General features: G+C 42.0%; 52 protein-coding genes, 1 tRNA gene, 1 other RNA gene and 1 pseudogene (2 of these 55 running past the window's edge). 49 read left to right on the top strand and 6 right to left on the bottom strand.

Annotated elements, in window-relative coordinates:
• The 24 genes and pseudogenes from glgB to HMPREF9421_RS08510 all read left to right on the top strand — a co-directional run.
• Positions 1-1718 carry the 3' portion of a 1,4-alpha-glucan branching protein GlgB gene (gene glgB, locus HMPREF9421_RS08630; RefSeq protein ID WP_006596634.1) on the top strand. 184 nt of this gene lie to the left of the window's left edge, so only the last 1718 of its 1902 coding nucleotides appear in the window; its start codon lies off the left edge, out of view; the stop codon is at positions 1716-1718.
• 117 nt (positions 1719-1835) lie between these two features.
• Positions 1836-2978 (top strand): glucose-1-phosphate adenylyltransferase, encoded by a 1143-nt coding sequence (locus tag HMPREF9421_RS08625; protein WP_006596633.1) that lies wholly within the window; start codon positions 1836-1838, stop codon positions 2976-2978.
• Complete coding sequence (gene glgD / locus HMPREF9421_RS08620; protein WP_006596632.1) at positions 2968-4104, top strand: glucose-1-phosphate adenylyltransferase subunit GlgD; 1137 nt, start codon at positions 2968-2970, stop codon at positions 4102-4104. Before HMPREF9421_RS08625 ends, glgD begins: the two co-directional genes overlap by 11 nt.
• Positions 4104-5531 (top strand): glycogen synthase GlgA, encoded by a 1428-nt coding sequence (gene glgA, locus HMPREF9421_RS08615; RefSeq protein ID WP_006596631.1) that lies wholly within the window; start codon positions 4104-4106, stop codon positions 5529-5531. Before glgD ends, glgA begins: the two co-directional genes overlap by 1 nt.
• A 297-nt stretch (positions 5532-5828) precedes the next feature.
• Positions 5829-11605: pseudogene (locus HMPREF9421_RS08605) on the top strand (ZmpA/ZmpB/ZmpC family metallo-endopeptidase).
• Positions 11606-11877: 272 nt separating this feature from the next.
• Positions 11878-12078, top strand: a complete 201-nt coding sequence (locus HMPREF9421_RS08600) for a F0F1 ATP synthase subunit C (RefSeq protein WP_006596628.1) — start codon at positions 11878-11880, stop codon at positions 12076-12078.
• 32 nt (positions 12079-12110) lie between these two features.
• Positions 12111-12827: a F0F1 ATP synthase subunit A gene (gene atpB / locus HMPREF9421_RS08595; RefSeq protein WP_006596627.1), complete on the top strand. Its 717-nt coding sequence runs from the start codon at positions 12111-12113 to the stop codon at positions 12825-12827.
• A gap of 15 nt (positions 12828-12842) precedes the next feature.
• Positions 12843-13337, top strand: coding sequence for a F0F1 ATP synthase subunit B (gene atpF / locus HMPREF9421_RS08590; protein ID WP_006596626.1), 495 nt, complete (start codon positions 12843-12845; stop codon positions 13335-13337).
• Positions 13337-13873 (top strand): F0F1 ATP synthase subunit delta, encoded by a 537-nt coding sequence (locus tag HMPREF9421_RS08585; protein ID WP_006596625.1) that lies wholly within the window; start codon positions 13337-13339, stop codon positions 13871-13873. The genes atpF and HMPREF9421_RS08585 overlap by 1 nt, the downstream gene beginning before the upstream one ends.
• A 15-nt stretch (positions 13874-13888) precedes the next feature.
• Positions 13889-15394 (top strand): F0F1 ATP synthase subunit alpha, encoded by a 1506-nt coding sequence (gene atpA, locus HMPREF9421_RS08580; protein WP_006596624.1) that lies wholly within the window; start codon positions 13889-13891, stop codon positions 15392-15394.
• A 15-nt stretch (positions 15395-15409) separates the two neighbouring features.
• Entirely contained in the window at positions 15410-16291 is an 882-nt protein-coding gene (locus HMPREF9421_RS08575; RefSeq protein WP_006596623.1) for a F0F1 ATP synthase subunit gamma, read from the top strand.
• 88 nt (positions 16292-16379) lie between these two features.
• Complete coding sequence (atpD, locus tag HMPREF9421_RS08570; protein WP_006596622.1) at positions 16380-17786, top strand: F0F1 ATP synthase subunit beta; 1407 nt, start codon at positions 16380-16382, stop codon at positions 17784-17786.
• Positions 17787-17799: 13 nt separating this feature from the next.
• Positions 17800-18219 carry a F0F1 ATP synthase subunit epsilon gene (locus tag HMPREF9421_RS08565; protein WP_006596621.1) on the top strand — a complete coding sequence of 140 codons (420 nt, stop codon included), beginning with the start codon at positions 17800-17802 and terminating at the stop codon, positions 18217-18219.
• Positions 18220-18459: 240 nt separating this feature from the next.
• Positions 18460-18690 (top strand): DUF1146 family protein, encoded by a 231-nt coding sequence (locus tag HMPREF9421_RS08560; protein WP_040803274.1) that lies wholly within the window; start codon positions 18460-18462, stop codon positions 18688-18690.
• Between the two features lie 66 nt (positions 18691-18756).
• On the top strand, positions 18757-20040 hold the full coding sequence (murA, locus tag HMPREF9421_RS08555; protein WP_006596619.1) for a UDP-N-acetylglucosamine 1-carboxyvinyltransferase: 1284 nt from the start codon (positions 18757-18759) through the stop codon (positions 20038-20040).
• On the top strand, positions 20030-20218 hold the full coding sequence (locus HMPREF9421_RS08550) for a DNA-directed RNA polymerase subunit beta (protein ID WP_006596916.1): 189 nt from the start codon (positions 20030-20032) through the stop codon (positions 20216-20218). The genes murA and HMPREF9421_RS08550 overlap by 11 nt, the downstream gene beginning before the upstream one ends.
• 105 nt (positions 20219-20323) lie before the next feature.
• Positions 20324-21136: a DNA/RNA non-specific endonuclease gene (locus HMPREF9421_RS08545; protein ID WP_174263571.1), complete on the top strand. Its 813-nt coding sequence runs from the start codon at positions 20324-20326 to the stop codon at positions 21134-21136.
• A gap of 166 nt (positions 21137-21302) precedes the next feature.
• Positions 21303-22022 (top strand): matrixin family metalloprotease, encoded by a 720-nt coding sequence (locus HMPREF9421_RS08540; protein WP_006596616.1) that lies wholly within the window; start codon positions 21303-21305, stop codon positions 22020-22022.
• A gap of 2 nt (positions 22023-22024) precedes the next feature.
• Positions 22025-22396: a hypothetical protein gene (locus HMPREF9421_RS08535; RefSeq protein ID WP_040803097.1), complete on the top strand. Its 372-nt coding sequence runs from the start codon at positions 22025-22027 to the stop codon at positions 22394-22396.
• A gap of 82 nt (positions 22397-22478) precedes the next feature.
• Positions 22479-24386, top strand: a complete 1908-nt coding sequence (locus HMPREF9421_RS08530; protein ID WP_006596614.1) for an ABC-F family ATP-binding cassette domain-containing protein — start codon at positions 22479-22481, stop codon at positions 24384-24386.
• A gap of 211 nt (positions 24387-24597) precedes the next feature.
• A complete protein-coding gene (locus HMPREF9421_RS08525; RefSeq protein WP_004219703.1) occupies positions 24598-24951 on the top strand; it encodes a hypothetical protein in 354 nt (117 codons plus the stop codon).
• A gap of 4 nt (positions 24952-24955) precedes the next feature.
• Positions 24956-25828: an XRE/MutR family transcriptional regulator gene (locus HMPREF9421_RS08520; protein ID WP_006596613.1), complete on the top strand. Its 873-nt coding sequence runs from the start codon at positions 24956-24958 to the stop codon at positions 25826-25828.
• Between the two features lie 23 nt (positions 25829-25851).
• Positions 25852-27030, top strand: coding sequence for an MFS transporter (locus tag HMPREF9421_RS08515; protein ID WP_040803093.1), 1179 nt, complete (start codon positions 25852-25854; stop codon positions 27028-27030).
• 108 nt (positions 27031-27138) lie between these two features.
• Positions 27139-28317 (top strand): MFS transporter, encoded by a 1179-nt coding sequence (locus tag HMPREF9421_RS08510; protein ID WP_006596611.1) that lies wholly within the window; start codon positions 27139-27141, stop codon positions 28315-28317.
• Between the two features lie 31 nt (positions 28318-28348).
• On the opposite strand, the gene HMPREF9421_RS08505 is transcribed toward HMPREF9421_RS08510, so the two are convergent.
• The 3 genes from HMPREF9421_RS08505 to murT are packed head-to-tail and all read right to left on the bottom strand — an operon-like array spanning position 28349 to position 30777.
• Positions 28349-28639, bottom strand: coding sequence for a LapA family protein (locus HMPREF9421_RS08505; RefSeq protein ID WP_006596610.1), 291 nt, complete (start codon positions 28637-28639; stop codon positions 28349-28351).
• Positions 28640-28648: 9 nt separating this feature from the next.
• Positions 28649-29437, bottom strand: coding sequence for a lipid II isoglutaminyl synthase subunit GatD (gene gatD / locus HMPREF9421_RS08500; RefSeq protein WP_006596609.1), 789 nt, complete (start codon positions 29435-29437; stop codon positions 28649-28651).
• On the bottom strand, positions 29437-30777 hold the full coding sequence (murT, locus tag HMPREF9421_RS08495; protein ID WP_006596608.1) for a lipid II isoglutaminyl synthase subunit MurT: 1341 nt from the start codon (positions 30775-30777) through the stop codon (positions 29437-29439). The genes gatD and murT overlap by 1 nt, the downstream gene beginning before the upstream one ends.
• 181 nt (positions 30778-30958) lie before the next feature.
• Here murT and cdaA point away from each other — a divergent pair, with 181 nt between their 5' ends.
• The 11 genes from cdaA to whiA all read left to right on the top strand — a co-directional run bounded on the left by cdaA (position 30959) and on the right by whiA (position 40547).
• Positions 30959-31807 carry a diadenylate cyclase CdaA gene (gene cdaA / locus HMPREF9421_RS08490; protein ID WP_006596607.1) on the top strand — a complete coding sequence of 283 codons (849 nt, stop codon included), beginning with the start codon at positions 30959-30961 and terminating at the stop codon, positions 31805-31807.
• Complete coding sequence (locus tag HMPREF9421_RS08485) at positions 31804-32544, top strand: CdaR family protein (RefSeq protein WP_006596606.1); 741 nt, start codon at positions 31804-31806, stop codon at positions 32542-32544. Before cdaA ends, HMPREF9421_RS08485 begins: the two co-directional genes overlap by 4 nt.
• Before the next feature lie 27 nt (positions 32545-32571).
• Positions 32572-33927: a phosphoglucosamine mutase gene (gene glmM, locus HMPREF9421_RS08480; RefSeq protein WP_006596605.1), complete on the top strand. Its 1356-nt coding sequence runs from the start codon at positions 32572-32574 to the stop codon at positions 33925-33927.
• A gap of 42 nt (positions 33928-33969) precedes the next feature.
• Positions 33970-35385, top strand: coding sequence for an Ig-like domain-containing protein (locus HMPREF9421_RS08475; protein WP_006596604.1), 1416 nt, complete (start codon positions 33970-33972; stop codon positions 35383-35385).
• Positions 35386-35578: 193 nt separating this feature from the next.
• Entirely contained in the window at positions 35579-35710 is a 132-nt protein-coding gene (locus HMPREF9421_RS10455) for a DUF4044 domain-containing protein (protein ID WP_006596603.1), read from the top strand.
• Between the two features lie 45 nt (positions 35711-35755).
• Positions 35756-37069, top strand: coding sequence for a GTPase ObgE (obgE, locus tag HMPREF9421_RS08470; RefSeq protein WP_006596602.1), 1314 nt, complete (start codon positions 35756-35758; stop codon positions 37067-37069).
• A 23-nt stretch (positions 37070-37092) separates the two neighbouring features.
• Positions 37093-37254, top strand: a complete 162-nt coding sequence (locus HMPREF9421_RS10845; protein ID WP_006596601.1) for a hypothetical protein — start codon at positions 37093-37095, stop codon at positions 37252-37254.
• 16 nt (positions 37255-37270) lie between these two features.
• Positions 37271-37648 carry a RidA family protein gene (locus HMPREF9421_RS08460; RefSeq protein WP_006596600.1) on the top strand — a complete coding sequence of 126 codons (378 nt, stop codon included), beginning with the start codon at positions 37271-37273 and terminating at the stop codon, positions 37646-37648.
• A 111-nt stretch (positions 37649-37759) separates the two neighbouring features.
• Positions 37760-38656, top strand: coding sequence for an RNase adapter RapZ (gene rapZ, locus HMPREF9421_RS08455; protein ID WP_006596599.1), 897 nt, complete (start codon positions 37760-37762; stop codon positions 38654-38656).
• The gene (locus tag HMPREF9421_RS08450; RefSeq protein ID WP_006596598.1) at positions 38653-39630 is read left to right on the top strand and encodes a YvcK family protein; all 978 of its coding nucleotides are present in this window, start codon (positions 38653-38655) and stop codon (positions 39628-39630) included. The genes rapZ and HMPREF9421_RS08450 overlap by 4 nt, the downstream gene beginning before the upstream one ends.
• Positions 39627-40547: a DNA-binding protein WhiA gene (gene whiA / locus HMPREF9421_RS08445; RefSeq protein WP_006596597.1), complete on the top strand. Its 921-nt coding sequence runs from the start codon at positions 39627-39629 to the stop codon at positions 40545-40547. The genes HMPREF9421_RS08450 and whiA overlap by 4 nt, the downstream gene beginning before the upstream one ends.
• A 187-nt stretch (positions 40548-40734) precedes the next feature.
• On the opposite strand, the gene HMPREF9421_RS08440 is transcribed toward whiA, so the two are convergent.
• Positions 40735-41703 carry an NAD(P)/FAD-dependent oxidoreductase gene (locus tag HMPREF9421_RS08440; RefSeq protein WP_006596596.1) on the bottom strand — a complete coding sequence of 323 codons (969 nt, stop codon included), beginning with the start codon at positions 41701-41703 and terminating at the stop codon, positions 40735-40737.
• 204 nt (positions 41704-41907) lie between these two features.
• On the opposite strand from HMPREF9421_RS08440, the gene gla reads away from it, so the two are divergent.
• The 3 genes from gla to rpsU all read left to right on the top strand — a co-directional run bounded on the left by gla (position 41908) and on the right by rpsU (position 43491).
• Positions 41908-42777: an aquaglyceroporin Gla gene (gla, locus tag HMPREF9421_RS08435; RefSeq protein ID WP_006596595.1), complete on the top strand. Its 870-nt coding sequence runs from the start codon at positions 41908-41910 to the stop codon at positions 42775-42777.
• A 79-nt stretch (positions 42778-42856) separates the two neighbouring features.
• The gene (locus HMPREF9421_RS08430) at positions 42857-43168 is read left to right on the top strand and encodes a hypothetical protein (RefSeq protein ID WP_006596594.1); all 312 of its coding nucleotides are present in this window, start codon (positions 42857-42859) and stop codon (positions 43166-43168) included.
• A gap of 146 nt (positions 43169-43314) precedes the next feature.
• Entirely contained in the window at positions 43315-43491 is a 177-nt protein-coding gene (gene rpsU, locus HMPREF9421_RS08425) for a 30S ribosomal protein S21 (RefSeq protein WP_000048054.1), read from the top strand.
• A 102-nt stretch (positions 43492-43593) separates the two neighbouring features.
• Here the strand turns inward: rpsU and mscL are convergent, their stop codons facing one another.
• Positions 43594-43974, bottom strand: a complete 381-nt coding sequence (mscL, locus tag HMPREF9421_RS08420; protein ID WP_006596593.1) for a large conductance mechanosensitive channel protein MscL — start codon at positions 43972-43974, stop codon at positions 43594-43596.
• Between the two features lie 215 nt (positions 43975-44189).
• Here mscL and dnaG point away from each other — a divergent pair, with 215 nt between their 5' ends.
• From dnaG to lepB, 11 genes are all read left to right on the top strand, one after another.
• Positions 44190-45974, top strand: coding sequence for a DNA primase (gene dnaG / locus HMPREF9421_RS08415; protein WP_006597326.1), 1785 nt, complete (start codon positions 44190-44192; stop codon positions 45972-45974).
• 2 nt (positions 45975-45976) lie between these two features.
• Positions 45977-47089, top strand: coding sequence for an RNA polymerase sigma factor RpoD (gene rpoD / locus HMPREF9421_RS08410; protein ID WP_006596591.1), 1113 nt, complete (start codon positions 45977-45979; stop codon positions 47087-47089).
• A 395-nt stretch (positions 47090-47484) separates the two neighbouring features.
• Positions 47485-47814, top strand: a complete 330-nt coding sequence (locus HMPREF9421_RS08405) for a metal-sulfur cluster assembly factor (RefSeq protein ID WP_006596590.1) — start codon at positions 47485-47487, stop codon at positions 47812-47814.
• Positions 47815-47970: 156 nt separating this feature from the next.
• Positions 47971-48678 carry an ABC transporter ATP-binding protein gene (locus tag HMPREF9421_RS08400; RefSeq protein WP_006596589.1) on the top strand — a complete coding sequence of 236 codons (708 nt, stop codon included), beginning with the start codon at positions 47971-47973 and terminating at the stop codon, positions 48676-48678.
• Between the two features lie 9 nt (positions 48679-48687).
• Positions 48688-49488 (top strand): hypothetical protein, encoded by an 801-nt coding sequence (locus HMPREF9421_RS08395; protein ID WP_006596588.1) that lies wholly within the window; start codon positions 48688-48690, stop codon positions 49486-49488.
• A gap of 77 nt (positions 49489-49565) precedes the next feature.
• Positions 49566-49913, top strand: a transfer-messenger RNA (tmRNA) gene (gene ssrA, locus HMPREF9421_RS10450).
• Positions 49914-50046: 133 nt separating this feature from the next.
• Positions 50047-50134: transfer RNA gene (locus HMPREF9421_RS08390), tRNA-Ser, on the top strand.
• A 127-nt stretch (positions 50135-50261) separates the two neighbouring features.
• Entirely contained in the window at positions 50262-53363 is a 3102-nt protein-coding gene (locus HMPREF9421_RS08385) for a DNA polymerase III subunit alpha (protein WP_006596587.1), read from the top strand.
• An 84-nt stretch (positions 53364-53447) separates the two neighbouring features.
• On the top strand, positions 53448-54461 hold the full coding sequence (pfkA, locus tag HMPREF9421_RS08380) for a 6-phosphofructokinase (protein ID WP_006596586.1): 1014 nt from the start codon (positions 53448-53450) through the stop codon (positions 54459-54461).
• A gap of 60 nt (positions 54462-54521) precedes the next feature.
• A complete protein-coding gene (pyk, locus tag HMPREF9421_RS08375; RefSeq protein ID WP_006596585.1) occupies positions 54522-56027 on the top strand; it encodes a pyruvate kinase in 1506 nt (501 codons plus the stop codon).
• Between the two features lie 151 nt (positions 56028-56178).
• Positions 56179-56736, top strand: coding sequence for a signal peptidase I (lepB, locus tag HMPREF9421_RS08370; protein ID WP_006596584.1), 558 nt, complete (start codon positions 56179-56181; stop codon positions 56734-56736).
• Between the two features lie 90 nt (positions 56737-56826).
• Here lepB and HMPREF9421_RS08365 read toward each other — a convergent pair whose 3' ends face one another.
• Positions 56827-57671, bottom strand: the 3' portion of a protein-coding gene (locus HMPREF9421_RS08365; protein ID WP_006597320.1) for a cation diffusion facilitator family transporter. Its footprint extends 349 nt past the window's final position; 845 of the gene's 1194 nt are visible here — the last part of the coding sequence; its start codon lies beyond the right edge, outside the window — the gene reads right to left on this strand; the stop codon is at positions 56827-56829.

The following is a 57671-nucleotide window of genomic DNA, read 5'->3' as shown; positions in this document are numbered from 1 at the left end:
CTATGGTGCGAAACGAAGCTGGTGTTTGGGAAGTTTTTACAACTGCACCTCAAGTTGGCGATATCTATAAGTTCCATGTTACAAGACAAAATGGCCACCGCTTGATGAAGGTGGATCCTTTAGCAGTCCGCATGGAAAAACGTCCGGGTACTGGAGCAGTCATTACGGAGATTCCTGAGCGGAAATGGAAAGATGGACTCTGGATGGCGAGACGGAGAAAACTTGGCTTTAGATCTCGTCCAGTAAATATTTATGAAGTTCATGCCGGTTCTTGGAAACGAAATGAAGATGGAAGTCCCTATTCATTTGCTCAGTTGAAGGAAGACTTGATTCCTTACTTGGTAAAAATGAACTATACCCATGTGGAGTTCATGCCGGTGATGGCTCACCCGCTTGGGCTTAGTTGGGGCTATCAATTGATGGGTTACTTTGCCTTAGAGCATACCTACGGAACACCGGAAGAGTTTCAAGATTTCGTGGAAGCTTGTCACTTGAATAACATTGGGGTGATTGTGGACTGGGTACCGGGACACTTTACCATCAATGATGATGCCTTGGCTTATTACGATGGAACACCAACCTTTGAATACCAGGATCACCATCGTGCCCACAACTATGGCTGGGGAGCTTTGAACTTCGACCTAGGTAAAAATCAGGTTCAATCCTTCCTCATTTCTAGTGTGAAGTTCTGGATTGAGTTTTATCATTTGGATGGAATTCGGGTCGATGCGGTCAGCAACATGCTTTACTTAGACTATGATAGTGGACCATGGACACCAAATATTGATGGTGGAAATCTCAACTATGAGGGGATCCATTTCCTTAAGCGGATGAATGCTGTGATTAAATCAGAACATCCGGATGTCATCATGGTAGCTGAGGAAAGTTCATCTGGCACCAAAATCACTGGTCCAGAAGAGTATGGTGGTTTAGGATTTGACTACAAGTGGAATATGGGATGGATGAATGATATTCTTCGCTTCTACGAGGAAGATCCTATTTACCGGAAATTTGATTTCAACTTGGTGACCTTTAGTTTTATGTATGCCTTCTCTGAAAACTTCTTGTTACCTTTCTCTCACGATGAAGTGGTCCACGGGAAGAAGAGTCTCATGCATAAGATGTGGGGAGATCGCTACAACCAGTTCGCTGGCTTGCGCAATCTCTTGACCTATCAGATTTGTCATCCAGGTAAGAAATTGCTCTTCATGGGTTCAGAGTTCGGTCAATTCTTAGAATGGAAGTCTGAAGAACAGCTAGAATGGTCTAATCTGGACGATGACATGAATCGCAAGATGCAAGAGTTTACTTCACAGCTCAATCAATTCTACAAAGACAACAAGATGTTGTGGGAAATTGATGATAGCTATGATGGCATTGAGATTATTGATGCAGACAACCGAGATCAAAGTGTCTTGACCTTTACTCGTAAGGATACCAAAGGAAATCATCTGCTTTGTATCTTTAATATGGCACCAGTAGAGCGCAAGGACTTTACGGTCGGCGTCCCTGTTGCTGGGGTCTATGAAGAAATTTGGAATACAGAATTAGAGAAATGGGGAGGTGTCTGGAAAGAGCACAACCAGGAAGTGAAGACTCAAGAGGGATTATGGAAAGATTATCCACAAACCTTGACCTTCACCTTACCAGCTCTTGGAGCTAGTGTATGGAAAGTGAAACGAAAACTTCGTTCCAATGTGTCTAAAACAAAAAAATAGTTGTTGGTGATCTACTGATCGTAGTCTATGATCCCATTCCTAACTCTGTAGAAGAGGCCAAAGTGCCTCTCCTCAGAAGTGGGAAGAAGGTCTCGTCAATCCAAAAAGGAGTAATCAATGAAGAATGAAATGCTAGCTCTGATCCTTGCTGGTGGGCAAGGAACTCGCCTTGGAAAACTCACTCAAAGCATTGCCAAACCTGCAGTGCAATTTGGGGGACGTTATCGTATTATTGACTTTGCCTTATCCAACTGTGCCAACTCAGGTATCCACAATGTTGGCGTGATTACTCAGTATCAACCGCTTGCCTTAAATAATCATATCGGAAATGGTTCAAGTTGGGGTCTTGATGGTATTAATACTGGGGTTTCTATCCTTCAACCTTATTCTGCAAGTGAAGGAAATCGTTGGTTTGAAGGAACAAGTCATGCGATTTTCCAAAATATCGACTACATCGATAGCATCAATCCAGAGTACGTGTTGATCCTTTCTGGAGACCATATCTACAAGATGGACTATGACGAAATGCTTCAGTCTCACAAAGATCACAATGCAAGCCTTACAGTAGCTGTATTGGATGTACCTTTAAAAGAAGCTAGCCGTTTCGGAATCATGAATACGGATGCCAACAATCGAATTGTCGAATTTGAAGAAAAACCTGCAGAGCCAAAATCAACAAAAGCTTCCATGGGTATCTACATTTTTGACTGGTCTCGCCTTCGCAATATGCTAGTAGCTGCAGAGAAGAGTGACATCGATATGTCTGACTTTGGTAAAAACGTTATTCCAACTTACCTTGAATCTGGAGAAAGCGTTTATGCTTATGAATTCAAGGGCTATTGGAAAGACGTGGGGACCATTGAATCTCTCTGGGAAGCGAATATGGAATACATTGATCCAAACAATGCTTTGGATAGCCGTGATCGTCACTGGAAGATCTATTCTCGTAACTTGATTTCACCACCAAACTTCTTTGGCGAACATACCCATATTGAAGATTCCTTGGTGGTGGATGGATGCTTGGTAGACGGAACAGTAAAACATTCTATCTTGTCTACGGAAGCACAAGTTCGTAAAGGTGCAGTCGTTGAAGATTCTGTCATCATGAGTGGTGCCATTATCGGACAAGGTGCCGTGATTAAACGCGCTATAATCGGTGAAGGAGCGGTCGTTTCAGAAGGTGTAGTCATCGATGGAACGGAAGAAGTACAAGTCGTTGGATATAACGAAAAAGTGGGGGTAGCAACAGATGAAGATTGATAAGTATTCAGCCATTTTAGGAAACACAGTAGGCTTCCATGATATGTCATCATTGACAGATCATCGTCCTGTTGCCAGTCTACCATTTGATGGGAAATATCGTTTGATTGACTTCCCACTTTCAAGTTTAGCCAATGCGGGAATCCGTAGTGTATTTGGTATTTTTCAACAAGAAAATATTAGTTCTGTCTTTGACCATATCCGCTCTGGTCGTGAGTGGGGCTTGTCAACTCTTTTGAGCCACTACTATCTCGGTATCTACAACACTCCAGTAGAAAGTTCAAACGTTGGCAAGGAATATTATGAGCAACTATTGACCTATTTGAAACGCTCTGGTTCGAACCAGACAGTCGCTCTTAACTGTGATATCTTAGTAAACATTGATTTGAACCAAGTCTTCCACTTGCACAATACCGCTGACAGACCAATCACAGTGGTGTACAAAAAGATGCATCATCGTGACATCTCTGAAGTAAATGCGGTTTTAGAAATCGATGAGACAGACCATGTACGTGGACAAAAGTTGTTTGATGGAACAGATCCAGATGCTCTCTATAATATGTCAACGGATATCTTTATCGTTGATACACCATGGTTGATTGAAAAATTAGAAGCAGAAATCCATAAAGAACATCCAGAAAAATTGCGTTATATCCTTCGTGATTTAGCAGTAGAACACGGGGCTTTCGCTTTTGAATACACTGGCTATATTGCCAATATTCATTCAGTTGAATCCTATTATCGTGCTAACTTGGATATGTTGGAAACCAATAAATTCATGTCTCTCTTCTCACCAAATCAAAAAGTTTATACCAAGGTGAAAAATGAAGAGCCAACTTACTATGCTCCTGGTTCGCAAATTAAGAATTCGCAATTTGCATCAGGAAGTATTGTCGAAGCTTTGGTGCATGATTCTATCATTTCTCGTCGTGTTCATCTACACCAGGGGGCAGAAATTCGTAGCAGTCTCCTGTTCCCAGGTGTCGTTGTCCATGAGGGAGCAGTCGTTGAGCATGCGATTCTTGACAAGGGCGTCGTAGTTGAAACTGGTGTAACCATTCGTGGAACCAAAGAAGCACCTCTTGTGATTAAAAAAGGTGCTGTGATTACAGAGGATATTGGATAATGAAATTATTGTTTGTTGCCGCTGAAGGAGCTCCTTTTTCAAAAACCGGGGGCTTGGGAGATGTCATTGGAGCACTCCCTAAATCCTTGGCTAAAAAAGGTCATGATGTTCGTGTCGTCCTCCCTTACTACGACATGGTAGAGGCGAAATTTGGCGACCAAGTTGAAGATGTTTTACACTTCGAGACCAGAGTGGGATGGAGAAGTGAATATGTTGGTGTGAAACGCATCTATCGTGATGGTGTCACCTTCTATTTTATTGATAACCAGAAATATTTCTTTAGAGGACATGTCTACGGAGATTTTGATGATGGGGAGCGCTTTGCCTACTTCCAATTGGCAACGCTTGAGATGATGGAACGAGTGGACTTTATTCCTGATATCATCCACGCTCATGACTACCATACTGCTATGATTCCTTTCCTACTAAAAGAGAAATACCGTTGGATTCAAGCTTACAATGGAATCAAATCTGTCTTAACCATCCACAATCTGGAGTTCCAAGGTCAGTTTGACCCAGGAATGTTGTGGGATTTGTTTGGAGTTGGATTTGAGCGCTATGAGGATGGCACTCTTCGGTGGAAAGATTGCTTAAACTGGATGAAGGCAGGGATTCTCTATGCAGATCGTGTAACCACTGTTTCACCAAGTTATAGCTATGAAATCAGGACAGCTGAATATGGTTGTGGCCTTGATCAAATCTTGCGCATGGAATCTGGTAAATTAACAGGGATTGTGAACGGAATCGATACAGACCTCTACAATCCTGAGACAGATCCCCTCTTGACCTATCATTTCAGTAAAGATGATTTATCAGGAAAAGCAGCAAGCAAACGAGCTCTTCAGGAACGTGTTGGACTTCCGGTTCGTGAGGATGTTCCCTTGTTCGGAATCGTTTCACGTTTGACTCGCCAAAAAGGCTTTGATGTGGTGGTTGAAGAATTACACAACCTCCTACAAAAGGATATCCAAATCGTTCTTTTGGGAACGGGAGATCCTGGCTTTGAACATGCCTTTTCTTGGTTTGGTCAAGCTTATCCAGATAAACTCTCTGCCAATATTATGTTCGATGTGCAGTTAGCTCAAGAAATCTACGCTGCTTCGGATGTTTTCTTGATGCCGAGTCGTTTTGAACCATGTGGTCTATCTCAAATGATGGCTATGCGTTATGGAACCTTGCCATTGGTTCATGAGGTAGGGGGACTTCGCGATACTGTTCAAGCCTATAATGTAGTTGACGGAAGTGGTACTGGTTTTAGCTTTAATAACCTTTCTGGTTATTGGCTAAACTGGGCTGTCGATCAAGCTTTGACGGTCTATACTCATGATAAGGATGCTTGGCTTGGTCTCCAAAGAGAAGCCATGAGCCGTGACTTCTCATGGGATACAGCTAGTCAACATTATGCTGATTTGTATCAATCATTATAAGATGAATGAAAAACGCCTAATTTGAACTGTAACCCAAAAGTTAGACAGAAAAATCTAACTTTTTGGGTCGGTACAATTTTAGGCGTTTCTTTGTTTGTGGAAGGAAGAATTTACTACTAAAATACAGGGAACCAAAAAAAGGAAGAAATCTGAGTAAAATATGTTGCTAAAATCACTGAAAAAAGATAAGATAGGTAAAGAATCACAGGAAGCTTGTTTAGAGAAAGTGAGTATCCTCTCCAAAAATAAATGAGGCTTCCTATGATTTACTAATATTACTATGTAGGAAGTTATAGAATGAAACAAACAAGAAAAGCTGTTGAAAAGATTACTAAGTATTCGATTCGAAAATTATCCGTCGGGGTAGGACCGGTTGCTATTGGAGCCTTTTTCTTTGCAACTAGCTTATTAGGAGCACCATCAGTACAAGCAGATCAACTGACACGAGAAGCGACAGTTCATTTAGGATATGTTACGGAAAATGAGTTAACACCCGAAGAGCAAGCCCAGGTGATTCATGCTATTCCTGAAGAGTATCAAAATGAAGATACCTTTTATCTAGTGTATAGGAAGAAAACAGCTAGCCAAAGTATACTGCCACAAACAGGGACGACCGAATTGGCGATTGCGGGGCTTAGTTTAGCGACTGCATCCTTTGCAGTTCTTTTGCTGTCCAAGAAACACCGTAAAAAAGTAATGGGACTTTTATTAATTGGTTCCATGGGGCAAAGTCTGCTCTTGTCTATCGATGCTGCGGCCTTGCAAAATATTGAATTACGAAGCTACAATCAAACTCTTTCAATTGCAAGCAGTAAAGAATTAGCCAACGGTGTTATACCGATTGAAGGTTATGACTATGTCGGTTATCTCCGACATTCAGCTAGACCTAAATTGGATGGGCAAGCGCCTGTCGTGAAAGTTGAAGAAAAGCCGGCAATCTCCGATCTCTATCAACCTACAACGAAAGAGGAGACTCTATCTCAGGTTACACCAAAAGAAGGACCTAGTTTCCCTGTAGTGGAAAAGCCAAAAGTTGAAGTTTCAACAGAAAGTATCCCATTTGAAACTGTAGAACAACCAGATCCTACTTTAGCCAAAGGTCAAACGACGGTTCTAAGAGCTGGGCAAAATGGGGAACAAACTGTTTTAACGGAAGTGAGTACGGTAAATGGTCAGGAAGTTCGCAAAGTACTTGAAAGAACTGTAACAAAAGAAGCAGTTCCACAAATTATTTCTATTGGAACAAAGGAGGAGATTCAACCAAGTCCTCAACCTGCTCCAGTTGTAACTGCTAAAGGAACACAGAAGAAGGCCATGTTGGTGAAGCTCCTGTACAGCCAGAGAACCCAGCTTATACCGGTGTCGTTGAAGCCAAAGGAACGCAAGAAGAAGGCCATGTTGGTGAAGCTCCTGTACAGCCAGAGAACCCCGCCTATACCGGTGTCGTTGAAGCCAAAGGAACGCAGGAAGAAGGCCACGTGGGTGAAGCTCCTGTACAGCCAGAGAATCCAGCTTATCAAATAACGGAAGGAACGGTTACAGAAACAGAAACGGTGGTCCTTCCGTATGAAACCGAATATGTATCAGATGCGAACCGCTACACTGATGAAGAAACAGTGATTCAAAATGGTCAAGCAGGAAGTCAGCTGATTCACCGTGTCTATAAGACTGTCAATGGTCAAAAAGTTGGGGACCCAATCAGCACGAGTACAGAAACTGTTAAGGCTCCAGTAAACGAAAAAATTAGTCGTGGTACAAAGGCTATTGAAGGTCAAGTTGAAGAAGTTTCATTTGAAGAAATTCCTTTCGAGACAAGAACTGAAGTAGACAGCACTCTTCCGAAGGGAACAGAAGTTGTTGCTCAAGCTGGTCAAAACGGTAAGAAAAAGATTACCAAAGTCTATAAGACCATTAAAGGTGTAAAAACTGCGGATGCTCCAACGGTTTCGGAGGAAGTAGTTGAACAAGCCCAAGATCGGATCATTAAAAAAGGGACCAAAGAACTAGACAAGCCAACCTTGACCTTGACACAGGTCGATAAGGAAGAATTGAAGCGCAGTGCCAGGGCTTCCTATCGTTTGGATAAACCGGAAGGTGTCACCATCAAGTCCATCCAGGCGGTGTTGAAGAAGGGCGATCAAGTGGTGAAAACTTTTGCCCTTTCAGAGTCTGATTTAGCAGCTGCCTTACTGGATTTAGACTACTACAAGGATTATACGCTTGCAACGACCATGGTGTATGATCGTGGAAATGGGAATGAAGAAGAGGTTCTCAAGGAAGAGCCACTAAGACTTGACCTTAAAAAAGTTGAAGTCAAAAACATCAAGGAAACTAGTCTGATTAGCGTGGATGACCAAGGCCTTGAGACCGATCGTAGCCTCTTGTCCGAAACACCTTCAGATGTGAAACCTTATTACTTAAAGGTTACCACCCATGATAATAAGGTCACAAAACTGGCCGTTGATAAAATCGAAGAAGTTACAATTGATGGAAAAGCATTATACAAGGTGACTGCTAAAGCACCTGATCTCATCCAACGAGCAGCAGATAAGCAGTTCAGTGAGGACTATGTCCACTACATTGCGAAGCCGAAAGCTCATGAAGGAGACGTCTACTACAATTTCAACGAACTTGTAAAAGCTATGCAAGCCAATCCGACTGGTACCTTTAAGCTTGGTAGCAGTATGAATGCAAGTAATGTGCAACCAGCTGGCAAGTCTTATGTAACCAATACCTTCAAGGGAACATTGGAAAGTACAGAAGGCAATAAATTTGCTATCCATAACATTACGAGACCGTTATTTGGTAACATCGAAGGTGGTACTGTTAAGAATCTCTTGCTTGAAAACGTAGCGATCGACCTACCTACGGTAGATCGAGTAGCACCGATTGCAAATGTGATCAAGAATAATGCGACTGTCGAAAATGTTAAAGTAACAGGTAATGTTGTTGGGGGCAACGATGTAGCTGGTATTATCAATAAAATTGATGGTAGTGGGAAGGTAAGTAATGTTGCCTTTATCGGGAAACTGCACGCTGCTGGAAACAAAGGTTGGTACTTAGCAGGTGTTCTAGGAGAAAACTGGAAAGGTATCGTCGAAAAAGCTTACGTTGATGCTGAAATTACTGGGAATAAAGCAAAAGCTGCAGGATTAGTTTATTCTTCTCAAAATGGTGGGAATAACAATACGCTAGGTAGAGAAGGAGTTCTCAGAAATTCCGTTGCTAAAGGTTCGATCGAACTGAAAGAAGCGGTCCAATCTGGTGGCTTACTGGGGACCAACTGGGCCTTGGGTGCCATTGAAGACAACATCACCATGATGAAAGTCAAAACAGGTGAGATGGTCTTCGGACACTCGGATATCGATGCAGATGATTACTTCACCTATTCAAGAACCAAGCGCAATTACAGTGTGGAGGATGTGAGTGAAGGTAAGAAAACCTATAACAACTCCCGTAAAATCCCTAGCATTTCCCTTGCAGAAGCTGAGCAGAAAATTGAAGCAATGGGGATTACTGCTGATAAATTTGAAAGCACGAAACCTGTTGAAGATAAACTCAATAACCTTGTTAACAAAGACGATCAATACAAGGCAATTGAAGGCTACGACGCCGCTCGCGAACTTGCTTACCGCAATATTGCAAAACTGCAACCATTCTACAACAAAGAGTGGATTGTCGACCAAGGAAACAAATTGGCTACGGGTAGTCCTCTCTTGACCAAGGAAGTCTTGTCTGTGACAGCCATGAAGGGCAATGATTTTGTAACAGAATTGGCTGATGCCGACCACATTCTGATCCATTACTCGGATAAGACAAAAGACATCTTTACTATTTCGCTGAAAGAATCTAAGGTCAAACAAGTGAAAGAGTACAGTGTAGCGGAACTCGGTGAAGTTGTTTATACGCCTAATATCGTTGACAAAGACCGTAGTGATCTTATCAATGCTATAGTTGAAAAATTAAGCCCAGTTGAGCTACAATCAGATCCAATTTACCAAAAACTTGGTAGAACAGGACCAAATAAAGTTAACGCTATAAAAGATCTTTACCTAGAAGAAAGCTTCAAAGAAGTTAAGGATAATCTAGCTAAATTTGTGAAACAGTTGCTTGAAAATGAAGATCATCAATTAAACACAGATGAAGCTGCTAAACGTGCTTTGATCAAGAAAATTGATGACAACAAGGCAGCGGTTCTCCTTGGTCTATCTTATCTTAACCGTTATTACGGAGTGAAGTTTGATAACTTTAATGTCAAGCAACTTATGTTGTTCAAACCAGATTTCTATGGTAAAAATGTAAGTGTGTTAGACTTCTTGATTCAGATTGGTTCTAAAGAAAGTAACATTAAAGGTGATAGAACTTTAGAAGCTTATCGCGAAGCTATCGGTGGAGTTATCGGTATCAGCGAGTTAAATAGTTTCTTAGACTATAATATGCGTCTATTCACAAATGATACAAACTTGAACGATTGGTTTATCAAAGCAACCAAAGACAATGTTTATATCGTTGAACCAGCAACAACAACTCCTGAGTTTGCTGATAAGAAACACAGAGCTTATGAAGGCTTAAACAATGATATGCACGGTAAGATGATCTTGCCACTCTTGAACTTAAAAGATGCCCATATGTTCTTGATTTCAACTTACAATACAATGGCTTATAGTTCATTTGAGAAATATGGTAAGTACACTGAAGCAGAACGTAATGCCTTCAAAGCTGAAATCGATAAAGTAGCCAAAGCTCAACAAAATTATCTAGACTTCTGGTCACGTCTATCAATTGATAAAGTTCGTAATCAACTACTTAAGAGCAATAACATGGTTCCAACACCTGTTTTGGATAACCAAAACTATAAAGATATTAGTACTGATAAATACGGTCACACTAATAGCGGTAAAGATGTTGCTCCTATTCGTGAATTATACGGACCTACAGGACGTTACCATGCGACTGACTGGCGTATGGGAGCTGTAGCTCGCGTTTATGGGAATCCATATAAGGATGATTCTGTCTTCTTCATGGTTACAGATATGATTAGTGACTTTGGTATTTCAGCCTTTACCCACGAAACAACTCACGTAAATGACCGTATGGTCTACTTGGGTGGTTCAAGACACCGTGAAGGTACTGATTTGGAAGCATTTGCACAAGGTATGTTGCAAACTCCATCAGTATCAAATCCAAATGGTGAATACAAAGCCCTAGGTCTTAACATGGCTTATGAACGTCCAAATGATGGAAATCAATGGTATAACACCAATCCAAATGATCTGAAGTCACGTGACGAAATTGATCGTTACATGAAGGGCTACAACGACACTCTTATGCTTCTGGATTATCTTGAAGGAGAGGCTGTCCTCGATAAAGCAAATCAAGATTTAAACAATGTTTGGTTCAAGAAGGTTGATAAGCAATACCGAGGAAATAACACCAAGAACCAATTCGACAAGGTTCGACCTTTAAGTGATGAGGAAAAAGCTATTCCTTTACGCACAGTAGATGACTTAATTACGAACAACTTCATGACCAACCGTGGTCCAGGTAACAGAGTTTATAATCCTACTGACTTTGATTCTGCTTATGTGAATGTTCCAATGATGACTGGTATCTATGGTGGTAATACAAGTGAAGGTGCTCCTGGAGCTATGTCCTTCAAACACAATACCTTCAGAATCTGGGGTTACTATGGCTACGAAAAAGGCTTCTTAAACTATGCTTCTAATATGCTAAAAGCTGAATCTAAAAAAGCTGGTAAAGATACTCTAGGTGATGATTTCATCATTAACAAGATTTCTGATGGTAAATTTAGTACCCTTGAAGATTGGAAGAAAGCTTACTTCAAAGAAGTTGTGACAAGTGCTAAAAATGGAATACAATCTTTTGAAATTGATGGTAAAACATACAATAGCTATGAAGACTTGAAACAAGCCTTTGCTGAAGCAGTTGATAAAGATAAAGCTACCCTAAGTAACGGCTCTGTCAAATTTGATCATACTGTTTCACTGAAAGAAAAAGTCTTTAAGAAATTGCTGCAACAAACAGACAGTTTCAAAACCTCTATTTTTAAATAGGAAGAAAATACTCATCTGCTCGTCAGGTGAGTTTTTTCTATCCTTGGTAATAATGCCTCCTCTTCTGATGAAAATAATATAAATTTGTGTGAAATACAAAAATAGACAAAGTGTCTAAAGATAATTAGAATCTTTTGAAAGCTAGTGGTAAGAGAAATTTTAAAAGTGGTGACAGAATTGCTGTAAAACGTTTTCTTTCTGAGTAAACATTTGACTATTATATTTTTTAGGAGTAAACTAAGGGAGTAAAATTTATTTAAGGAGAATTCATCATGAATTTAACATTTTTAGGTCTTTGTTTTGCCTGCTTCGGCGTATCCATTGCTGAAGGATTGATTATGAGTAATCTTTTTAAAGCTGCTTCTCGTCAACCAGAGATTATCGGTCAATTACGTAGCCTTTTGATCCTTGGGATTGCCTTTGTAGAAGGTACCTTCTTCGTAACCTTGGCTATGGCCTTCGTTATTAAATAGACTTCTCTATTTAGGAAAGGAGGTGTCAAACCTTGGAAGAAAGTGTGAATCCAACCCTAAATATTGGACCAGTATCCTTTGATTTGACCCTACTTGCCATGTCTCTTGTAACTGTTTTGATGGTCTTTGCTTTTGTCTATTGGGCAAGCCGCAAAATGACCCTCCGTCCTAAGGGCAAACAGAATGCTCTTGAGATGATCTATGATTTTGTCATTAGTTTTACCAAGGGAAACATTGGAGAGCACTACATGAAGAACTATTCTTTGTTCTTGTTTTCTCTCTTTCTCTTTATCTTGGTGGCCAATAATATTGGATTAATGGCAAAAGTCCAAACAACAAACGGTTATAACTTGTGGACTTCCCCAACGGCTAACCTCGGCTATGACTTATCTCTCTCCTTTATGATCACCTTGATCGCACATATAGAAGGGGTTCGTCGTCGAGGCTTTAAGGAATACTTGAAGGCTTTTGCAACTCCTGGTTTTATGACCCCGATGAACCTCCTAGAAGAGGTGACCAATTTTGCTTCCTTAGCAATTCGGATCTACGGGAATATTTTTGCCGGTGAAGTATTGGCAGGCTTGCTCTTAGCCTTGTCTCAACAAGCCTTTTATTGGTATCCAGCAGCCTTTATCGGAAGCATGTTATGGACGGCCTTTTCGATTTTCATTTCATGTATCCAGGCCTATGTATTTACCATGTTGTCATCCATGTACATAGGTAAAAAAATAAACGGTGAGGAAGAGTAAGTAGAGGAGTAGAAGATGGATTTAACAATTGGTACCATTATTGGTGACTTTATACTGATCGCTGGTTCCTTCCTCTTATTAATCTTTTTAGTAAAGAAATTTGCTTGGGGCAATATTACTAGTATTTTGGATGCGCGTGCTGAAAAAATTACCAATGATATTGACGAAGCAGAGGCAGCCCGTAAAAAGGCTGAGGAACTAGCTACAAAACGCGAAGCAGAGTTGGCAGGTAGTCGTCAAGAAGCAACGACCATTCTTGAAACGGCTAAGGAAACAGCCGAAAAAAATAAGGCTCATATTCTCAGTGAAGCCAACCAAGAAGCCCTTCGCTTGAAAGAAAAAGCGCAATTAGAAATTTCGCAAAATAAAGAAGAAGCGATGAACAGTATCAAGGGAGATGTCGCAGATCTAACCGTCAACTTAGCAGGTAAATTGCTAAGCCAACAGTTGGACTCTGAAGGCCATCGCCAACTGATCGATCGCTACCTAAATGAATTAGGAGATGCCTAATGGACAAAAAGCAATTAATGGTAATTGAGAAATATTCCCAGCCTTTTGTTCAATTGGTATTTGAAAAGAATCAGCAAGATGACGTTTATGAAAAATTAAGTCAAATAAAGGCTGTTTTTGAGGAAACAGGCCTTGCTGCATTTTTAGCTCATATCGGTGTAGAGGATGAAGAGAAGGCGAAAAGTCTGCGACTTTTCCAAAACTCGGATTCAGCATTACTAGACCATTTGATTGAAGTGGTTATTCTCAATCATCGTGAAGCCTTATTTTATGACATTGTCAGAGTTAGTATGGAGCAAATTCAACAAGTGAGCAACTGTTTTGAAGTAACCGTTTCTTCGGTTGCAGGACTCGATCAGGCTCAAAAAGAAAAGTTGATCCCTATTATTGAAAAGAAATTTGGTATTCAAGTTCGTTCTCTGAAAGAAGAACTGGATCCAGATTTGATTGGTGGTTTTGTGGTTTCAGCAAATCACAAGACGCTTGATACCAGTCTAAAACGTCAATTGCAAGTCATAAAAGCAAATTTGAAATAGAAAGTGGTGTGAATTTTGGCGATTAACGCACAAGAAATCAGCGCTTTAATTAAGCAACAAATTGAAAATTTCCAGCCAAATTTTGACGTCACAGAGACCGGAGTCGTTACCTATATTGGTGACGGGATTGCGCGTGCTCATGGCCTTGAAAATGCAATGAGTGGTGAGTTGTTGATCTTTGAAAACGGCTCATACGGAATGGCGCAAAACTTGGAAACGACAGATGTCGGGATTATCATCCTCGGAGACTTTACGGATATTCGTGAAGGAGACTCGATCCGTCGGACTGGTAAAATCATGGAAGTCCCTGCTGGGGATGCCTTGATTGGTCGGGTTGTCAATCCTCTAGGTCAGCCAGTGGATGGCTTGGGAGAAATCGTGACAGATAAATTCCGTCCAGTTGAAACACCAGCTCCTGGTGTTATGCAACGGAAATCTGTCTCAGAGCCTCTACAAACTGGGTTGAAAGCCATTGATGCCCTCGTTCCAATTGGACGAGGCCAACGGGAATTGATCATCGGAGACCGTCAAACAGGGAAAACCTCTATTGCCATCGATACCATCTTGAACCAAAAGGATCAAGACATGATCTGTATCTATGTCGCAATTGGACAAAAAGAATCAACGGTTCGGACACAAGTAGAAACACTTCGCAAGTATGGAGCAATGGATTATACCATTGTCGTGACAGCATCAGCCTCACAACCGTCTCCATTGCTATTCCTTGCACCTTATGCAGGGGTTGCGATGGCCGAAGAGTTCATGTACAATGGCAAACACGTTTTGATCGTCTATGATGATTTGTCAAAACAAGCCGTTGCTTACCGTGAATTGTCCCTTCTTCTTCGTCGTCCGCCAGGACGTGAAGCCTTCCCAGGGGATGTCTTCTACCTTCACAGCCGTTTGTTGGAACGTTCTGCGAAAGTATCGGATGAATTAGGTGGTGGATCCATCACTGCGCTTCCAATTATTGAAACACAAGCAGGAGATATTTCCGCTTATATCGCGACTAACGTGATTTCGATTACGGATGGCCAAATCTTCTTGCAAGATAGCCTCTTTAACTCAGGAATTCGTCCAGCCATCGATGCGGGATCCTCTGTGTCACGGGTTGGTGGATCAGCTCAAATCAAGGCTATGAAGAAGGTTGCGGGGACTCTCCGTATTGACCTAGCTTCCTACCGTGAGTTGGAAGCCTTCACCAAGTTTGGTAGTGACTTGGATGCGGCTACTCAAGCTAAGTTGAACCGGGGTCGCCGGACAGTAGAAGTCTTGAAACAACCAGTCCATGAACCATTAACTGTCGAAAAACAGGTGGTGATCTTGTATGCTTTGACACATGGGTTCTTGGATAGTGTACCAGTTGATGATATTCTTCGCTTTGAAGAGGAATTGTTTGCCTTTGTTGAAGTGCATCATCCAGAAATCTATGAAACCATTCGTACTACCAAAGATCTTCCAAGTGAAGAAACAATGGATGCAGTGATTACTGACTTTGTCAACCAATCAAGTTTCAAATAGAAATAGGAGTGGCAGATGGCAGTTTCTTTAAATGATATCAAAAATAAAATTGCATCGACAAAGAATACCAGTCAAATTACGAATGCTATGCAGATGGTATCTGCTGCCAAACTTGGGAAGTCTGAGCAAGCTGCCAAGGACTTCCAAATTTACGCATCTAAGGTTCGTAAACTATTGACAGACCTCTTACATGGACACGAGGCTGAGAATGCTAAGTACCATCCATTTTTAAAGAGTCGTCCTGTCAAAAAGTCTGCTTATATTGTTATCACTTCTGACCGTGGACTAGTGGGAGGCTACAATGCCTCTATCCTCAAGTCAGTCATGGAATTGAAGGAAGAATACCATCCAACGGGTGAGGATTTTGAAGTCATCTGTATTGGAAGTATTGGGGCAGATTTCTTTAGAGCAAGAGGCATTCAGCCGGTTTATGAACTACGTGGCCTAGCGGATCAACCAAGCTTTGATGAAGTGCGGAAGATCATCAATAAGACAGTCCAAATGTATCAAAATGAATTGTTTGATGAATTGTATGTCTGTTATAATCACCACGTCAACAGTTTGACCAGTCAATTGCGGGTAGAGCAAATGCTTCCGATTATTGACTTGGACCCCAATGAAGCAGATGAAGATTATATCTTGAATCTGGAGTTGGAATCAGACCGCGATGCGATTTTGGATCAATTGCTTCCACAGTTTGCGGAAAGTATGATTTATGGAGCCATTATTGATGCCAAAACAGCTGAAAATGCTGCCGGTATGATGGCCATGCAAACCGCAACAGACAATGCCAAGAAAGTAATTGATGAATTGACCATTCAATACAACCGAGCTCGTCAGGCAACCATTACGCAAGAAATTACGGAAATTGTTGCAGGAGCGAGTGGGCTTGAGTAGTTGATTCGATGCACATTTTAACAATACAAAATTAAGCTTGATGGTATGTATTCACAAGCTTAGAAACTTAATAGAATAGGAGAATGACATGAGTTTAGGCAAAATTTCTCAGGTTGTAGGTCCTGTCGTTGACGTAGCTTTTGCTGCGGGCGATAAACTCCCTGAGATTAATAATGCGCTTGTAGTCTATAAAAATGACCAACAAAAATCAAAAGTCGTTCTTGAAGTAGCTCTTGAACTTGGGGATGGTGTCGTTCGCACCATTGCCATGGAATCAACAGATGGCTTGACTCGTGGGATGGAAGTATTGGACACTGGTCGTCCAATCTCTGTGCCTGTCGGAAAAGAAACTCTTGGACGGGTCTTTAACGTCTTGGGAGATACCATTGACTTGGAAGAAGCATTTCCAGAAGATGCTCCTCGTGAATCCATTCATAAAAAAGCTCCATCCTTTGATGAGCTTTCTACTTCAGAAGAAATTCTTGAAACAGGGATCAAGGTCATTGACCTCTTGGCCCCTTACCTGAAAGGTGGGAAGGTTGGACTCTTCGGTGGTGCCGGAGTTGGAAAGACCGTCTTGATTCAAGAATTGATCCACAATATTGCCCAAGAGCATGGTGGGATCTCTGTATTTACAGGGGTTGGAGAACGGACCCGTGAAGGGAATGACCTGTACTGGGAAATGAAGGAATCTGGCGTTATCGAAAAAACAGCCATGGTCTTTGGACAAATGAACGAACCACCAGGAGCACGGATGCGTGTAGCTTTGACTGGTTTGACTATTGCGGAATACTTCCGTGATGTGGAAGGTCAGGACGTTCTCTTGTTTATCGACAATATCTTCCGTTTCACCCAAGCCGGTTCAGAAGTATCAGCCCTTTTGGGACGGATGCCATCAGCCGTTGGTTACCAACCTACTTTGGCAACGGAAATGGGACAATTGCAAGAACGGATTACCTCAACCAATAAAGGTTCTGTTACATCGATCCAAGCCATCTATGTGCCAGCCGATGACTATACAGACCCTGCCCCAGCAACAGCCTTTGCCCATTTGGACTCAACGACCAACTTGGAGCGTAAATTGGTACAATTAGGGATTTACCCTGCCGTTGACCCATTGGCATCTAGCTCTCGTGCCCTTTCTCCAGACATCGTCGGAGAAGAGCACTATGCAGTGGCTTCTGAGGTCAAACGCGTCCTTCAACGCTACCATGAACTGCAAGATATCATTGCCATCTTGGGGATGGATGAATTGTCTGATGATGAAAAGACCTTGGTGGCTCGTGCCCGTCGTATTCAATTCTTCTTGTCTCAAAACTTTAACGTGGCGGAACAATTTACTGGTCAACCAGGTTCTTATGTACCGGTTGCAGAAACTGTTCGTGGCTTTAAGGAAATTTTGGATGGGAAGCATGATCACTTGCCTGAGGATGCCTTCCGTGGTGTCGGTTCGATCGAAGATGTGATTGCGAAAGCTGAGAAAATGGGATTCTAAGAAGAGGTGAAAGATGAGTCAAATGAACGTCCAAATCGTTACACCGGATGGACTGGTTTATGATCATCATGCCGCATTTGTATCTGTCAAGACAATTGATGGTGAATTAGGGATTTTACCTCGTCATATCAATACCATTGCGGTTTTGGCTGTAGACCAAGTCAAGGTCCGTCGGATCGATGACGAAAAACACATTGATTGGATCGCCGTGAATGGTGGGATTATTGAAGTGGCAGATAATGTCATTACCATCGTAGCGGATTCGGCGGAACGCGCTCGAGACATTGATGTTAGCCGGGCTGAGCGTGCAAAAATGCGTGCTGAAAAAGCCCTTGAAGAGGCCAAAGATCAACATTCTGTTGATATGGAGCGTCGTGCAAAAATTGCCCTTCAACGCGCTATTAACCGGATTAATGTCGGAAATCGATTATAAAAAGTTAAAGAGGCTGGGACAGAAGTCCTAGCCTCTTAATTGTTTTTGGATTGTCGAGCAAGACGCAGTGGTTGAGTGGGCTCTACTACGCTGATTTCATCAGCTTTTACAGCCCTACTCAACTGTGCGGAGGTGGGACGACGAAATCGAATTCTAACGAATTACCGATTTCTGTCCCACTCTCTTTTTTTGAATCTAAAGAATATGAAGGGAAACTTTTTCTTATGGTATAATAGAGGTATGATTCAAATGATTTTTACTTTTTGCAGTCACCTATTGTTTATTTTCTTCGCCTACCACCTTCTTTCAACGGTGGTTCAGTGGGAGCGTTTTTTAAAGGTAAACGCCGAAACAGCCGTAAAAATTCGGCTTCTTATTTTATTGATCAGCATTAGTCTTGGCTATTTGACTAGCAGCTTCTTTATCAGTATTTATGAATTCAGTCGGCAGTTGTTTAACGGGAACTTTTAGCTTCTTTTTTAATGAATTTATGGTATGATAGTAGTCGTGACTGAATGAAATGGAGTAATAACAAGTATGGATAAAATTATTGTAAATGGTGGTCAAAATCGCCTAGTTGGAACTGTGAAGATTGAAGGAGCAAAGAATGCAGTCCTTCCTCTTTTGGCAGCAACTGTTTTGGCCAGTGAAGGAACAACAACTTTGACCAATGTTCCTGTTTTATCTGATGTCTTTACAATGAACAATGTCGTTCGTGGCTTGAACACACAAGTTACGTTTGATGAAGAAACCAATACAGTAGTCGTTGATGCGACGCAACCATTGACAGAAGAAGCGCCTTACAAATATGTCAGCAAGATGCGAGCTTCGATCGTCGTTCTAGGTCCTGTCTTGGCTCGGAATGGTCATGCCAAAGTTTCCATGCCAGGTGGCTGTACCATTGGAAGTCGTCCAATCGATTTGCATTTGAAGGGCTTGGAAGCTATGGGAGCGAAGATTACCCAAACGGCTGGTTACATTGAAGCAAAAGCAGATCGTCTTCGAGGAGCTCATATCTATATGGATTTCCCATCCGTAGGTGCGACGCAAAATATCATGATGGCAGCAACCTTGGCAGATGGAACGACGGTTATCGAGAATGCAGCCCGCGAACCTGAGATCGTGGACTTGGCCTCTCTGTTGAATAAGATGGGAGCTAAGGTACGTGGAGCAGGTACAGAAACCTTGACGATTGTTGGGGTGGATCGTTTGCATGGAGCGGTTCACAATGTCGTTCAAGACCGAATTGAGGCAGGAACCTTCATGGTTGGTGCAGCCATGACAGGTGGAGACGTTTTAATCGAGGATGCGATTTGGGAACACAACCGCCCTCTTCTTTCTAAGATGCAAGAAATGGGCGTTGAGGTAACGGAAGAAGAGAATGGCATTCGCATTCGCTCAGATGTTTCTAAATTGAAACCAGTGACGGTAAAAACTTTACCTTATCCAGGCTTCCCTACAGATATGCAAGCCCAATTTACTGCTTTGATGGCCATGGCTTCTGGTGAATCGACCATGATTGAAACGGTATTTGAAAATCGTTTCCAACACTTGGAAGAGATGCGTCGGATGGGCTTACATTCAGATATTATGAGAGATACGGCCCGCATCCAAGGTGGGGCTAGCTTACAAGGGGCTGAAGTAATGTCGACAGACTTGCGTGCTAGTGCAACCTTGATTTTAATGGGGCTTGTGGCTGAGGGAGAAACCAAAGTGAGCAAGTTAACCCACCTTGACCGTGGATATTTTAAATTCCATGAGAAATTGGTGGCTCTTGGAGCAGATGTACGTCGTGTGAAGGAAGATGATGATGAAAACTAAATTAAAAGCAATCGGAAAACAATTGGGAATCGTCCTATTGGTTCTTACTATCTTAGCGATTGTTTTCGCTCTTGGCTTGGTCATTGGATATGGTGTCATTGGTAATGGAAAGGATCCTTGGTCCATTCTCTCGCCAGATACATGGAAGGAAATCCTTCAGAAATTTTCAGGTAAGTAACTATTTATCAAAAAGAGGAGCTTGAGATCGTGATCCCAGGCTCTTTCCCATTCAGTAGAAACAGAGGAAACCAGTGTGGCAAACAATCAAAAGAAACCACTTAAAATGAAAAAATCAGGACAAACTCTACTGGGCTTGGTGGTGGCAGCAGCCCTTTCCATCGGTGGCTATTATTTTAGTCAACCCCAGCCAGTCGCTAGTCACTCTCAGGTTCAAACGGTTGTTACTTCGAGTCAAGAAGCAACACCGAGTAAGGAACTAGCGGAGAGTGTTCTGACAGATAGTGTTCGAGCTAAACTAGGAAAAAACATTCAATGGAATGAAGCAGGCGCTTTCATCATTAACCAGAATAAAACCAATCTGGATGCGGATGTTGCTAGTCTCCCTTATGCAGATACTAAGACAAAGACTGTAAAAGGACGAGAGATTCCAACAGTTGCCAATGCTTTGATGACCAAGGCGACTCGTCAATACCAAAAAAGGGAACAGACGGATGTAGATTGGGCTCCCGCTGGCTGGCACCAAGTAACCAATTTAACTGGGGAATATGACCATGCGGTCGATCGGGGCCATCTTCTCGGCTATGCCTTGATTGGCAACTTAGATGGGTTTGATGCCTCGATGACGAATCCTAAAAATATTGCGGTTCAAACAGCTTGGGCCAACCAAGCGCGTGACAGTTTTTCAACGGGACAAAATTACTATGAAATCCTTGTTCGGAAGGCCTTAGATAAAAATAAGCGGGTCCGTTATAGGGTGACTCTCTACTATGCTTCAGATGAAGATTTGGTACCAGTTGGCAGTCAAATTGAAGCAAAATCGAGTGATGGCAGTCTAGAGTTTAACGTTTTTGTTCCAAATGTCCAGAGTGGGATTAGTTTGGATTATCGTACTGGAAAAGTAACAGTGCATCGCTAAGCTGCGTATAAAAGAAGAAGCAGGATGAAAAGGATTCGGTTGGCTTTGCTGTCAACTGGATCTTTTTCCTTTCATGACGTCACCCTTTAGCTTATTTTAAGAAAACTGAGGTAAAATAATCTCTTCTAGACCTAAACAAAGGTCTTCCTAAGGAAAGGAGGAACTTGTGAGAACCATTATAGCCATGATTCGTTTTCTAATACGGGTTATTTGGAGTCTTGTTTGGGGCTTGTTTTGGACTCTCGCCCTTAGTTTTGCTTTGCTGGTTGCTACTTTATTCTTTAGTGGCAAAACCGGTAGCGGAATAGATGGGGTCAGTCGCGCAGCCCAAACGGTTGTTACTCAGGTAGATGCTTACTTTCATCGAGATGGTCCTCTACGGGGTCAGGGAAGTCCATCTGCTCAAGAGGACTTAGCAACAGATGGCCATACCTCAACAGGAGCAAGGTGGGATCAGGCAACTGCAAAAGTTTATCTAGATCCTACGATGGATGATACCTTTACCCGTGCCTATGAGGAAGCTCTTGAGTCTTGGAATCAGACAGGGGCCTTCACTTTCCAACTTGTCACCAGTGAAGAAGAGGCTGATATTATCTTAACGGAGATGGATGATAGCACGGTTTCTGCAGCGGGTGAGGCCGAATCCCAGACAAATGTTTTAACCAATCGTTTCAAACGGGTGACCGTTCGTTTGAATCGCTATTACCTACTTAATAAGCAGTACAATTATTCCCATCAGCGAATTGTAAACACAGCTGAGCATGAACTAGGCCATGCGATTGGTTTGGACCATACTGAGGAAGAGTCCGTCATGCAGGCAGCTGGTTCCTTTTATAGCATCCAAGAGAGGGATATTGAGGCTGTTCGTCAACTATACAAGGAGTAAGAATAATCAAACGCATACTGTATGTTATTCGAACCTTTCCAGAACAAGTGGCACTCTTTGTGTTTAACTCTGGAATCTTTCTATGGCTATCCCAAAAAGGGCAAGCATTATCCCATGAATTAGGCATTCAACAGGCTTGGGAAAACTATGCTCCTGAGGGAGTCCGTCAATTTTTCGGAGACAATAAGGAAGCCGTCCAAGCTTTCTTCTCGCATTCGGCCATCACTTGGCTGATTGGTTCCATGATTATCCTACTTGTGATTCGCTTTGTAAAGGGAGTCATCAAATGGGGCTTGCTTTTGCTGGTGATTGGCATTGGGCTTTTCCTCTCCTATCAGTACAGCCAAATGGCTTCCAACATTTCAACAATCTAAAAAGTGAGGACAGGTCAAGCGCATCTAGCGTTTGGCCTTTTCTTCAATTGTCAATTTGTCAAAAGTAAGGTACAATGAAACTATGATTATTTTACAAGCCAACAAAATTGAACGCTCTTTTGCAGGGGAGGTTCTTTTTGATAATGTCAGCCTGCAAGTGGATGAACGGGACCGGATTGCCCTGGTCGGAAAGAACGGAGCCGGCAAGTCTACGCTCTTAAAAATCTTGGTGGGAGAAGAAGAGCCGACTTCTGGGGAAATCAATAAAAAGCGGGACCTTTCTCTCTCTTATTTAGCCCAGGATAGTCGATTTGAGTCGTCCAATACTATCTACGATGAGATGCTCCATGTCTTTGACGATCTCAGAAAGACCGAGAAAAGCTTGCGGCAGATGGAGCTTGCGATGGGGGAAAAAACTGGGGCTGACTTAGAAAAACTCATGCAGGATTATGACCGTCTATCAGAAGAATTCCGTCAGGCTGGTGGCTTTACCTATGAGGCAGATATCCGCGCCATTCTCAACGGATTTAAGTTCGATGAGTCTATGTGGCAGATGAAGATTGAAGAGCTGTCTGGTGGGCAAAATACCCGTCTCGCTCTGGCCAAGATGCTCTTGGAAAAACCAAATCTCTTGGTACTGGACGAGCCGACTAACCACTTGGATATTGAGACGATTGCCTGGTTGGAAAACTATCTGGTCAATTATAGCGGAGCCCTTCTCATTGTCAGCCACGACCGGTATTTTCTCGATAAAGTTGCTACCATTACCTTGGACTTGACCAAGCATTCTTTAGATCGCTATGTCGGTAATTACTCCAGCTTTGTGGAGCAAAAAGAACAAAAATTGCTGACCGAAGCCAAGAACTACGAGAAGCAACAAAAAGAAATTGCAGCGCTGGAAGACTTTGTTAATCGCAATTTGGTGCGGGCGTCGACCACCAAACGGGCCCAGTCTCGGCGTAAGCAGTTGGAAAAAATGGAGCGCCTAGACAAGCCGGAAGCTGGGACCAAGTCTGCCCATATGACCTTCCATTCCGATAAGACATCGGGCAATGTCGTCCTGACAGTAGAAGAGGCAGCTGTCGGTTATGACGATCAAATCCTGTCAGAGCCCATCAATCTGGATATCCGCAAGATGAATGCGGTCGCTATTGTAGGACCAAATGGGATCGGGAAATCTACTCTTATCAAGTCCATCGTCGGGCAGATTCCTTTTATCAAGGGGGAAGCTCGCTTTGGGGCTAATGTCGAGGTGGGCTACTATGACCAGACTCAGAGTAAGCTAACCCCTCACAACAGTGTCTTGGATGAGCTCTGGAATGACTTTAAACTGACACCAGAAGTGGAGATCCGCAATCGCCTAGGAGCCTTTCTTTTCTCTGGGGATGATGTCAAGAAAACTGTCGGCATGCTGTCAGGTGGAGAGCGGGCGCGTCTGCTCTTGGCCAAGCTGTCCATGGAGAATAACAATTTCTTGATTCTCGATGAGCCGACTAACCACTTGGATATCGATAGCAAGGAAGTGCTGGAAAATGCCTTGATTGATTTTGACGGGACCTTGCTTTTTGTCAGCCACGACCGCTACTTTATCAATCGTGTAGCCACACAAGTCTTGGAACTCTCAGAAGAGGGCTCAACTCTTTATCTAGGAGATTATGATTATTATCTGGAGAAAAAAGCTGAGTTAGAGGCTCTTGCAACAGCACAAGCAGAAACTGTGCCTGTTTCTTCTACGGAGGAATTCACCAGCAATGACTATCACATGCAGAAGCAAAACCAGAAGGAACTCCGGAAAATCACTCGTCGCATTGAGCAATTGGAAGCGGAGATGGAAGAGTTGGATCAGAAAATCCAAGCCATCACCGAAACCATGCATAGCACCAACGATGCAGCTGACTTGGTTCAACTCCAAAGCGAGCTGGATCAACTAACTGTCCAGCAGGAATCGGTCATGGAAGAGTGGGCAGAACTGTCAGAGCAGGTGGAATAGATGGAAGATCTTGGAAAAGTTTTTCGTGAATTTCGGATCAGTAAAAATTATTCGTTAAAAGAAGCTGCTGGCCACCAATGAAACCGGCGAACTCATGGAGAGCCAGCAGCAAATCGACCAGCTGACCGCCGCCCAAGAAGAAGCCATGATAGAATGGGAAGAACTAGCGGAGAAAGTGTAGTTTTCTAATTTGCCTAAGGAGAACATTGTGATGACTGAAAATGATTGGTTTATGAAGCAGATTAAAGGTGTAGCCGATATAATTGGTACAACTTTGCGCCTGCAGATTCAGAATTTAGATTTGGGGCAGTATGAGGATGAGGAAGGAAAACTCATCAACGGGAATCACTATCTTCAGCAAGTTTTAGAAGAGCAGCGCTTTGCAGAGGCCATTTCTTTTGTTGAAGAGCAGATGAAACGCCTACCTCTTCATCAGTATGATCTATTGGTTGATTGGCTGATTTCTTACTTAAGACAATTAGATTTTTCCGTGAAAGAAGATCACGGATTCTACGAAGGATACTTGCAAGAGTTAGAAAGGTACTTAAAGGAATTTAAGTGGTAATCAAATGGAAGATTTAGGCAAAGTTTTTCGTGAATTTCGAATCAGTAAAAATTATTCATTGAAAGAAGCAGCAGGAGAAGCTTGTTCGACCTCCCAGTTATCCCGTTTTGAATTGGGGGAGTCGGATCTGGCTACGTCGCGCTTCTTTGAAATTTTGGACAATATCCATGTGACGATTGAGAATTTTATGGATAAGGCCAGAAATTTCCAACACCATGAGCATGTGGCCTTGATGGCTCAGATTATTCCATTTTACTATTCAAATGACATTGCGGGTTTTCAAAGGCTTCAAGGAGAACAACTTGAAAAGGCTAAAGGTTCGACCAATCCCCTTTATTTTGAATTGAACTGGATTTTGTTACAAGGGCTGATTTGCCAGAGGGATGCCAGCTACACGATGAAGCAGAGCGATCTGGACAAGGTGGCGGACTATCTCTTTCAAACGGAAGAGTGGACCATGTATGAGTTGATCCTCTTTGGCAATCTCTATAGCTTTTATGATGTGGATTATGTCACTCGGCTTGGTAGAGAAGTGATGGAGCGGGAAGATTTCTACAAGGAAATTGGTCGCCATCGAAAACTGGTCTTGATTCTAGCTCTGAATTGTTACCAGCATTGTCTAGAACACCGTTCTTTTGAAAATGCCAGCTATTTTGAAGCCTATGTGGAAAAGATTATCGGCAAGAGCATCAAACTCTACGAACGCAATATCTTTCATTACCTTATGGGATTTGCCCTCTACCAGAAGGGAGAAACAAATGAAGGCTGTCAGCAGATGCAAGAGGCTATGCATATTTTTGATGTGCTAGGACTGCCAGAGCAGGTAGCCTATTATCAAGAACACTTTGATAAATTTGTAAAAAATGAATGTTCCTAAATAGGAGAGATAAAGGAGATTTTATGAACCGACATGCGGTCCAATTAATTAGTCGTGGAGCTATTAACAAAATTGGAAATATGCTCTATGATTATGGGAATAGTGTCTGGCTGGCCTCGATGGGGACTATAGGAAAGACGGTATTAGGGATCTATCAAATTTCTGAGTTAGTGACAGGGATTCTCGTGAATCCTTTTGGAGGGGTGATTTCAGACCGTTTTTCTCGTCGCAAGATTTTGATGACGACCGACTTGGTTTGTGGTCTCCTTTGTATGGCGATTTCTTTTATCAGAAATGATCGTTGGATGATTGCGGCCCTGATTTTTGCCAATATTATTCAGGCCATTGCCTTTGGTTTTTCTCGACCTGCCAATAAAGCTATTATCACAGAGGTTGTTGAGAAAGAAGAGATTGTAACCTATAATGCGCACTTGGAGCTGGTCTTACAAGTTGTTAGTGTCAGTTCTCCCGTGTTTTCTTTCCTAGTTCTACAATTTGCCAGTCTCCATGCGACCCTCTTACTAGATGCGCTGACCTTTTTCATTGCCTTTGTCCTAGTGGCATTCCTTCCGAAAGAAGTAGCAAAGGTTCAAGAAAAGAAACAGTTTACGGGGAAAGATATTTTTTCTGATATCAAGGAGGGGTTAGACTATATCTGGCATCAGAAAGACATTTTCTTTCTCTTGTTGGTGGCTTCCGGCGTTAATTTCTTTTTTGCGGCTTTTGAGTTTTTACTTCCATTTTCCAATCGACTTTATGGGGGCAAGGGGGCTTATGCGACCATCTTAACGTTGGGAGCTATTGGATCTATTCTAGGAGCACTTGTTGCCAATAAAATTACATCAAGCATGAAAATTCTCCTGTTTTTACTGATCATGGCAGGTGTAGGAGTGTTCATGATGGGCTTGCCTCTTCCGACTTATCTTTCCTTTTCGGGAAATCTGGTCTGTGAATTTTTTGTGACCATTTTCGACATCCACGTTTTTACACAAGTACAAACCAAGGTGGAAGATGATTATCTGGGGAGAGTCTTGAGCACGATTTATACTTTGGCTGTTCTATTCATGCCCATCGCCAAGGGTTTGATGACTTGGTTGCCAAGCGTCCGCATGGAATCATTTCTTTTTATTGGAGCTGGAGTTATTCTCTTTTCACTCTTGGCTCAGCTAGTAGCTAAGCAACTTCAATCAAAAGAACAGTAGGGATCCTTTGATAAATTTGTAAAACACTAATTTTCCCAAATAGGGGACAAAATGAAAACCTCTTTCATGAACTGATACAATAGTTTCAGAAAATGAAGGAGGTTTTTTATGAATCGACATGCAGTCCAATTAATTGCTCGTGGGGCGATCAATAGAATGGGAAATATGCTCTATGATTATGGGAATAGTGTCTGGCTGGCCTCAATGGGGACTATAGGAAAGACAGTGTTGGGGATTTATCAGATTTCTGAACTTGTCACCTCTATTTTAGTCAATCCCTTTGGTGGCGTGATCTCAGACCGTTTTTCCCGTCGCAAGATTTTGATGACAACCGACTTGGTTTGTGGTCTCCTTTGTTTAGCGATTTCCTTTATCAGGAATGATCGTTGGATGATTGCAGCCTTGATTGTTGCCAATATTGTCCAGGCCATTGCCTTTGCATTTTCTCGTACGGCCAACAAAGCCATTATCACTGAAGTCGTAGAGAAGGATGAGATTGTGACCTATAATGCACGCTTGGAGTTGGTCTTACAGGTTGTCGGTGTTAGCTCACCTGTGTTCTCTTTCCTTGTTTTACAATTTGCCAGTCTCCATGCGACCCTCTTACTGGATGCACTGACTTTTTTCATCGCCTTTGTCCTAGTGGCATCCCTTCCGAAAGAAGAAGCCAAAGTTCAAGAAAAGAAACAGTTCACGGGAAAAGATATTTTTTCGGATATCAAGGATGGATTGCACTATATCTGGCATCAGAAAGAGATTTTCTTCCTCCTCTTGGTGGCTTCCAGCGTCAATTTCTTTTTTGCAGCTTTTGAGTTTTTACTCCCATTTTCCAATCGGCTCTACGGGGTCAAGGGCGCTTATGCGACCATCTTAACCTTGGGGGCTATTGGCTCCATCATCGGAGCCTTGATTGCTAATAAATTTAAATCAAGCATGGAGATACTTCTCTTCTTATTGATTTTAACAGGAGTAGGAGTATTCATGATGGGCTTGCCTCTTCCTCCTCTTCTATCCTTTTCTGGAAATTTAGTCTGTGAACTCTTTATGACGATTTTTAATATCCACTTTTTTACCCAAGTGCAAACAAAGGTTGAAGGAGACTATCTGGGCAGGGTCTTAAGCACTATTTTTACCCTAGCCATTCTCTTTATGCCCATCGCCAAAGGTTTGATGACCTGGTTACCAAGCGTCCGTGTAGAATCTTTTCTCCTGATTGGGGCTGGCGTCATCCTTTTTTCACTCCTAGCACAAGTAGTCGCCAAGCAGCTACAAGCAAAAAATCATTAGAATAGCATCAAAAAAGCACCGATCGGTGCTTTTAGTTTTCGATTTGTTTGATTTTTTCTTCTTTATCACCTGACATCTTTTGTCCTAGTTGTTTTTTCGCGGTTTTTAACTCATGTTTTAATGAGAAATTTTTTGGAAGGCTGACTAAGAAAGTCACCAGCGAACCAAGAAGGACACAGACCAGAATCAAAATGATGAGCGGGAGTTTAAATTGGACCAGCAAAAAGTTCACAGTCACCATTTGCATATTGGCCAAGGAAATAATCGCAATAAGCAAGACTGCAATCAGTAGTGCAACATATTGTAGTTTTCGTTTATTCATTTTGTCTCCCTATTCTTCTAATTCAGCTTTGCTTTTCACATCAGTATATTCTTCCGCCTTTTCAAGGCTTAAGATATCATCGTAAGTCGCTAAGACGATGTCTTGTCCATATTTTTTCTTTAGAGCTGTTGTCACCAAGCGATAGGCCAAATTGGCGTTGCGAGAGAGAATAGGACCGTGGAAGTAGCTACCAAAGACGTTCTTGTAATGAACCCCTTCGCAACCATCTTCTTTATTGTTCCCATTTCCGTAGATGACCTTACCTAGCGGTTTTTCATCCTCTGCCAAGAAGGTCCGACCTTGGTGGTTTTCAAAACCATAGTAGGTCTCGTTGAACTCTTCATTATGGATCTTGATGTCGCCAATATAGCGATTATTTTCTTGGTTGAGGGTATAGTGTCCCATAATACCAAGTCCCTCAATACGCTTGCCAGAAGCTTCAATGTAGTACTGGCCTAGAAGTTGAAAGCCACCACAGATAGCAAGGACCACACCATCGTCATGAATGAAACGTTCAAGGTCTTCTTTTTTATCTGGTAGATCTTCTGATACAATGGTCTGTTCGTAGTCTTGGCCTCCACCGAAAAAGGCGATGTCGTAGGTATCTGGATCAAAGCGGTCTTTGAGAGAAACGATATCCACAGTGACATGAGCACCAAGTTTCTCCGCAACGTACTTGAGCATGAGGATACTTCCATTGTCCCCATAAGTATTCATCAGATTCCCATAAAGATGGGCAATTCTCAATTCGTACTGGTAGTTTTCCTGATCAGGGGATTGTAGTGAAGTGTAGATCATTAATTCATCTCCTTTTCAATCAGGTGTTCTTGGGCCAAAATCTCACGGAATTCAAGCATGGCCGTATAAGTGGCTAAGATATAGGCGTGAGGAGTTTCCTGTTGCTGGATGCGTTGGAAGACCTCTTTTAATTCAATCATTTCTGTGATCTTTTCAGCAGGATAGCCTGTAACCCGAAGTCGTCGGGCAATTTCAGAGTGGCGTACCCCTCCAGCATTAATCTCTGGGATGTCCATTTTGGTGATTTGCTCAAAGTCCGCATCCCAGATCCAGCTAGTGTCGATCCCATCAGCATAGTTAGCATTGAGGAGGACTGACAAGCTAAAGGAATACGGCGCCAACTTAATCATTTCAATGGCTTGGGTTGCTCCAACCGGATTTTTGATCAGGACTAAGGTACATTCTTTATCCCCAATCTTAAAGGTTTCCTGACGGCCGAAGACAGCCTTGCTCTTGTCGAAACCACGCTTAATGACGTCTGGACTCACTTCAAAATAATGGGCAACTGCAACTGCAGCGAGGGCGTTGTATATATTATAGAGGCCCCCAATATTGATGTGGTAGTTTGTCCCGTTGATTTTAAAGTGAGAAGAAGTATTGGTCAGCTCGGTCAATTCATTAACTGCCACTGTCAATGGAGGACGATGGAAGCCACAGCTTTCACAAATGTAATCTCCCAGATTGGCATAGGTGTTTAATTGGTAAGTTAAAATACCGTGACACTCTGGACAAACGATTCCTTCCGTATTGTAATGAGCTAGCTGCGGAGCAGTTTTTTCCGTGTCAAAGCCAAAATATTGAACGGGATTTGGTAGGGGAAGGGTATGGAAAAGAGGGCTATCCCCATTCATCAAAACAGTCGCCTGTGGCGCTTTTTTTATCCCATCTAAGATCATCCGATAAGTCGTGTAGATTTCCCCGTAGCGATCCATTTGATCCCGGAAAATATTGGTGATTACAAACAAGGTCGGAGTGATATAGTCACAAATTCGAGCCAGGCTGGCTTCATCGATTTCAAGAACAGCAATAGGACGACCGGAAGAACCTTTAGCGTTCAAGAAAGTAGTCGTAATCCCTGAAATCATATTGGCTCCACTAGGATTGGTCACGATAGGTCCGAAAGCCTCCCGAAGAATGCCAACAGTGAGAGCTGTTGTTAGTGTTTTCCCATTCGTACCAGTGATAACCACAATTTCGTAGTTCTGGGCCAGGTGTTGTAAAATGTCTTTATCAATTTGGAGGGCGATTTTTCCAGGAAGGGTAGAGCCACGACCAAGCAAACGCAAGAGGTGACTACTCGTTTTTCCGGCAATAAGCCCTATACTAGTCTTAATCTTCATAATTCATATTTTATCACAAAAACCAACAGAAGGTTACAGAAAAATCTGTTGAAACATGATATAATGGTGTAGAGTAGTTTGAACGCGCTATCCATTTGCTAGAAGCCTTGCTGTTTCCAGTAATCATCCACAATTGTTAGCTGCGTGAAAAGCCTAGAAGAGAAGTGGTAGGTATGAGATTGTGAACATCCAACAATTGTCAAATCCCCAGTATTGGGCCAGTTTATTTCCCACTCCATGGAGTGTGGTTGTCAACCTGATTGACATTGCCCTAGTAGCCTGGTTATTGTATTATTTTATAAAAGCCATTGTCGGCACTAAAATTATGATTTTAGTCCGTGGTGTCTTGACCTTTTTCTTATTTGAGTTAGTTGCCAATATGATTGGTCTGACGACCATTTCTTGGTTGATCAACCAAATCATCACATACGGGGTCATTGCTGCGGTAGTGATTTTCTCTCCGGAAATTCGGACGGGATTAGAACGATTAGGTCGAGCAACTGAATTTTTCTCAACCAACCAGATTAGTACAGAAGAAAAATTGGTTCAATCCTATGTAAAAGCCGTTGCTTATATGAGTCCTCGAAAGATTGGTGCCTTGGTTGCTATTCAAGGGAGTAGAACCCTTCAAGAATATATTTCTACGGGTATTCCCCTCGATGCAGATGTTTCGGGTGAACTTCTGATTAATATTTTTATCCCCAACACCCCGCTTCACGATGGGGCAGTGATTGTCACCAATGATAAAATTGCTGTATCTTGTGCCTATCTCCCCTTAACAGAAAGTACGGGAATTTCAAAAGAGTTCGGTACGCGACACCGGGCAGCAATTGGCTTGTCTGAGGTAAGTGATGCCTTCACCTTTGTTATTTCGGAAGAAACGGGTGGTATTTCCATTACGAGAAATGGGAGTTTTAGACACGACCTCAGTATCGAAGAATTCGAACAAGAATTGCGTGCCTTCATTATTCCAGAAGATCAAGAGAAAAAAGATTTGAAATCAAGAATTTTTGGAGGACGCGTCAAATGATTTCAAAAAGAAAAATAGTCTATATTGTGACCTCTGTCTTTTTCTCAAGTCTCTTGTTCATCAATGCAACTTCTGTTAATTTTCAGAATAACAGTAGTGCGCGTCAAGTTAGTTCTGAAACCTACACGAATACCTTGACCAATATTCCAATTGACGTAAAGTACAACGATAGTAAATATTTTGTCAGCGGGATTAGTTCAGAAGTGACCGTCTTTCTTAAAGGATCTAATCGTGTTGCTTTAGCATCAGAAATGCAGGCTAGTACTCGTAAATTTAAAGTGGTAGCCGATTTAAGAGATCTGAAAGAAGGCGAGCATGAAATCATATTAAACATTGAAGGCTTACCTTCTGGTTTAACAGCAACCATCGAGCCTCAGAAGGTAACTGCAAAAATTGGTAAGAAAATGACGAAAAAATTTGATGTTTCCGTCACGATACCAGATAAACAAATTGCTCCAGGTTGGAATCTCTCGCATGTTACTTTCTCTGAGGATGAGGTATCTGTAACAAGCGACCAAGATACTTTAGCTAAAATTGATCATGTGGAAGCCATCTTCCCTGAAGGAGATCTTTTGAACAATACCTATACTGCAACCGTATCAATGAAGGCAGTAGACAGTGAAGGGAATGATTTACCAGTCATCATCTCTCCATCAGAACTCTACATGAAGGTTGAGTTGAAACAAACCAGTTCCAGCTCTTCCTCGACCAGTTCTTCATCACATAATAGCAATTAATAAAGATTCATCGAAAGGAATATCATAATGGGTAAATATTTTGGAACGGACGGAGTCCGTGGAGAAGCAAACGTCGAATTGACGCCAGAGTTGGCCTTTAAGCTCGGTCGATACGGAGGTTATGTCCTCAGTCAACATGAAAAAGGAACTCCACTTGTTTTCGTAGGACGAGATACACGTATTTCTGGTGAAATGTTAGAAAGTGCTCTCGTAGCAGGTCTCCTATCTGTAGGGATTAAAGTTTATAAACTCGGTGTCATCGCGACACCAGGTGTAGCTTATTTGGTTCGTTCTGAAGGTGCAAGTGCTGGGGTCATGATTTCTGCCAGTCATAATCCAGCCTTAGACAATGGGATTAAATTCTTTGGGAATGATGGCTATAAATTAGACGATGATCGTGAACTAGAGATTGAAGCCTTATTGGATGCGGAGTCTGATACTCTTCCTCGACCTAGTGCAGAAGGTCTTGGTACAGTGATGGACTATCCTGAAGGACTTCGTAAGTATCAAGAATACTTAGTTTCAACTGGAACCCAGCTGGAAGGAATGCACGTAGCTCTGGATGCTGCGAATGGTTCCGCATCTACAAGTGCCCGTCATGTCTTTGCTGACTTGGGAGCACGTTTGACAGTTATTGGAGAAAGCCCAAATGGTCTCAATATCAATGACCAAGTAGGCTCGACCCATCCTGAGTCTTTGCAAGAGGCTGTCCGAGAATCTGGTGCGGCCATTGGTTTGGCTTTTGATGGTGATAGTGATCGTTTGATTGCAGTTGACGAAAATGGGGACCTAGTCGATGGTGATAAAATCATGTACATTATTGGGACTTACCTTTCTGATAAGGGCCTCTTAAAAGATAACACCATCGTAACGACGGTCATGTCCAATCTAGGATTCCATAAAGCCTTGGATGCAAAAGGGATTAATAAGGTTGTAACTGCTGTCGGAGACCGCTATGTGGTCGAAGAGATGCGGAAGTCTGGTTACAATCTAGGTGGTGAACAGTCTGGTCACGTGATTGTCATGGATTACAATACTACTGGAGATGGCCAGATGAGTGCCGTTCAATTGACTAAGATTATTCAAGAAACAGGTCGTACTTTATCAGATCTTGCATCAGAAGTTACTATCTATCCTCAAAAATTGGTCAATATCCGTGTTGAAAACAGCATGAAAGACAAGGCTAAGGAAGTTCCTGCCATTCGTGCGATTATTGAAAAAATGGAAGCTGAAATGGATGGGAATGGCCGTATCTTAGTGCGTCCAAGTGGTACCGAACCTCTTCTTCGTGTCATGGCAGAAGCTCCGACTGATGAAGAAGTGGACTACTATGTGGATACCATTGCTGCTGTAGTCAAAGATGAAATTGGTCTTGAAGATTAAATAAAGAAGTAAACTCTCCAAGTGAGAGTTAAGGAGGTTAATATGAAATATTTACGTCGAATGATGTGGTCCCTAGCCCTTGTTGCTGCAGTTATTTTTTCGAATGCTTTTGTTCAAACTATTCAAGCGTCAGAAGTCCTGTCTTATACGCAAACAGCTAGTCTGACCAAGGATAACCAAGCAGTAACCAGTGGAACCACAGTCTTATCAAACGAAAAATTGTCTGCTACCATCAATGTAGCCTTTCCAGATACACAAGCCATTCAAGCAGGAGACACCCTGACCTTGGCTTTGCCGAAAGAATTAACCTTCTATACACATCTCGAGTTTGATGTAGTGGAAGAAGGTCAAATAAATGGTCAGACAGTCGGGAAAGCTGTTGTTAATACAGCTAACAAAACAGTCAATGTTACCTTTAATGACTATTTTACATCCCATCCACTTAATAAACGAGTTGCCTTGCATTTTGATGTAAAAGTAGACTCCGAAGTGGTTACTAAAACATCCCCAATCCAGTTTAAACTAGGCAATACAGATTTTTCATTGAATTATGAAAAGACTGATGGAGAAGCTGGAGACTATGAGATGAAATACGGCTACCAAGATAAGTCTGATCCAACCATTATTAAATGGCGGATTATCTTAAATGCCCGCCAAGATATGCTTCGTGGCATGGTCATTAAAGATCAATTTGGAGATGGCTTGACACTGGTAGAAGGTAGTTTCCGTGCGGTTCGCTTTAGTCCAGTAGAAGGTGGCATTAGAAATGAAGCCCATATTTTAAGTCTGCCAGTTTTAGACAATTTCAGTAAAAAAGCTGTCTTCGACAAGAATGAAGCTGGTCAGATCACTGGATTCACAATTAACTTTGGAGATAACTACAATTGGCCAATGTACATTGAATATTCTACGAAAGTAGCTCCTGGTACAAAAGTTGGTGATCTCGTTCATAACACCTTGACATGGAAAGCAACCAATTTCCCAGAGCCACGTAGCTTAACACGAGAAGTAAGATTGGAATCAGGTTCTGGAGAAGGTTTGGGTGAGAAAGAACAAACTCCACCGACACCAGATCCGGAGCCATCTAAACCGCAACCGGATCCAAAACCAAGTCCAGATCCAGAGCCATCTAGACCGCAACCAGATCCAAAACCAAGTCCAGATCCAGAGCCATCTAAACCGCAACCGGATCCAAAACCAAGTCCAGATCCAGAGCCATCTAAACCGCAACCGGATCCAAAACCAAGTCCAGATCCAGAGCCATCCAAATCACAACCAGATCCAAAATCATCAAACTCATCATCAACTTCTGTTAAAGAAGAAGAAGCACCAAAACCTGGTAAGAAAAAAGTTCTTCCAAGTACAGGTGAAAAGATGACTCCGGTTATCATCCTGGTTGGTATTTTGGGCTGTGCGGTTGGTTTTACTGTGTTACGGTCTAAGAAGTTAACAAAATAATACTGTTTTTTAAAAGGCTGGAATTTTCCAGTCTTTTTTGATGCTTCTATAAAAGTGGAGTTAAACAAGTGTCGATGTTGAAAAATTTATTTTATCCAATAGCTCCCTTTCCTCTAGGAGGTGGATGTTTGAAAAATGCCCTTATTCGTGGTAAAATAGGGCTAATGAATTTATTGTAATTGAGGTAAAAAACGTGGCTTTTGGAGACAACGGAAAACGCAAAAAAACTTTCTTTGAAAAATTGACCATGCTGGTCATTGTAATTATGTTGATTGTAACGGTTGGAGCAATCTTTGCTGCAGCTTTGGGTGCACTATCCTATTAAGGGACTACCAAGTGATTCTTGGTTATAAAAGGAAAACGATAAACTATGAGTATGTTTTTAGATACAGCCAAGATTAAGGTCAAGGCTGGAAATGGCGGCGATGGCATGGTGGCCTTTCGCCGTGAAAAGTATGTTCCCAACGGCGGTCCTTGGGGAGGCGATGGTGGACGCGGAGGCAATGTCATCTTCGTTGTAGACGAAGGCTTGCGCACGCTGATGGACTTCCGCTATAACCGGCATTTCAAAGCCCAAAATGGCGAGAAGGGAATGACCAAAGGGATGCACGGACGGGGAGCAGAAGACCTCTTTGTGCGAGTACCGCAAGGGACAACAGTACGAGATGCTGAGACTGGTAAGGTCATTACCGACTTGGTTGAAAATGGACAAGAATACATTGTCGCACACGGTGGCCGTGGAGGACGCGGAAATATCCGTTTTGCAACTCCTAAAAATCCAGCTCCTGAGATTTCAGAAAATGGGGAACCAGGTCAAGAACGTGAACTCGAATTAGAACTCAAGGTCTTAGCAGACGTTGGTTTGGTTGGCTTCCCATCAGTAGGGAAATCAACTCTTCTCAGTGTGATTACTTCTGCTAAGCCAAAAATTGGGGCTTATCATTTCACAACCATCGTTCCAAATTTGGGCATGGTTCGGACGCTGTCAGGTGAATCCTTTGCGGTCGCTGACCTTCCTGGATTGATTGAAGGGGCTAGCCAAGGAGTGGGACTAGGAACCCAGTTCCTTCGTCACATCGAGCGCACCCGTGTTATCTTGCATGTCATCGATATGTCAGCCAGTGAAGGACGAGATCCTTATGAAGATTATGTTCAAATCAATAAAGAGCTCGAAACCTATAATCTTCGTTTGATGGAACGTCCTCAGATTATCGTGGCAAATAAGATGGATATGCCGGAGAGCCAGGAAAATTTGAAAGAGTTCAAGAAAAAATTGGCGGTCAACTACGACGAGTTTGATGAACTGCCACAAATCTTCCCAATCTCTAGTTTAGCGCATCAAGGTTTGGACAACTTGTTAGAAGCAACAGCAGACTTGTTAGACAAAACACCAGAATTCTTGCTCTATACAGAAGAAGATATGGCGCAAGAAGAAGTCTACTACGGCTTTGATGAGGAACAACCAGCCTTCGAGATTAATCGTGATGATGATGCTTCTTGGATCTTGTCCGGTGATAAGCTAGAGAAGCTCTTCAATATGACCAATTTTGATCGCGACGAGTCTGTCATGAAATTTGCGCGTCAATTGCGCGGAATGGGTGTCGATGAAGCCCTTCGTGCGCGTGGTGCAAAAGATGGAGATATCGTACGTATCGGTAAATTCGAATTTGAATTTGTTGACTAGTTAGAGCTAAAGAGGAGAAGAAGATGGGAGATAAACCTATATCCTTTCGTGATAAAGACGGAAATTTTGTCTCTGCTGCAGACGTTTGGAATGCAGAAAAATTGGAAGAACTCTTTAACAAGCTGAATCCCAAACGTAAGTTACGCTTAGAACGGGAAAAATTAGCAGCATCCAGTGAAAATTAGGAATCAGGAGAAGAAAATGGCAAAAACAATTCACACAGACAAAGCACCGGCAGCAATTGGACCTTATGTTCAAGGGAAAATTGTGGGCAATCTTTTATTTGCAAGTGGGCAAGTACCTCTTTCACCAGAAACTGGTGAAATTGTTGGAGAAACTATTCAAGAACAAACCCAACAAGTGTTGAAGAATATTGCTGCTATCCTTGAGGAAGCTGGAACGGACTTTAATCACGTAGTGAAAACAACTTGTTTCTTAAGTGATATGAATGATTTTGTACCTTTTAACGAGGTATACAAAACAGCTTTTTCAAGTGAATTTCCAGCACGTTCTGCAGTAGAAGTGGCTCGCTTGCCACGCGATGTCAAAATCGAAATCGAAGTGATTGCAGAAGTTTAGTCTCAAAATAAGGAATGCATTCGGGTAAAAAGAATGTTGGAGTGAGAGCCATCGACTGACCAACTGGAAAGAGATGCCCTCCTCCTTTTTTGTAAGGAAAAGGTGATTAGGATGACAGATACAGAAAAAACAATTCAACTGGTCATTGTGACAGGAATGAGTGGTGCGGGAAAGACCGTAGCCATTCAATCCTTTGAAGATATGGGGTATTTCACCATCGACAATATGCCACCAGCTCTCTTGCCGAAGTTTATTGAGCTGATTCAACTGTCGATGGACAATAATAAGTTGGCTCTCGTTGTGGATATGCGGAGCAGGTCTTTCTTCGCAGAAATTCGCTCCATTTTGGACGAATTAGAGAACCACGAAGGAATTGATTTTAAAATTCTCTTTTTGGATGCGACAGATAGTGAATTGGTCGCGCGCTACAAAGAGACTCGTCGGAGTCACCCACTCGCAGCTGATGGGCGTGTCTTGGATGGGATTACGTTGGAACGGGAACTTTTGTCTCCACTTAAAAACATGAGTCAAAATGTCATTGATACGACGGAATTAACGCCCCGTAATCTTCGTAAAGTAATTGCTGAACAATTCTCCAGACAAGATAGTCAGCCTGAGTTTCGGATTGAAGTCATGTCCTTTGGCTTTAAGTATGGTTTGCCTTTAGATGCAGACCTGGTCTTTGATGTTCGTTTCCTACCGAATCCTTATTACCAACCAGAACTACGGAATCAAACGGGGCTTGATGATGATGTCTATAACTATGTCATGAATCACAAAGAATCAGAGGAGTTTTATCGTCATCTTTACGATTTGATTGCTCCCATCTTGCCAGCATACAAACGAGAAGGAAAATCCGTTTTGACAATTGCAGTGGGCTGTACAGGGGGTCAACACCGTTCAGTAGCCTTTGCTGCTCGTCTTGGACGGGATCTAGCGAAAGATTGGACGGTTAATATGAGTCATCGCGACAAAGACCGACGGAAAGAAACGGTGAATCGTTCATGAGAAAACCAAAAATGACCGTCATCGGAGGCGGTACAGGGATTTCCGTTATTTTGGACAGCCTTCGGAAAAAGGATGTTGAAATTACGGCTATTGTGACAGTGGCGGATGATGGGGGTAGTTCTGGGGAACTTCGGAAAAATATTCATCAATTGACACCACCGGGCGACTTGCGGAATGTGCTAGTAGCCATGTCTGACATGCCTCGCTTTTATGAAAAAGTCTTTCAATACCGTTTTGCGGAAGATGATGGACCACTAGCTGGTCATCCTCTTGGAAATTTGATCATTGCCGGGATTTCTGAAATGCAAGGCTCGACCTATAATGCCATGCAATTGCTGACTAAATTTTTCCATACGACAGGAAAAATTTATCCTTCCAGCGATATACCGTTGACCCTTCATGCCGTCTTTACGGATGGGTCAGAGGTCGCAGGTGAGAGTGAAATCGCCCATCATGAGGGAATGATTGATTATGTCTATGTCACCAATACCTATAATGATGAGACACCGAAAGCGAGTCGAAAAGTAGTAGATGCGATTATAGAAAGTGATATGGTGATTTTAGGACCGGGCTCTCTTTTTACATCAATCCTTCCTAATCTAGTGATTGAAGAAATTGGACAGGCCTTGCTTGATACGAAAGCAGAGGTCGCTTATGTCTGCAATATCATGACCCAACGTGGGGAGACAGAATACTTTACCGATAGTGACCATGTTTCCGTCCTTCATAAACACTTGAAGAAGCCGTTTATTGGTACTGTTTTAGTCAATATTGAAAAAGTCCCTCAAGAATATATGGACACGAATCGCTTTGATGAATACTTGGTTCAAGTAGAACACGATTTTGCAGGTTTAAAATCGCAGGTTCCCCGAGTTATTTCAAGCAATTTCCTTCGCTTGGAAAACGGCGGCGCCTTCCATGATGGAGGAGCTGTGGTAGATGAGTTGATGCAAATTGTACAGGTGATAAAATGAGTTTTACCATTAAAGTAAAAGAAGAGCTCTTGACCCTTCATCGCTTTGAGAAAAGTGAGTTATCTGCTCTGATTAAGATGTCAGGTAGTTTGGGCTTGAGTATGGGGGGCTTAAGTTTGTCTCTGACAACGGAGAATGCTAAGATTGCCCGCCATATCTATGAATTAATTGTAGAGTTTTATCAGGTCAAATCTGACATTCGTCACCACCAAAAAACAAATTTGAAGAAGAATCGTGTCTATACTGTTTCTATTGATGAAAAAGTCGAAGAGATTCTTGCAGACCTACACTTAGCGGATTCTTTCTTTGGTATTGAGACTGGGATTGACCCGAGAATCTTAGAAGAAGATGAAGCAAGTCGCGCTTATCTGAGAGGAGCTTTCTTAGCAAGTGGGACCATCAAGGATCCAGAATCAGGACGCTATCAATTAGAAATTAGCTCTGTTTATTCTGACCATGCTCAGGATTTAGCCAACTTGATGCAACACTTCTTGTTAGATGCCAAGACCATCGAACGCAAAAAAGGAGTCGTTACCTATTTGCAGAGGGCAGAGGATATTATTGATTTTCTCATCTTGGTAGAAGCTAAGCAGGCCATAGAAGAATTTGAGTCTGTCAAGGTTTTGCGAGAGGCGCGCAATGATCTCAATCGAGCCAACAATGCTGAGATGGCCAATATTGCTCGTACAGTAACGGCTAGTATGAAGACCATTAACAATATTGTCAAAATCATGGATACTATTGGATTAGGTGGTCTTCCGGTCGAGCTTCAGGAAGTTGCCTATGTTCGAATCCAGAATCCCGACTATTCCATACAGCAAATTGCGGATGCCCTGAAAACTCCCTTAACCAAAAGTGGGGTCAATCATCGCTTGCGAAAAATCAATAAGATTGCAGACGAGCTAGATAATCTATAAGAAAAAGAGGCTGGGACAAAAGTCCTAGCCTCTCAATTGTCTTTAGATTATCGAGCAAGACGCAGTGGTTGAGTGGGCACTACTACGCTGATTTCATCAGCTTTTACAGCCCTACTCAACTGTGCGGAGGTGGGACGACGAAATCGAATTCTAATGAACTACCGATTTCTGTCCCACTCTCTTTTTCTTACAAACTAGTCGAATGAACTGGTTGAACTTTCTTGTCTGGATAAATGTAGTTTATCGCATTATTTACCGCAGTCGGAGCCTCGCCTAATCCGGTCGCGATTAAGTCGATTTTCCCTTCGTAGAAGCAACAATCGCCACACGCGTAGATTCCTTCGCGACTGGTTTCTTGTTTGCGATTCACGAGGATTTTATGACGTTGGAGATCCAAGCCCCATTCTTTTAATTTGCCGACTGACGATTTGAAGCCGTAGTTGACAAAGAGTTCATCGATGGGGAGTAATTGGGTTTCATCTGATTTGACCTTGGTGATTTCTAGGTGGCTAGCACGGCCGTTTTCTCCGATTAAGCGACTAGGAACAAAAGGAGTTTGAATAGAGACAGAAGAAGTCTTTAATTCTTCAACGCTATGTTCGAGAGCGCGGAAATTATCACGACGATGGACCAGAGTTGTTGGTGCGATTTTCTCAAAGGCCAGGGCCCAATCGACAGCAGAATCTCCTCCGCCTAGAATAGCAACTTGTTTGCCGGCATATTGTTGGATATTTGAAACATGGTAGTGGACGTTCTCGAATTCCTCAGCCCCGTCCACTTCTAAAGGACGTGGTTTAAAGGCACCACCGCCTATCGCAATAATAACAGCACGACTGAAATGCTGGCCTTTATTGGTTTCAATCAGGAAGTGATCTACGTTTTTATGAATGTCTAAAACAGTTTCATTCAAACAAATATCAGTCTCGAATGTTTCTAATTGATCGATCAACCGTTGGGACAATTCTTCCCCTGTTAGGTTGGTAAAACCAGGAACATCCAGGATTCGTTTTTCAGGATAGAGAATAGCGGGTTGACCCCCTAGTTGAGGAAGGGAATCAATCAATTTTACTTTTACTTGACGCATATGGCCATAGAAGGCAGCAAAGAGCCCTACAGGGCCACCGCCGATGATGGTAATGTCATAGATTTCAGACATGATATCTCCTTTGTGATGTGTAACTAATCCTATTGTATCATAATTCGGAGTTAAATAGAAAGTGGAGGAGAATACAAGGATTAAAAAGGATGAATCAAGGGATTGAGAGATAATTTTTAAAAATAATGTTCGGTTTATTTACAAGTGTTCGATAATCTGTTAGAATAAATTATTATTATTTTTTTATAAGGAGATTATTCAAAAATGCAATTTGATTTTTGGGTTAAAGTTGCGACCGAATTTATTGCAACAGCATTATTGATTATTTTAGGAAATGGTGCCGTTGCAAACGTTGAGTTGAAGGGTACCAAGGGGCATCAAAGTGGATGGCTCGTGATTGCGATTGGCTACGGAATAGGTGTTATGATGCCAGCCTTGATGTTTGGTAACGTTTCTGGTAACCATATCAACCCTGCCTTTACGATTGGTCTTGCAGTTAGCGGACTCTTCCCTTGGGAAAATGTTTTATACTACATCGTTGCTCAACTTCTTGGTGCGATGTTTGGGCAATTGGTTGTCGTTGCGACTCACCGTCCTTACTACCTTCAAACTGAAAATCCAAACAATATCTTGGGAACATTCTCAACGATTTCTAGCTTGGATAAAGGAACTCCAGAGTCACGTAAAGCAGCAACCATCAATGGTTTCGTCAATGAGTTTGCTGGATCATTCGTCCTTTTCTTCGGTGCACTTGGCTTGACAAAACACTTCTTTGGTGCAGAGGTTGCTTCTCTAGCTCAAAGAGCTGCGACTGAGCAGGGAGGGATTTTTGATGCTTCTTCAACAGCCGCAAAATTGGCTTTGTCACAAGCACATGCTCCTGGTTTAGGAGTTGCTCACTTGGCACTTGGATTCCTCGTTATGGCTTTGGTGACATCACTTGGTGGTCCTACAGGACCTGGTTTGAACCCTGCACGTGACCTTGGTCCACGTTTGGTTCACGCCTTCCTTCCAAAATCTGTTTTAGGTGAACACAAGGGAGATTCAAAATGGTGGTACGCTTGGGTACCAGTTGTAGCACCAATCTTGGCTGCAATCGTTGCCATTGCCCTCTTTACCTTCCTTTATAAGTAAGACCAGAACACTTTTCGTAGACATTACGGAAAGTGTTTTTATCTTTTGTTGAGTAAACGGTTTTTATAAAAGGAGTAGGATGAAAGAAAAGAATTTAATAGAAGATAATAGAAGAGCTGATCATTTTAGTTTTCTATATTATTTGCATGAGAAGAAAGTGTTTCATTCGGAGTCACTTGCTACTCTTTGTCAGTATCTAGTAGCATTGGAATCAGTCAGCATCGAGCAACTAAGAGACTTGCGTTGGATTGAGAATCAAATCTTGCGCCATCTGGTCTATCATTTTGATGAGAATGATCTAAGTAAAATTAGTAATCTCCCAATGAATTATTGGGAAGAATTAGAAGCATTCGAACAAGTAATATCAAACCTTTATGATCGTTATGAATGAAAGGAATTCAAAAAGAATGAATCCTCGAACAGATTGGATAAAGGTTTAGATAGTGACAAGTGATGAATTCCTTTAACTTTTTCTTGACAATCTATAGAATTCCGTGTAAAATAGAATAGATCTTGAACTTGAAGGGAGTGAAAAACATGTCAAAAACAGTAGTACGTAAGAATGAATCTCTTGACGATGCTCTTCGTCGTTTCAAACGCGCGGTTACTAAAGCTGGTACTCTTCAAGAAACACGCAAACGTGAATTCTATGAAAAACCTTCTGTAAAACGTAAACGTAAATCAGAAGCAGCTCGTAAACGTAAAAAATTCTAATTGAATACAAGAACAGACTTCGGTCTGTTTTTTGTTTCTCTAGAAAAATTGAAGACAAAAAAAGCCGACCTTCTAGCTAGAAGATCGGATCTTTTTATCTGATTATTTGTTTGCGAGCAAGTCGCGGATTTCAGCAAGCAACTCTTCTTGAGTAGGAGCAGCAACTTCTTCTTCAGCAACTTCCTCTTTTTTACCAAGGTTTTGAGCTTTCTCAGCAGCTTTCACTACAAAGAAAAGAACAGTACCAACAACAAGGAAGTTGATAACAGCGCTCAAGAAGCTACCGTATGCAACACCGTTCCATGACAATTGTGCAATATTTTTAACACGAGCAGCTTTCAAAGCTGGGTTCAAAATAAGTGGAGTGATGATATCGTTCACAAATGATGTAACGATAGCTCCAAATGCAGCTCCGATAACGACTGCAACAGCAAGGTCAACAACGTTCCCACGAAGGAGAAAAGCTTTCAATTCTTTTAACATATCCTAAATATGTCCTTTCATAATGAATTTTTACTATGACAGTATAACGAAAAATACATAGACTGACAAGAAATATGCCTAATTTTTTTGAAATTAGTGATAAGTGGGGAAAATCTTTTCTTTTTAGTTTGAAATCGGTAGGAAAAAATTTACTTTTACTAACTTTTAGTATAAAATATAAAGTGATAATCTATGGTAAAATGGAGGCACTGTTTATGGTTGACAAACAACTGATTTCAGAAATTAAAAACAGTGTGAATATTGTAGATGTAATCGGAGAAGTCGTTCAATTGACAAAGGCAGGACGAAACTTTTTAGGACTCTGCCCTTTTCATGGTGAAAAGACGCCTTCTTTTAACGTAGTCGAGGATAAGCAGTTTTATCATTGTTTTGGTTGTGGCAAATCAGGCGATGTTTTTAAGTTTATCGAAGACTATCGTGGAGTCTCCTTCATGGAAGCTGTTCAAATTGTTGGAGATCAAGTAGGCATTCATGTGCAGACCCATGCTCCTCAGTCAAGGGGACAACAAGCAGATGGGAAACAACCCTTTTATGAGATTCATCAGGAGGCTGCCAAGTTCTATCATGCCATCCTGATGACGACAAAGATGGGAGAGGATGCTCGGCAATACCTTTACGATCGAGGGCTTGATGATGAGGTGCTTCGGCATTTTCAAATAGGGCTAGCGCCGGCAGAAGGAAATTATCTGTATCAGAGTGTTTCTGGAAAGTTTTCAGAAAAAATTATGGCCGAGTCGGGACTGTTTCACATTAGTGATATGGGGACTATATATGATGCTTTTCAAAATCGCATTATGTTTCCCTTATCGGACGATACTGGCCGAGTCATTGCCTTTTCTGGTCGACTCTGGCGTGAACCAGTTGAGGGAGCAAAGCCTCAAGGGAAATACAAGAACAGCCGCAGTACGCTCCTTTTTAACAAGAGTTATGAGCTCTACCATTTGGACAAGGCCAAGCAAGTTGCAAAGAAGAACCATGAACTATACCTGATGGAAGGATTCATGGATGTCATCGCAGCCTACCGAGCTGGTATTGAGAATGCAGTTGCCTCCATGGGGACAGCGCTCACGCAGGAACATGTGGCCCATCTGAGCAAATTTACTAAAAAGGTTATCTTAGCCTATGATGGAGATAAAGCTGGACGGTTAGCAACAGCTAAGGCTTTAGAGGTTTTAGATAAACACGAGGTAGAGGTCGTCCAGATTCCTGATCAGATGGACCCAGACGAGTATCTCAATAAGAATTCTCCTCAAGCTTTGGCGGACTTATTGGAAAAAACACGTCTCAGTCGCGTAGAGTTTCTCATGGATTATTGGAAGCCAGACAATATTGAAAATTTGCAGGCGCAGATTGAATTTGTTGAAAAAATGGCTCCTTTAATTGCTCAGACACCTTCTGTAACGGCTCAGAACACATATATATACAAATTAGCTGATCTGTTGGCAGACTTTGATTATTTGCAGGTGGAACAAACAGTTAATGCTAGTCGCCTACAGATGCGTAGCCAGCGTCAGGAGCAAACGCAAATCCAGACACAGGCTCCACTTGCTAGTCCAACTGTTTTACAGAAGCAATTGCCTCGCCTGGTTCGGGCTGAGAATCATCTTCTTCATCGGATGAACGCTTTTCCTTATGTTTTGAATGAATATCGTCTTCGGACAGATTTTTCATTTGATACCCCTGCCTTGCAAATCTTGTACCAACTTCTTTGCCAAAATGGAGAAGTGACATCGCAGGATTTGTCAGAGCAGACAGAGGAAGTCCAACGGGCCTGGTATCTGATGTTAGAAGAAAATTTACCGGATGAAATTGCGGAGAATGAGCTGGAAGAAGTGGAAGAAACGAGAAATCGGGAGCTTCTCCGAAAAGAAAGTCAACAAATAGGGAAAAAAGTCCGAGAAGCTTCTCACAGTGGAGATGCGGATCAGGCTTTATTGGAACTCGAGCGACTAATCGCTCAAAAAAGAAGAATGGAGTAGGAATGGCGAAAGAACAAAAAGATATCACAACTTTAGATGTCCAAATTGCGGAGTTTATTCGTAGTCATAAGAAAAGTGGTACTGCAACAGATGATGAAATCAATGATCAATTGGTCATTCCTTTTACCTTGGATGCCGATGGAATTGATGATTTGTTGCAACGGATTCAGGATGCAGGGATTTCCATCACGGACAAGGAAGGAAATCCAAGCGCGCGTGTCTTGAACACCGAAGAGGAAGAACCAGAGTTGACGGATGAGGAATTGCTTGGAAGTAACTCTGCCAAGGTCAATGACCCAGTACGGATGTATTTGAAAGAAATTGGGGTCGTTCCTCTTTTAACCAATGAAGAAGAGCAAGAATTGGCTATCTTAGTGGAACAAGGAGACTTGGAAGCCAAGCAACGTTTGGCAGAAGCCAACCTTCGTTTGGTTGTTTCCATTGCGAAGCGCTATGTCGGTCGTGGGATGCAATTCTTGGATTTGATCCAAGAAGGAAATATGGGCTTGATGAAGGCCGTTGATAAGTTTGACTATACCAAAGGATTTAAGTTCTCTACTTATGCGACTTGGTGGATCCGTCAGGCTATCACTCGTGCTATCGCAGACCAAGCCCGTACCATTCGGATTCCTGTTCACATGGTGGAAACCATTAACAAATTGGTTCGGGAGCAACGCAATCTCTTGCAAGAATTGGGACAAGATCCAACACCTGAACAAATCGCTGAACGCATGGATATGACGCCAGATAAGGTACGTGAAATCTTGAAAATTGCCCAAGAACCCGTTTCTCTCGAAACCCCAATTGGGGAAGAAGATGATAGCCATTTGGGAGATTTCATCGAAGACGAAGTGATCGAAAATCCAGTAGACTATACTACTCGTGTGGTTCTACGTGAACAATTAGATGAAGTCCTCGATACTTTGACAGATCGGGAAGAAAACGTCCTTCGTCTCCGTTTCGGTTTGGATGATGGAAAAATGCGGACTTTGGAAGATGTGGGCAAAGTCTTTAACGTGACTCGTGAACGGATCCGTCAGATCGAAGCCAAAGCCCTCCGTAAACTCCGCCACCCAAGCAGAAGCAAACCATTGCGTGACTTTATAGAGGATTAAAAATGTCCAGTGGACATTTTTAACGGCCACCCAAAAATAAGAGAGTGGCCCAAGTCCGGTGGACATTTTTAACGGTCGCCTAGAAATGAAGAAGCGACCTAGGTCCGGTGGACCTTTTTAACCCGATCCGAGAAATTCGGAAGCGAGGAAGATCCAGTGGACATTTTTAACGGTCGCCTAGAAATGAAGAAGCGCCCCAGGTCTGGTGGACCTTTTTAACCCGATCCGAGAAATTCGGAAGCGAGGAAGATCCAATGGACATTTTTAACCTGAGCCAAAATAATTCGGAAGCGAAGAATGTCCGGGCGGTCTTTTATAGAGTTCCCTCAATATTTGTGTTTCCGTAAACAAAGAAATTCTTCATAGGGTTGAACCAAATGAAGAAGGAGTGAAGAATGAGTTATACGACAGAAGAAATCGAACAAATTAAAAACCGTATTCTTGAAAATCTAGAGCAGGTCATCGATCCTGAATTAGGGATTGATATTGTCAACCTTGGTTTGGTCTACGAAATTCGGTTTGATGGTGAAACTGGTGAAACAGAAATCGATATGACCCTCACCACCATGGGTTGCCCATTGGCAGACTTGCTGACGGATCAGATTTATGATGCCTTAACGGGAATGGAAGAAGTGACCAAGGTCGATGTGAAACTGGTCTGGTATCCAGCTTGGACAGTTGAAAAGATGAGCCGCTATGCGCGGATTGCATTGGGAATTAAATAAAATTGTTTTAAAGGAGGGGCAGATGTTCCTCTTTTTTTAGTGAAGATGGTTTGGATGTCAAATAGTACGAACATTCTACCTTCTTTTACGATTATATCTTGCAATCACTTCTTAGTAAGGTTATAATAGAATCATTATTAAATTAAGGAGAAGATTATGAATCAGTACCCTTTGGTCTACTTAGACCATGTTCAAAAAGTGTATGGTAAACATATTGCCTTAGGTGATGTGAGTGTCAATATTCAACCGGGTCGTATCATTGGTTTGTTAGGACCAAACGGAAGTGGGAAAACTACCATTATTAAATTAGTGAATGGGCTCTTGCAACCAACTTCTGGTAATGTCTACATCCATGGCCAAGTACCTTCTGCAAAAACCAAACAAGTCGTTTCTTATTTGCCAGATACAACTTATTTGGATGAGAATATGAAAATTTCAGAAACCCTTCGTTTCTTCCAAGACTTCTATAAGGATTTCAATGCTCAACGTGCTTATCAATTGTTGAATGATTTACACTTGCACCCAGAGCAAAAATTGAAACAACTCTCTAAAGGGAATAAGGAAAAAGTTCAATTAATTTTGGTCATGAGCCGTGAAGCGGATTTGTACATTCTTGATGAACCTATTGGTGGAGTGGATCCTGCTGCGCGTGATTACATTCTTAGAACCATCATTCAAAATCGTCGTCCAAACTCATCAGTATTGATTTCAACCCACTTGATTGCGGACGTTGAACAAGTCTTGGATGAAGCGCTCTTTATCAATCAAGGACGTATTCTGTTGCATGAAAACACAACTGTTCTTCGCAACCAATACGGTAAATCGATTGATGAGATCTTCCGTGAACAATTTAGAATGTATTAGGAGGTTCTTATGTTTGGGAAATTAATGAAATATGAATTAAAAGCAACCTATAAGTGGTATCTCATTATTTCGGGTGTGCTTGCTATTCTCTCCATTTTTGCTGGTTTATTAGCTTCTAGTGTTATAACTGGGGCAGCGACTTATACAGCAGATACAACTTATACAATTGTGGGAATTATTGTCCTGGTTATTTTTGCAGGTTACATTGGCTTGACCTTGACCAACTATATTATTATTATTCGTCGTTTTTATAACAATATTTTTGGTCGTGAAGGTTATTTGACCTGGACATTGCCAACTGGATCTCATACTGTTTTACTTGTAAAAGTAACATCTGCTTTGATCTGGAGCATTTTCTGTTTTATTAGCTTGATTCTTTCTTTGCTTATTTTCTTAGGAGTGATCGGTCTTGCTCAACAACAGAATATCTTTGATGTGCTTGGTCCAGTGTTCGAACATATTGGGTCATCTCTTATTTGGCAAAGCTTGCTATTTCAAGTGTTAGCGACTATTTCAGGTATTTTAATGCTCTACTGTGCCATCTCACTGGGTCAGCTCTTCATTAACAATCGTATCGTGATGGCCTTCGTCTTTGGATTTATCCTTTGGGTCGTTCTCAGTATCATTGGAAGATTGTTCCCTTCTATATCTATTTCAGAACTTTCAAGAACTGCAACTATGTCTTCTGATACTCTTAGTGATATCTTGGTTGTTAACTTTATTCCTGCCTATATCTATGAAGTGGTGAAAATTGTAGCGATGTATTTCACGGTACATTATGTAACAAAATTCAAACTAAACTTGCAATAAAAGTGAAAGAGGGAAGAGATCCCTCTTTTTCTTTTGCCATTTTATCCAAAAAATGATACACTTGAGTATATCATTTTGGGGTCGTTACGGATTCGACAGGCATTATGAGGCATATTTTGCGACTCGTGTGGCGACGTAAACGCTCAGTTAAATATAACTGCAAAAAATAACACTTCTTACGCTCTAGCTGCCTAAAAACCAGCAGGCGTGACCCGATTCAGATTGCTCGTGTCTGATGACAGGTCTTAATTTTAGCGAGATACGATCAAACTTTGTCTAGCAGTTTGATAAGAGATTGATAGTCTCGCAGTTCCTAGGCTTGAGTTATGTGTCGAGGAGCTGTTAAACCAATACATAACCTATGGTTGTAGACAAATATGCTGGCAGATGTTTGGACGTGGGTTCGACTCCCACCGGCTCCATTTTTATATATGCAAACGATAAACCCTTGTCGTTTTTTGTTTCTTTAAAAATCTATCAAGCAATGATATCTTGTGAGCGATTCCTAAATTTTTTGTTGACAGGAGGGGCGCTTTTCCGTATAATGGATACTAGTTTGGAAGATTACTCAAGAGGCTTAAGAGGCCGTGTTGGAAACGCGGTAGGCGTGTAATAGCGTGCGTGGGTTCGAATCCCATGTCTTCCGTATAAGAAAGAAAAGCAGATTTATCGATCTGTTTTTTTGTTAGGCAGGATTAGCAATGGGTAAGAGTGTCTTCTTTGTCGGATTTCCTGTATAATAGAAGGAAAGAACGGACGAAAAGGAGTGCAAGGTGATTACACAACTGGACACAAAATCGGTTTATACCTTTATGGACAGTTTAGTCTCTATTCGAGACTATATTCAGCGTGCCAAAGAAATGGGTTACCAACAAATTGGTCTCATGGACATAGATAATTTATATGGGGGCTACGAGTTTTTAGAAGAGTGTCAAAAAGCTGGTATGGGGGCTGTCCTAGGTCTTGATTTGGAGGTCGAGTTACCAGCTGGGCCTTTGTCTATCCGTTTGATTGCATTAGGAACCAAAGGCTATAAACATTTAATCAAGATTTCTAGCATGAAAATGATGGGGACAACAGACTGGTCGGCTTTCCAACACTTTTTGGAGGATATAGCCATCGTCGTTCCCTATTTTGAAGGGATTGAGTATTTAGACTTGGGCCAAGACTTTGCGATTGGTGTCTTTCCAGATACTCCAGCGAAACAGTTTTCTCGTCCTGTTTTCCCACTCCATACGGTCCGCTATTTTTCTACGAGTGATTTGGAGAGTCTTCAGATGCTCCACGCTATTCGTAATAATTGCAGTCTGAAGGAAGTAGGAGCTGTTGACACTTCTATGATGTTCCTGCCACCAGAAGAGTTGGAGCGGGCCTTTGTGCATAATTATCCAGATAGTATTGCCTATCTAGAGAAGGCCCTTGTGGCTGTTCATTATGAGATTGATACGCAATTAAAGCTTCCCCGTTTTAATCCGGAGAAACCTGCTGTCGAGGAATTACGTGAATTGTCTGAAGAAGGTTTGAGAAGCAAGGGGCTGGACCAGACGGTTTACCAAGAGCGTTTGCGTCATGAATTAGCGGTCATCCATCAGATGGGCTTTGATGACTATTTCTTGATTGTCTGGGATTTATTACGGTTTGGTCGAAGTCAGGGATACTATATGGGGATGGGCCGTGGATCAGCAGTTGGTAGTCTAGTAGCCTATGCCTTGGATATCACAGGGATTGATCCAGTCAAGAACAATCTCCTCTTTGAGCGCTTTTTGAATCTGGAACGCTATACTATGCCAGATATTGATATTGATATTCCAGATGTCTATCGTCCCAAATTTATCCAGTATGTTAAAAATCGCTACCGCAGTCCTCATGTGGCTCAAATTGTGACCTTCTCAACTTTTGGAGCCAAACAAGCCATTCGAGATGTCTTTAAGAGATTTGGAACTCCAGAGTATGAGTTAACCAACCTTACCAAGCGGATTGGCTTACGGGACACCTTAGCCTCTGCTTATGAAAAGAATTTAGCCTTCCGTCAAGCCATCCAAAGTCGTCCAGAATACCGTAAGGGGTTTGAAATTGCGAAGAGGATTGAAGGGCAACCGCGTCAGACGTCGATTCATGCGGCAGGTGTCGTCATGAGTGGAGAAGACCTCACCAATCAAATTCCAATCAAGATGGGTGAGGAGATGAATCTGACCCAATATGATGCCCATGGTGTTGAGGCAAATGGCTTGCTCAAGATGGACTTCTTAGGACTACGAAATTTAACCTTTGCTCAACGGATGCAGGAAGCAGTGAAGGAAAAATATCAAAAGGATATTAAAATCGAGGATATTCCTCTAGAAGATCCAGAAACGATTGCTTTATTTGCTGCGGGTAATACCAAGGGAATCTTCCAGTTTGAGCAAACGGGTGCTATCCGTTTGCTTAGACGAGTTCAACCTAGCTGTTTTGAAGAAATTGTTGCGACGACTTCTTTGAACCGGCCAGGGGCTAGTGACTATATCGATAATTTCGTCAAACGCAAGCATGGCAAAGAGAAGGTCGATATGATTGATCCTAGTTTGGAAGGGATTCTAGCACCAACTTATGGCATCATGCTCTATCAGGAACAAGTCATGCAGGTGGCACAGACCTTTGCTGGCTTTAGTCTAGGAAAGGCCGATATTCTCAGACGGGCCATGGGGAAAAAGAACGTGGCAGAAATGCATCGGATGGAAGATGACTTTATCAAGGGGGCTATCGCGCTTGGGCATAGTGCAGAAAAAGCCAAGCAAGTCTTTGCCATTATGGAAAAATTTGCTGGCTATGGCTTCAACCGTTCCCATGCCTATGCCTACTCTGCCTTGGCCTTCCAATTGGCTTACTTTAAAGTCCATTATCCAGATGTCTTCTTTGACATTATGCTCAACTACTCTAGTAGTGACTATTTGACAGATGCTTTGCAATTTGACTTCCAAGTAGCTCCTTTGACCATTAATACCATTCCTTATAAGGATAAGTTCCAAGATCAGAAGATTTATCTAGGAATGAAAAATATCAAGGGTCTTCCCAAAGATCTAGCCTATTGGATTATTGACCAACGTCCCTTTGAGAGTATTGAAGATTTTATCTTGCGCTTGCCCAACCAGTACCACAAACTTCCTCTCTTAACGCCACTGGTAGAATTGGGCTTGTTTGACTGCTTTGAAAAGAATCGCAGAAAAGTCCTTCAAAATCTTCCCAATCTATTTGTCTTTGCGGATGAATTGGGTAGCTTATTTGGCCAGGCTAATTATTCCTGGACGGATGCTGAGGATTATAGCAAGGCCGAGAAGTATGAAATGGAGCAGAGGGTCATTGGGGTCGGTCTCAGCCCTCATCCTCTGGTGGAAATTGTAGCAGCAAGTAGCCAACCGACTCGACCGATTGCTTCTTTAAGTGAAGGAGAACAGGCCACCATTCTAGTCGAAGTCCAATCCATCCGGACCATTCGAACCAAAAATGGGGAAAATATGGCCTTTTTACAAGTTTCCGATCTCCAAAAGAAGATGGATGTCACCCTTTTCCCAGATACTTATCGCCAGTATAGTGTAAAAATAAGAGAGAAGGGCTATTACTATCTCAAGGGGAAAGTACAATCTAGAGATGGTCGTCTCCAAATGATTTTGATGGAAGCAGAAGAAGCTACCAATCAGCGTTTTTGGATTCAATTGTTTGATCACCAAGAGGACCGGGCAGTCTTAGATATTTTAAAAGCCTATCCGGGTCCCTATCCTGTCGTTATTCGCTATGAAGAGGAGAAAAAGACCATTCAATTAAAAGGAGTTTCCGTCCAGAAAAACGATAAGTTAGAAAATGAACTGGCAAGTATTGCTATGAAAACGATTTATCGATAAAATCTACGGAAAATAGGAGAAATTTGGGGCTCTTTGTGTTATAATCATTTAGAATGTAAAAGAAAAAAAGGAGCAAATATCGAAATGAAACGTATTGCTGTTTTAACCAGTGGTGGAGATGCCCCTGGAATGAATGCCGCTATCCGTGCAGTTGTTCGCCAAGCAATTTCCGAAGGAATGGAAGTATTTGGTATCTATAATGGATACGCTGGTATGGTTGCTGGTGATATCCATCAATTGGATGCTTCATCAGTTGGAGATATTATTTCTCGTGGTGGAACGATGCTTCATTCAGCTCGCTATCCTGAATTTGCTGAACGCGAAGGTCAATTAAAAGGGATCGAGCAGTTGAAGAAACATGGAATCGAAGGTGTCGTCGTTATCGGTGGTGATGGATCATACCACGGTGCGATGCGTTTGACAGAACATGGCTTCCCAGCTGTAGGACTTCCTGGAACAATTGATAATGATATCGTTGGTACAGATTTTACAATCGGATTTGATACAGCTGTTACAACTGTTATGGACGCGATTGATAAGATCCGCGATACATCATCTAGTCACCATCGTACTTTCGTTATCGAGGTAATGGGACGTAATGCCGGGGATATTGCCCTTTGGTCTGGTATTGCTTCAGGGGCTGATGAGATCATTATCCCAGAAGAAGGCTTTGCTATCGAGGATGTCGTTGAGAGCATCAAGAAAGGCTACGAAAAAGGTCGTACACACAATATCATCGTCCTTGCAGAAGGGGTGATGTCTGCTGCTGAATTTGGTAAAGCCTTGAAAGATGCTGGAGATACCAGCGATCTTCGTGTAACAGAACTTGGACATATCCAACGTGGTGGTTCACCTACTGCGCGTGACCGTGTTCTTGCTTCACGTTTGGGTGCACATGCTGTTAAGTTGTTGAAAGATGGTATCGGTGGCGTAGCTGTTGGTATCCGCAATGAACAAATGGTGGAAAACCCAATTCTTGGTAGTGCTGAAGAAGGTGCCCTCTTTAGCTTAACTGAAGATGGTAAGATTAAAGTGAACAACCCTCACAAGGCTGACTTGAACCTTGCAGAGTTGAACCGTAGCTTATCTTCTATTTAATATTTTTTTGTTAAAATTTGTCTAAAAAGACAGTGTATTTTAAAAGGAGTCATAGAAATCATGAACAAACGTGTAAAAATCGTTGCAACCTTAGGTCCTGCGGTAGAAATCCGTGGTGGTAAAAAATTCGGTGATGACGGATACTGGGGTGAAAAACTTGATGTTGAAGCTTCAGCTGAAAACATTGCTCAATTGATCGAAGCTGGAGCAAACACTTTCCGTTTCAACTTCTCACACGGTGACCACCAAGAACAAGGTGACCGTATGGCAACTGTTAAACTCGCAGAAAAACTTGCAGGTAAAAAAGTTGGTTTCCTTCTCGATACTAAAGGTCCAGAAATCCGTACTGAATTGTTCGAAGGCGATGCTAAAGAGTACTCATACAAGACTGGTGAAAAGATCCGTGTTGCGACTAAACAAGGTATAAAATCAACTCGTGAAGTGATTGCTTTGAACGTTGCTGGTGGTCTTGATATCTACGATGATGTTGAAGTTGGTCATCAAGTCTTGGTTGACGATGGTAAATTGGGTCTTCGTATTTTCGCTAAAGACGATGAAACTCGTGAATTTGAAGTAGTTGTTGAAAATGACGGTATTATTGCTAAGCAGAAAGGTGTGAACATCCCTAACACGAAAATTCCTTTCCCAGCTCTTGCTGAACGCGATAACGATGATATCCGTTTTGGTTTGGAACAAGGTATCAACTTCATCGCGATCTCATTCGTACGTACTGCAAAAGACGTGAACGAAGTTCGTGCCATCTGTGAAGAAACTGGTAACGGTCACGTTCAATTGTTTGCGAAAATCGAAAACCAACAAGGTATCGATAACTTGGATGAAATCATTGAAGCTGCTGACGGTATCATGATTGCTCGTGGTGACATGGGTATCGAAGTACCATTCGAAATGGTTCCAGTTTACCAAAAAATGATCATCACAAAAGTGAACGCTGCTGGTAAAGTTGTTATCACTGCAACAAACATGCTTGAAACAATGACTGAAAAACCACGTGCAACTCGCTCAGAAGTATCTGACGTCTTCAACGCAGTTATCGACGGAACTGACGCTACTATGCTTTCAGGTGAGTCTGCAAATGGTAAATACCCACTTGAGTCTGTAACAACAATGGCAACTATTGACAAGAACGCTCAAACTCTTCTTAACGAATACGGACGTTTGAACTCAGATTCATTCGAACGTAACTCTAAGACAGAAGTTATGGCTTCAGCTGTTAAAGATGCTACAAACTCAATGGACATCAAATTGATTGTAACATTGACTAAGACTGGTCACACAGCACGTTTGATTTCTAAATACCGTCCAGATGCTGACATCTTGGCCTTGACATTTGACGAATTGACAGAGCGTGGATTGATGTTGAACTGGGGTGTTATCCCAATGTTGACTGAAGCTCCATCATCAACTGACGATATGTTCGAAATCGCAGAACGTAAAGCAGTAGAAGCAGGTCTTGTACAATCTGGTGACGATATCGTTATCGTTGCAGGTGTACCACTTGGCGAAGCTGTTCGTACAAACACAATGCGTATCCGTACAGTCCGTTAATCTAATCAATGAACAAACCTTGTTTTCTAAGTTTAAAGCTTGGAGACAAGGTTTTTCTTTTTAGAGCAATTTTCTGACAATTTGGGAATGTGGGCCTTTTTTATTGTCTAATAAAATGGTATAATGAAATGAGCTGAAAGGGGGGATAGGAATGTCGAAAAGGGATTTGATTCGGAATATTATCATCATTGGAATATTGGGCTTGGTACTTATTACTTTGCGCCTATTTGTTTTTCAACCATTGTGGGTATCTGATCAAATGGCCAATGCCTCCGTTAAGAAAGATGATTTAGTATTAGCGACTAAAAAGGGGAAAATTGATCGAACGGACTTGGTCCTCTATCATGTAAAAGAGAAACAATATCTTGGACGTGTCATTGCGATAGAGAGCGATGAGGTCAGCTATGTGGATGATGTCTTTTATCTGAATGGTGTAGCTACAGCAGAGCCGTATTTGGACAAGATGAAGACCAAACATTTGGCTGCCCCAAGTGGCGATTATTTTACAAATGATTTTTTCTCTAGAGAACTCAAGGGAACCAAGGCTGGAAAAGTACCTAGTAATAGTTACTTAGTCCTAAATGATGATCGCAACAATACCAAAGACAGTCGTGAATTTGGTTATATTCAAGCAGATCAGATTGAGGGTGTTGTCGATTTCAGATTGTACCCTCTAAATAAATTTGGTTTTATTAAAGAAGAAGAATAGTCCATGAGGACTATTTTTTCTTACAAAAAAGCTACTGCAGAAAGGAATTGCAGTAGCTTTTTGTTCTAGTTTAGATTGAGGGAGAGGGATCTATTTTTCCTGTTTATTTGTAATTTGATGAAAGACCTTTTGCCAGTGTTCATGGCGACGCCAGAGACTGGTGTGAACCTGGTTGTGTAATTCATAGCGAATCAATTTGGTCTTTTGACTGATGGATTCGATCTCGAAATTCTTAAAGGGAATTTGATGCTCTTCTTGCAAACGGACTAGGTCCTCTTTGTGGCTTTCTTGGCCGAATTCATTAATGAGGGTGAAGTTGTCTGCTAGGAGGGTTGAATATTCCTGCTGAGCCTGCAAGCGTTCTTCATAAGTTTTCAATTTGAGAAGGACATTGTCCAAAATCTCATCTTCAGGGATAGAACTTGGCTCCACATGGACATCGATATCAAAGACGCCAAACTGTTGCTTGAGAAGGCGCTCGACCTCTTCGGTAATGGCATGACTCTCATAAACAGAGAGGTCTGGATTCATTTCGATGACGACATCTAGGTAAATGTTGCTTCCATAGGTCCGTCCCCGTTGGGATTTGACCCGGCTGACTTTGGGTAATTCTAGAATGGCAGCCTTGTATTTATCAAGAAGACTTTCATCAAATCCATCTGAGAGGCTGAAGGAGGATTCAATGAAAATGTCGTAGGCAGTTTTTAGGATAAAGAAGGTAATAACGATGGCCACTAATTGGTCCACAATTGGATAGTTAAGAGCACTAGCTCCAATCGCAACAGAGGTTCCTAAAGAAGTGACCACATCAGACAGGTTATCTTTGGCAGCAGCATTGAGGGCCTTGGATTGGGCTTTCTTGGCTAAAGTGCGGTTATGAAGATAGACCGCAAACATGACAAGGGCTGACCCAACTCCAACAATGGCTCCTAAAG

The organism is Streptococcus australis ATCC 700641 (genome assembly GCF_000186465.1).
Lineage (GTDB): Bacteria > Bacillota > Bacilli > Lactobacillales > Streptococcaceae > Streptococcus > Streptococcus australis.
Note: the sequence above shows the minus strand (reverse complement) of the source record. Positions and strands in the feature narration are given on the sequence as shown.

Excerpts from the sequence above, each read along its gene's own strand:
- rpsU (WP_000048054.1), top strand. The coding sequence starts at position 43,315 with ATGTCAAAAACAGTAGTACGTAAGAATGAATCTCTTGACGATGCTCTT.
- lepB (WP_006596584.1), top strand. The coding sequence starts at position 56,179 with ATGTCGAAAAGGGATTTGATTCGGAATATTATCATCATTGGAATATTG.
- HMPREF9421_RS10845 (WP_006596601.1), top strand. The coding sequence starts at position 37,093 with ATGGGAGATAAACCTATATCCTTTCGTGATAAAGACGGAAATTTTGTC.
- HMPREF9421_RS08585 (WP_006596625.1), top strand. The coding sequence starts at position 13,337 with ATGGACAAAAAGCAATTAATGGTAATTGAGAAATATTCCCAGCCTTTT.
- atpF (WP_006596626.1), top strand. The coding sequence starts at position 12,843 with ATGGATTTAACAATTGGTACCATTATTGGTGACTTTATACTGATCGCT.
- HMPREF9421_RS08475 (WP_006596604.1), top strand. The coding sequence starts at position 33,970 with ATGAAATATTTACGTCGAATGATGTGGTCCCTAGCCCTTGTTGCTGCA.
- HMPREF9421_RS08515 (WP_040803093.1), top strand. The coding sequence starts at position 25,852 with ATGAACCGACATGCGGTCCAATTAATTAGTCGTGGAGCTATTAACAAA.
- HMPREF9421_RS08505 (WP_006596610.1), bottom strand. The coding sequence starts at position 28,639 with ATGAATAAACGAAAACTACAATATGTTGCACTACTGATTGCAGTCTTG.
- HMPREF9421_RS08545 (WP_174263571.1), top strand. The coding sequence starts at position 20,324 with ATGAAAAAATCAGGACAAACTCTACTGGGCTTGGTGGTGGCAGCAGCC.
- atpD (WP_006596622.1), top strand. The coding sequence starts at position 16,380 with ATGAGTTTAGGCAAAATTTCTCAGGTTGTAGGTCCTGTCGTTGACGTA.
- HMPREF9421_RS08460 (WP_006596600.1), top strand. The coding sequence starts at position 37,271 with ATGGCAAAAACAATTCACACAGACAAAGCACCGGCAGCAATTGGACCT.
- HMPREF9421_RS08565 (WP_006596621.1), top strand. The coding sequence starts at position 17,800 with ATGAGTCAAATGAACGTCCAAATCGTTACACCGGATGGACTGGTTTAT.
- rapZ (WP_006596599.1), top strand. The coding sequence starts at position 37,760 with ATGACAGATACAGAAAAAACAATTCAACTGGTCATTGTGACAGGAATG.
- HMPREF9421_RS08430 (WP_006596594.1), top strand. The coding sequence starts at position 42,857 with ATGAAAGAAAAGAATTTAATAGAAGATAATAGAAGAGCTGATCATTTT.
- HMPREF9421_RS08485 (WP_006596606.1), top strand. The coding sequence starts at position 31,804 with ATGATTTCAAAAAGAAAAATAGTCTATATTGTGACCTCTGTCTTTTTC.
- HMPREF9421_RS08450 (WP_006596598.1), top strand. The coding sequence starts at position 38,653 with ATGAGAAAACCAAAAATGACCGTCATCGGAGGCGGTACAGGGATTTCC.
- pfkA (WP_006596586.1), top strand. The coding sequence starts at position 53,448 with ATGAAACGTATTGCTGTTTTAACCAGTGGTGGAGATGCCCCTGGAATG.
- gatD (WP_006596609.1), bottom strand. The coding sequence starts at position 29,437 with ATGATCTACACTTCACTACAATCCCCTGATCAGGAAAACTACCAGTAC.
- HMPREF9421_RS08625 (WP_006596633.1), top strand. The coding sequence starts at position 1,836 with ATGAAGAATGAAATGCTAGCTCTGATCCTTGCTGGTGGGCAAGGAACT.
- HMPREF9421_RS08400 (WP_006596589.1), top strand. The coding sequence starts at position 47,971 with ATGAATCAGTACCCTTTGGTCTACTTAGACCATGTTCAAAAAGTGTAT.
- gla (WP_006596595.1), top strand. The coding sequence starts at position 41,908 with ATGCAATTTGATTTTTGGGTTAAAGTTGCGACCGAATTTATTGCAACA.
- HMPREF9421_RS08395 (WP_006596588.1), top strand. The coding sequence starts at position 48,688 with ATGTTTGGGAAATTAATGAAATATGAATTAAAAGCAACCTATAAGTGG.
- mscL (WP_006596593.1), bottom strand. The coding sequence starts at position 43,974 with ATGTTAAAAGAATTGAAAGCTTTTCTCCTTCGTGGGAACGTTGTTGAC.
- HMPREF9421_RS08525 (WP_004219703.1), top strand. The coding sequence starts at position 24,598 with ATGACTGAAAATGATTGGTTTATGAAGCAGATTAAAGGTGTAGCCGAT.
- pyk (WP_006596585.1), top strand. The coding sequence starts at position 54,522 with ATGAACAAACGTGTAAAAATCGTTGCAACCTTAGGTCCTGCGGTAGAA.
- HMPREF9421_RS08550 (WP_006596916.1), top strand. The coding sequence starts at position 20,030 with ATGAAAACTAAATTAAAAGCAATCGGAAAACAATTGGGAATCGTCCTA.
- HMPREF9421_RS08440 (WP_006596596.1), bottom strand. The coding sequence starts at position 41,703 with ATGTCTGAAATCTATGACATTACCATCATCGGCGGTGGCCCTGTAGGG.
- glmM (WP_006596605.1), top strand. The coding sequence starts at position 32,572 with ATGGGTAAATATTTTGGAACGGACGGAGTCCGTGGAGAAGCAAACGTC.
- whiA (WP_006596597.1), top strand. The coding sequence starts at position 39,627 with ATGAGTTTTACCATTAAAGTAAAAGAAGAGCTCTTGACCCTTCATCGC.
- murA (WP_006596619.1), top strand. The coding sequence starts at position 18,757 with ATGGATAAAATTATTGTAAATGGTGGTCAAAATCGCCTAGTTGGAACT.
- glgD (WP_006596632.1), top strand. The coding sequence starts at position 2,968 with ATGAAGATTGATAAGTATTCAGCCATTTTAGGAAACACAGTAGGCTTC.
- HMPREF9421_RS08510 (WP_006596611.1), top strand. The coding sequence starts at position 27,139 with ATGAATCGACATGCAGTCCAATTAATTGCTCGTGGGGCGATCAATAGA.
- rpoD (WP_006596591.1), top strand. The coding sequence starts at position 45,977 with ATGGCGAAAGAACAAAAAGATATCACAACTTTAGATGTCCAAATTGCG.
- HMPREF9421_RS08530 (WP_006596614.1), top strand. The coding sequence starts at position 22,479 with ATGATTATTTTACAAGCCAACAAAATTGAACGCTCTTTTGCAGGGGAG.
- HMPREF9421_RS08520 (WP_006596613.1), top strand. The coding sequence starts at position 24,956 with ATGGAAGATTTAGGCAAAGTTTTTCGTGAATTTCGAATCAGTAAAAAT.
- HMPREF9421_RS08560 (WP_040803274.1), top strand. The coding sequence starts at position 18,460 with ATGATTCAAATGATTTTTACTTTTTGCAGTCACCTATTGTTTATTTTC.
- obgE (WP_006596602.1), top strand. The coding sequence starts at position 35,756 with ATGAGTATGTTTTTAGATACAGCCAAGATTAAGGTCAAGGCTGGAAAT.
- glgA (WP_006596631.1), top strand. The coding sequence starts at position 4,104 with ATGAAATTATTGTTTGTTGCCGCTGAAGGAGCTCCTTTTTCAAAAACC.
- murT (WP_006596608.1), bottom strand. The coding sequence starts at position 30,777 with ATGAAGATTAAGACTAGTATAGGGCTTATTGCCGGAAAAACGAGTAGT.
- dnaG (WP_006597326.1), top strand. The coding sequence starts at position 44,190 with ATGGTTGACAAACAACTGATTTCAGAAATTAAAAACAGTGTGAATATT.
- HMPREF9421_RS08600 (WP_006596628.1), top strand. The coding sequence starts at position 11,878 with ATGAATTTAACATTTTTAGGTCTTTGTTTTGCCTGCTTCGGCGTATCC.
- HMPREF9421_RS08405 (WP_006596590.1), top strand. The coding sequence starts at position 47,485 with ATGAGTTATACGACAGAAGAAATCGAACAAATTAAAAACCGTATTCTT.
- HMPREF9421_RS08575 (WP_006596623.1), top strand. The coding sequence starts at position 15,410 with ATGGCAGTTTCTTTAAATGATATCAAAAATAAAATTGCATCGACAAAG.